At 33.5% G+C, this 57,671-nt stretch carries 56 protein-coding genes and 1 tRNA gene (2 of these 57 running past the window's edge); 33 read left to right on the top strand and 24 right to left on the bottom strand.

The features are described from left to right. Window positions 1-362 carry the final stretch of a TonB-dependent receptor gene (locus VBZ51_RS08450; protein WP_416576640.1) on the top strand. It extends 2,038 nt beyond the left edge of the window, so 362 of the gene's 2,400 nt are visible here — the last part of the coding sequence; the start codon falls outside the window, past its left edge; the stop codon is at window positions 360-362. Window positions 363-368: 6 nt separating this feature from the next. Here the strand turns inward: VBZ51_RS08450 and VBZ51_RS08445 are convergent, their stop codons facing one another. From VBZ51_RS08445 to VBZ51_RS08435, 3 genes are read right to left on the bottom strand one after another with little or no spacing between them, the layout of a single operon-like run. Continuing rightward, window positions 369-566 carry a hypothetical protein gene (locus VBZ51_RS08445; protein ID WP_071340769.1) on the bottom strand — a complete coding sequence of 66 codons (198 nt, stop codon included), beginning with the start codon at window positions 564-566 and terminating at the stop codon, window positions 369-371. Next, window positions 563-1,957: a radical SAM protein gene (locus VBZ51_RS08440; RefSeq protein WP_416576639.1), complete on the bottom strand. Its 1,395-nt coding sequence runs from the start codon at window positions 1,955-1,957 to the stop codon at window positions 563-565. The genes VBZ51_RS08445 and VBZ51_RS08440 overlap by 4 nt, the downstream gene beginning before the upstream one ends. Then, a complete protein-coding gene (locus VBZ51_RS08435; protein ID WP_416576638.1) occupies window positions 1,929-2,711 on the bottom strand; it encodes a prolipoprotein diacylglyceryl transferase family protein in 783 nt (260 codons plus the stop codon). The genes VBZ51_RS08440 and VBZ51_RS08435 overlap by 29 nt, the downstream gene beginning before the upstream one ends. A gap of 207 nt (window positions 2,712-2,918) precedes the next feature. On the opposite strand from VBZ51_RS08435, the gene dusB reads away from it, so the two are divergent. Then, on the top strand, window positions 2,919-3,917 hold the full coding sequence (dusB, locus tag VBZ51_RS08430) for a tRNA dihydrouridine synthase DusB (protein WP_416576637.1): 999 nt from the start codon (window positions 2,919-2,921) through the stop codon (window positions 3,915-3,917). Here dusB and VBZ51_RS08425 read toward each other — a convergent pair. Both VBZ51_RS08425 and rbfA read right to left on the bottom strand, forming a co-directional pair. Beyond that, window positions 3,914-5,119, bottom strand: a complete 1,206-nt coding sequence (locus tag VBZ51_RS08425; RefSeq protein WP_416576636.1) for an ABC transporter permease — start codon at window positions 5,117-5,119, stop codon at window positions 3,914-3,916. The two genes, dusB and VBZ51_RS08425, sit on opposite strands and share 4 nt — an antisense overlap. A gap of 4 nt (window positions 5,120-5,123) precedes the next feature. Continuing rightward, window positions 5,124-5,516, bottom strand: a complete 393-nt coding sequence (rbfA, locus tag VBZ51_RS08420) for a 30S ribosome-binding factor RbfA (RefSeq protein ID WP_058104613.1) — start codon at window positions 5,514-5,516, stop codon at window positions 5,124-5,126. A gap of 65 nt (window positions 5,517-5,581) precedes the next feature. On the opposite strand from rbfA, the gene mce reads away from it, so the two are divergent. Continuing rightward, window positions 5,582-5,986 carry a methylmalonyl-CoA epimerase gene (gene mce / locus VBZ51_RS08415; RefSeq protein ID WP_058104614.1) on the top strand — a complete coding sequence of 135 codons (405 nt, stop codon included), beginning with the start codon at window positions 5,582-5,584 and terminating at the stop codon, window positions 5,984-5,986. Window positions 5,987-6,118: 132 nt separating this feature from the next. Beyond that, a tRNA-Ile gene (locus VBZ51_RS08410) sits at window positions 6,119-6,192 on the top strand. Window positions 6,193-6,278: 86 nt separating this feature from the next. On the opposite strand, the gene VBZ51_RS08405 is transcribed toward VBZ51_RS08410, so the two are convergent. The 5 genes from VBZ51_RS08405 to VBZ51_RS08385 all read right to left on the bottom strand — a co-directional run bounded on the left by VBZ51_RS08405 (window position 6,279) and on the right by VBZ51_RS08385 (window position 15,450). Continuing rightward, the gene (locus tag VBZ51_RS08405; RefSeq protein ID WP_416576635.1) at window positions 6,279-7,859 is read right to left on the bottom strand and encodes a DndE family protein; all 1,581 of its coding nucleotides are present in this window, start codon (window positions 7,857-7,859) and stop codon (window positions 6,279-6,281) included. Next, window positions 7,849-9,954, bottom strand: a complete 2,106-nt coding sequence (gene dndD / locus VBZ51_RS08400; protein WP_416576634.1) for a DNA sulfur modification protein DndD — start codon at window positions 9,952-9,954, stop codon at window positions 7,849-7,851. The genes VBZ51_RS08405 and dndD overlap by 11 nt, the downstream gene beginning before the upstream one ends. Then, a complete protein-coding gene (locus VBZ51_RS08395; protein WP_416576633.1) occupies window positions 9,951-10,133 on the bottom strand; it encodes a DNA modification system-associated small protein in 183 nt (60 codons plus the stop codon). Before VBZ51_RS08395 ends, dndD begins: the two co-directional genes overlap by 4 nt. A gap of 1 nt (window position 10,134) precedes the next feature. After that, complete coding sequence (locus VBZ51_RS08390) at window positions 10,135-12,306, bottom strand: helicase associated domain-containing protein (RefSeq protein WP_416576632.1); 2,172 nt, start codon at window positions 12,304-12,306, stop codon at window positions 10,135-10,137. A 705-nt stretch (window positions 12,307-13,011) separates the two neighbouring features. After that, window positions 13,012-15,450 (bottom strand): hypothetical protein, encoded by a 2,439-nt coding sequence (locus tag VBZ51_RS08385; protein WP_416576631.1) that lies wholly within the window; start codon window positions 15,448-15,450, stop codon window positions 13,012-13,014. A 249-nt stretch (window positions 15,451-15,699) separates the two neighbouring features. Between VBZ51_RS08385 and VBZ51_RS08380 the strand changes: the two genes are divergently transcribed. From VBZ51_RS08380 to VBZ51_RS08305, 16 genes are all read left to right on the top strand, one after another. Beyond that, window positions 15,700-16,701, top strand: coding sequence for a helix-turn-helix transcriptional regulator (locus tag VBZ51_RS08380; RefSeq protein ID WP_416576630.1), 1,002 nt, complete (start codon window positions 15,700-15,702; stop codon window positions 16,699-16,701). 104 nt (window positions 16,702-16,805) lie between these two features. Continuing rightward, window positions 16,806-19,436 (top strand): N-6 DNA methylase, encoded by a 2,631-nt coding sequence (locus VBZ51_RS08375; RefSeq protein ID WP_416576629.1) that lies wholly within the window; start codon window positions 16,806-16,808, stop codon window positions 19,434-19,436. Then, window positions 19,423-20,595, top strand: a complete 1,173-nt coding sequence (locus VBZ51_RS08370) for a hypothetical protein (RefSeq protein ID WP_416576628.1) — start codon at window positions 19,423-19,425, stop codon at window positions 20,593-20,595. Before VBZ51_RS08375 ends, VBZ51_RS08370 begins: the two co-directional genes overlap by 14 nt. 57 nt (window positions 20,596-20,652) lie before the next feature. Further along, window positions 20,653-21,921: a DUF2130 domain-containing protein gene (locus VBZ51_RS08365; protein WP_416576627.1), complete on the top strand. Its 1,269-nt coding sequence runs from the start codon at window positions 20,653-20,655 to the stop codon at window positions 21,919-21,921. 28 nt (window positions 21,922-21,949) lie between these two features. Continuing rightward, entirely contained in the window at window positions 21,950-23,017 is a 1,068-nt protein-coding gene (locus VBZ51_RS08360) for a hypothetical protein (protein WP_416576626.1), read from the top strand. A 16-nt stretch (window positions 23,018-23,033) separates the two neighbouring features. Further along, the gene (locus tag VBZ51_RS08355) at window positions 23,034-23,498 is read left to right on the top strand and encodes a hypothetical protein (RefSeq protein ID WP_416576625.1); all 465 of its coding nucleotides are present in this window, start codon (window positions 23,034-23,036) and stop codon (window positions 23,496-23,498) included. A 75-nt stretch (window positions 23,499-23,573) separates the two neighbouring features. Further along, window positions 23,574-24,206: an HNH endonuclease signature motif containing protein gene (locus tag VBZ51_RS08350; protein WP_416576624.1), complete on the top strand. Its 633-nt coding sequence runs from the start codon at window positions 23,574-23,576 to the stop codon at window positions 24,204-24,206. A gap of 4 nt (window positions 24,207-24,210) precedes the next feature. Continuing rightward, entirely contained in the window at window positions 24,211-25,182 is a 972-nt protein-coding gene (locus tag VBZ51_RS08345) for a hypothetical protein (protein ID WP_416576623.1), read from the top strand. A gap of 12 nt (window positions 25,183-25,194) precedes the next feature. Further along, window positions 25,195-26,727, top strand: coding sequence for a type I restriction-modification system subunit M (locus VBZ51_RS08340; protein ID WP_416576622.1), 1,533 nt, complete (start codon window positions 25,195-25,197; stop codon window positions 26,725-26,727). Beyond that, window positions 26,728-27,855 (top strand): restriction endonuclease subunit S, encoded by a 1,128-nt coding sequence (locus VBZ51_RS08335; protein WP_416576621.1) that lies wholly within the window; start codon window positions 26,728-26,730, stop codon window positions 27,853-27,855. 236 nt (window positions 27,856-28,091) lie between these two features. Beyond that, window positions 28,092-28,511 carry a hypothetical protein gene (locus VBZ51_RS08330; RefSeq protein WP_416576620.1) on the top strand — a complete coding sequence of 140 codons (420 nt, stop codon included), beginning with the start codon at window positions 28,092-28,094 and terminating at the stop codon, window positions 28,509-28,511. A 127-nt stretch (window positions 28,512-28,638) separates the two neighbouring features. Continuing rightward, window positions 28,639-29,202 (top strand): hypothetical protein, encoded by a 564-nt coding sequence (locus tag VBZ51_RS08325; protein WP_416576619.1) that lies wholly within the window; start codon window positions 28,639-28,641, stop codon window positions 29,200-29,202. Window positions 29,203-29,205: 3 nt separating this feature from the next. Then, a complete protein-coding gene (locus VBZ51_RS08320; protein ID WP_416576618.1) occupies window positions 29,206-30,780 on the top strand; it encodes a hypothetical protein in 1,575 nt (524 codons plus the stop codon). Then, window positions 30,728-31,372: a hypothetical protein gene (locus VBZ51_RS08315; RefSeq protein WP_416576617.1), complete on the top strand. Its 645-nt coding sequence runs from the start codon at window positions 30,728-30,730 to the stop codon at window positions 31,370-31,372. Before VBZ51_RS08320 ends, VBZ51_RS08315 begins: the two co-directional genes overlap by 53 nt. A 70-nt stretch (window positions 31,373-31,442) precedes the next feature. Next, on the top strand, window positions 31,443-34,934 hold the full coding sequence (locus tag VBZ51_RS08310) for a DEAD/DEAH box helicase family protein (protein ID WP_416576616.1): 3,492 nt from the start codon (window positions 31,443-31,445) through the stop codon (window positions 34,932-34,934). An 82-nt stretch (window positions 34,935-35,016) separates the two neighbouring features. Next, a complete protein-coding gene (locus tag VBZ51_RS08305) occupies window positions 35,017-36,780 on the top strand; it encodes a hypothetical protein (protein WP_416576615.1) in 1,764 nt (587 codons plus the stop codon). Window positions 36,781-36,909: 129 nt separating this feature from the next. Here VBZ51_RS08305 and VBZ51_RS08300 read toward each other — a convergent pair whose 3' ends face one another. The 8 genes from VBZ51_RS08300 to VBZ51_RS08265 form a co-directional block, all read right to left on the bottom strand. Then, a complete protein-coding gene (locus tag VBZ51_RS08300; RefSeq protein WP_416576614.1) occupies window positions 36,910-37,092 on the bottom strand; it encodes a hypothetical protein in 183 nt (60 codons plus the stop codon). A 20-nt stretch (window positions 37,093-37,112) separates the two neighbouring features. Further along, window positions 37,113-37,379 carry a hypothetical protein gene (locus tag VBZ51_RS08295; protein WP_416576613.1) on the bottom strand — a complete coding sequence of 89 codons (267 nt, stop codon included), beginning with the start codon at window positions 37,377-37,379 and terminating at the stop codon, window positions 37,113-37,115. Then, the gene (locus tag VBZ51_RS08290) at window positions 37,376-37,498 is read right to left on the bottom strand and encodes a hypothetical protein (protein ID WP_416576612.1); all 123 of its coding nucleotides are present in this window, start codon (window positions 37,496-37,498) and stop codon (window positions 37,376-37,378) included. Before VBZ51_RS08290 ends, VBZ51_RS08295 begins: the two co-directional genes overlap by 4 nt. A gap of 77 nt (window positions 37,499-37,575) precedes the next feature. After that, complete coding sequence (locus VBZ51_RS08285; RefSeq protein WP_416576611.1) at window positions 37,576-38,295, bottom strand: hypothetical protein; 720 nt, start codon at window positions 38,293-38,295, stop codon at window positions 37,576-37,578. A gap of 4 nt (window positions 38,296-38,299) precedes the next feature. Next, the gene (locus VBZ51_RS08280) at window positions 38,300-38,965 is read right to left on the bottom strand and encodes a helix-turn-helix domain-containing protein (protein WP_416576610.1); all 666 of its coding nucleotides are present in this window, start codon (window positions 38,963-38,965) and stop codon (window positions 38,300-38,302) included. A gap of 1 nt (window position 38,966) precedes the next feature. Next, window positions 38,967-39,254, bottom strand: coding sequence for a helix-turn-helix domain-containing protein (locus tag VBZ51_RS08275; RefSeq protein ID WP_416576609.1), 288 nt, complete (start codon window positions 39,252-39,254; stop codon window positions 38,967-38,969). Window positions 39,255-39,323: 69 nt separating this feature from the next. Continuing rightward, a complete protein-coding gene (locus tag VBZ51_RS08270) occupies window positions 39,324-40,109 on the bottom strand; it encodes a hypothetical protein (protein WP_416576608.1) in 786 nt (261 codons plus the stop codon). Window positions 40,110-40,130: 21 nt separating this feature from the next. Continuing rightward, window positions 40,131-41,435 carry a tyrosine-type recombinase/integrase gene (locus tag VBZ51_RS08265; protein ID WP_416576607.1) on the bottom strand — a complete coding sequence of 435 codons (1,305 nt, stop codon included), beginning with the start codon at window positions 41,433-41,435 and terminating at the stop codon, window positions 40,131-40,133. A 234-nt stretch (window positions 41,436-41,669) separates the two neighbouring features. Here VBZ51_RS08265 and VBZ51_RS08260 point away from each other — a divergent pair, with 234 nt between their 5' ends. From VBZ51_RS08260 to VBZ51_RS08225, 8 genes are all read left to right on the top strand, one after another. Continuing rightward, complete coding sequence (locus VBZ51_RS08260) at window positions 41,670-41,969, top strand: GIY-YIG nuclease family protein (RefSeq protein WP_058104615.1); 300 nt, start codon at window positions 41,670-41,672, stop codon at window positions 41,967-41,969. A gap of 382 nt (window positions 41,970-42,351) precedes the next feature. Then, window positions 42,352-44,967, top strand: a complete 2,616-nt coding sequence (locus VBZ51_RS08255; RefSeq protein ID WP_058104616.1) for a M14 family metallopeptidase — start codon at window positions 42,352-42,354, stop codon at window positions 44,965-44,967. Between the two features lie 255 nt (window positions 44,968-45,222). After that, window positions 45,223-45,984 carry a hypothetical protein gene (locus tag VBZ51_RS08250; RefSeq protein WP_058104617.1) on the top strand — a complete coding sequence of 254 codons (762 nt, stop codon included), beginning with the start codon at window positions 45,223-45,225 and terminating at the stop codon, window positions 45,982-45,984. Window positions 45,985-46,422: 438 nt separating this feature from the next. Next, window positions 46,423-46,599, top strand: a complete 177-nt coding sequence (locus VBZ51_RS08245; protein ID WP_156894545.1) for a hypothetical protein — start codon at window positions 46,423-46,425, stop codon at window positions 46,597-46,599. Window positions 46,600-46,607: 8 nt separating this feature from the next. Next, window positions 46,608-46,877: a hypothetical protein gene (locus VBZ51_RS08240; RefSeq protein WP_058104618.1), complete on the top strand. Its 270-nt coding sequence runs from the start codon at window positions 46,608-46,610 to the stop codon at window positions 46,875-46,877. 41 nt (window positions 46,878-46,918) lie between these two features. Beyond that, window positions 46,919-47,161, top strand: coding sequence for a hypothetical protein (locus VBZ51_RS08235; RefSeq protein WP_058104619.1), 243 nt, complete (start codon window positions 46,919-46,921; stop codon window positions 47,159-47,161). A 106-nt stretch (window positions 47,162-47,267) separates the two neighbouring features. Beyond that, window positions 47,268-47,456, top strand: a complete 189-nt coding sequence (locus VBZ51_RS08230) for a hypothetical protein (RefSeq protein ID WP_058104620.1) — start codon at window positions 47,268-47,270, stop codon at window positions 47,454-47,456. A 107-nt stretch (window positions 47,457-47,563) separates the two neighbouring features. Continuing rightward, window positions 47,564-48,130, top strand: coding sequence for a TlpA family protein disulfide reductase (locus VBZ51_RS08225; protein WP_058104621.1), 567 nt, complete (start codon window positions 47,564-47,566; stop codon window positions 48,128-48,130). A gap of 67 nt (window positions 48,131-48,197) precedes the next feature. Here the strand turns inward: VBZ51_RS08225 and VBZ51_RS08220 are convergent, their stop codons facing one another. Beyond that, entirely contained in the window at window positions 48,198-48,644 is a 447-nt protein-coding gene (locus VBZ51_RS08220; protein ID WP_416576606.1) for a PepSY-like domain-containing protein, read from the bottom strand. Window positions 48,645-48,804: 160 nt separating this feature from the next. Here VBZ51_RS08220 and VBZ51_RS08215 point away from each other — a divergent pair, with 160 nt between their 5' ends. The 4 genes from VBZ51_RS08215 (at window position 48,805) to VBZ51_RS08200 (ending at window position 52,478) form a co-directional block, all read left to right on the top strand. Then, window positions 48,805-49,482, top strand: a complete 678-nt coding sequence (locus VBZ51_RS08215) for a response regulator transcription factor (protein ID WP_416576605.1) — start codon at window positions 48,805-48,807, stop codon at window positions 49,480-49,482. A gap of 12 nt (window positions 49,483-49,494) precedes the next feature. Next, window positions 49,495-50,769 carry a histidine kinase dimerization/phospho-acceptor domain-containing protein gene (locus VBZ51_RS08210; RefSeq protein ID WP_416576604.1) on the top strand — a complete coding sequence of 425 codons (1,275 nt, stop codon included), beginning with the start codon at window positions 49,495-49,497 and terminating at the stop codon, window positions 50,767-50,769. Between the two features lie 94 nt (window positions 50,770-50,863). Then, a complete protein-coding gene (locus VBZ51_RS08205) occupies window positions 50,864-51,748 on the top strand; it encodes an SdiA-regulated domain-containing protein (RefSeq protein ID WP_416576603.1) in 885 nt (294 codons plus the stop codon). Window positions 51,749-51,752: 4 nt separating this feature from the next. Next, complete coding sequence (locus VBZ51_RS08200; protein ID WP_348361761.1) at window positions 51,753-52,478, top strand: TVP38/TMEM64 family protein; 726 nt, start codon at window positions 51,753-51,755, stop codon at window positions 52,476-52,478. Here the strand turns inward: VBZ51_RS08200 and VBZ51_RS08195 are convergent. Continuing rightward, on the bottom strand, window positions 52,459-53,511 hold the full coding sequence (locus VBZ51_RS08195; RefSeq protein ID WP_416576602.1) for a phosphotransferase enzyme family protein: 1,053 nt from the start codon (window positions 53,509-53,511) through the stop codon (window positions 52,459-52,461). The genes VBZ51_RS08200 and VBZ51_RS08195 overlap by 20 nt on opposite strands. A 191-nt stretch (window positions 53,512-53,702) precedes the next feature. Between VBZ51_RS08195 and VBZ51_RS08190 the strand changes: the two genes are divergently transcribed. Continuing rightward, window positions 53,703-54,257, top strand: coding sequence for a hypothetical protein (locus VBZ51_RS08190; protein WP_058104628.1), 555 nt, complete (start codon window positions 53,703-53,705; stop codon window positions 54,255-54,257). A 2-nt stretch (window positions 54,258-54,259) separates the two neighbouring features. On the opposite strand, the gene VBZ51_RS08185 is transcribed toward VBZ51_RS08190, so the two are convergent. The 4 genes in view from VBZ51_RS08185 to nirD are tightly spaced (at most 22 nt apart) and all read right to left on the bottom strand, a layout consistent with a single transcriptional unit that may run on beyond the window. Continuing rightward, window positions 54,260-54,844, bottom strand: a complete 585-nt coding sequence (locus VBZ51_RS08185; RefSeq protein WP_058104629.1) for a precorrin-2 dehydrogenase/sirohydrochlorin ferrochelatase family protein — start codon at window positions 54,842-54,844, stop codon at window positions 54,260-54,262. After that, window positions 54,831-56,681: an ATP-binding protein gene (locus VBZ51_RS08180; protein ID WP_416576601.1), complete on the bottom strand. Its 1,851-nt coding sequence runs from the start codon at window positions 56,679-56,681 to the stop codon at window positions 54,831-54,833. Before VBZ51_RS08180 ends, VBZ51_RS08185 begins: the two co-directional genes overlap by 14 nt. A gap of 22 nt (window positions 56,682-56,703) precedes the next feature. Then, window positions 56,704-57,294, bottom strand: a complete 591-nt coding sequence (locus VBZ51_RS08175) for a DUF4202 domain-containing protein (RefSeq protein WP_416576600.1) — start codon at window positions 57,292-57,294, stop codon at window positions 56,704-56,706. A 21-nt stretch (window positions 57,295-57,315) separates the two neighbouring features. Further along, a protein-coding gene (gene nirD / locus VBZ51_RS08170; protein WP_058104632.1) for a nitrite reductase small subunit NirD crosses the window boundary here: on the bottom strand, window positions 57,316-57,671 show its 3' portion. It continues 25 nt past the right edge of the window; the window shows 356 of its 381 coding nt (coding positions 26-381); its start codon lies off the right edge, out of view; the stop codon is at window positions 57,316-57,318.

Here is a 57,671-nt window from a genome sequence, read left to right as displayed (position 1 = left end):
CATACCTACGAGCTAATAATTATTTTACATTATTAAAAGATGAATCATTGTATGCAGACATGGCATTCACTTATATTTCGCCATACGTACAAGGTAATGCCAGTTTTAGAGCCTATAGTAAATTGGGTATAAATTTCAGAAAGACATTTTGGAACAAAGATGCTAGCATTTCTATAGGTGTAGAAGATATTTTTAATAAAGGAAACATTTATTCTACAAGAAACTATCTTGAACAAAATAATTCTACAAGTACTAGACGCGAAAATCGACTGTTTGTATTGGGTTTTAGGTACAAATTTGGTAACACGAAAATTAGAGATAACTCTAAGAGTAAGAGCACAGATGAAAACAATCGATTATAGATTTGCTTAAGTCATCATAGATCCACAAATACCTAAACTAACTAGTAGGTAGATACCTGCTAAAATCAAAAAAACTTTACCGGCTTTTTTCTTTTGTTGAGAAAATAGAATAATTCCAATAATTAAAAACAATAATGCCGGACCAAACATTATAAGAAGTATTAAAGTAAATAGCCCATCAAGATTTCCAACCTCTAAAATCATATCATTTCGTTTTGTAATTCCTTTAATCGTTCTATTTTATCATCTCTATAAAATAAGTTCATAGTTTCAAAAGGGATAATTTTATAGTCTTTGTTTACAATGTGCACACAAGATTTCTTAATGGCACGGACATCAAAATTATGGGCATCTATAAATTGCATAATGATGATGCGAAACAGGTTGTCATATCCAAGTTCTGGGGCGTCAATTTCAGGAAGGCAGCACATAATACTTTTTAAATTTTCCGATGCTTTTTCAACGGAATTGCCTGTACTAAAAAGCTCGATCATTTTGCCGTGTAGTTGTTCATCTTGCTCGTAAATTATAGTGTTTTTACCTTCGTTCAATAAATCATCTGGGTTAATGAACCTAGTTAGCGGGTTTACCTCATCTCCCAATTTTAGAGCATATGCCATCACCAAGGCGTCGGGGTTACAGGGTACCGGTATTAAATCGTCCGGTTCAAAAATAGGCGATTGCTCTAAAATTTTTCTTCGTACTTCAGTTAAGGTAATACGGTTTTCATCTACTTCAAAATTTTCTAATCTACCAGCAATTTGGGTGGGCTGAAAAGTTACGCCGCGCACACATTTTTGTTTTAGGGCAAAGTCTATGGTACTTCCCATTTCATGGTCATTTAACCCCTTTTGTAATGTGACTACCAATGTTGTGGAAAGGTTCAATTGATTTAGATGGTCTAACGCTTGTAAACGAATATCTGCCAGGTCTGCCCCTCTTAAGGTTTGTAGTACATGGTTATCCAAAGAATCAAACTGTAAATACACTTCAAAATCTGGTGCGTAAGTTGTCAATCGTTTCGCAAAATCAAAATCTTTTGCAATTTTAATTCCGTTGGTATTCAACATTAAATGCCGAATAGGTAGCGATTTTGCGTAATCAAGAATTTCAAAAAAGTTAGGATGTATGGTAGGCTCACCTCCACTAAGCTGAACCACATCTGGTTCGCCCTCGTTCTTAACGATAACGTCTAACATTTTTTTAATTTCCTCTAATGTGCGGTGTCTACCATAAGTGGGAGATGATCCCGCATAGCAGGTAGGGCAGGTAAGATTGCAGCGGTCGGTCAGTTCAATGACCGTAAGACAAGAATGTTGCTCGTGATCAGGGCAAAGACCGCAATCATAAGGGCATCCATAATGGGTTTTTGTATTGAACGTTTTTGGATATTCAGAAGCCTTATTATAGTTTCTTATGTTCTTATAGTACTCAATATCGTCTGCAATAAGCACCTTAGACCTACCATGCTCTCTACAGTTTTTAAGCATATACACCTTCTCGTTCTCAAAAACGATTTTGGCATCTACCCTACGTAAACATTCTGGGCATAGGCTTAGTGTAAAATCATAATAGGTATAGTTTTTTTCTGACATATGTTATTCCCTGAAAGATGAATTTTTGGTAGTACACCAAACAAATTAGACATAATATTTGAATACTGCTTAGCCCTAAGAAATAAAAAGGGTTGGGTTTTAGAAATTCGATACCGAATCGAAGGGAGAAATAGGTAACCATAAAGAGCTTAAAAAGATCCCCGTTTTTAAAAGTAAGATTCAACTTTTGTAACCTTTTGATGATGACGAAAAGCACGGATAAAAACAGCACTTCATATAGTGCAATGGGATGCCTTAAAACACCATCACCTAAGTCCATACCGGTAAAAAAGGTAGTTTCTTTTCCGTAGGTAAACTCTTTAAAACCCGCTAAAAAACAACCAATTCTACCTATGATAATGCCTAAGATGATAGGCAGTGTAAATAAGTCTCCAGACGAATGTTTTTCTCCAATAATCTTCTTCGCAAGCTCCACACCCAGCAAGCCACCAAAGAGTCCGCCCATTATGGTTTTGTTGTTTAGGTTATAAAGCAAACCTTGATCTATGTGGGCTATAGGGTTTTCAAAAAACGCCGCTAATCTTGATAAAAACAGCGCCCCAAAAATAGCACCTATGATTATGGAGAGTCGGTTATTGGAAGAAATGACATCAGCGCTCTTTTTCCGTAGAAAAACATAGTATCTAAACCCTACAAAAAACGCTAGGTATTCAAGAATAAGGTGCATGTTTAATTTTACACCAAATACAATAGGCTCAAAAGGTAGCGAGACAATAAGTAGCGTTTGGGTCATAAAGTTATTGTCAAAGCTTTATTTAAAATTTGAAATATATTTAGAAGCGTAAATAAAGACTTCATTTGGATACTAATTTACGTCGTTTCTACAAACAAGTGTTTTAACAAGTGATAATAGCCTGTAAAACCATAGAATTTATCAAAAAGCTTAAGTAATGCGCTTCCCGTATTTTTATATAACTTTGCAACCCAAAATTAAACAGCAGTGCCCAAGATAGGAGACATACAACTACCTGATTTTCCGTTGCTTTTAGCGCCAATGGAAGATGTAAGCGACCCACCATTTAGAGCCCTTTGTAAAGAGCAAGGAGCCGATGTTGTGTATACAGAATTTATTTCTTCGGAAGGATTGATTCGTGATGCCGCAAAAAGCGTAATGAAGCTAGATATTTATGAGAAGGAACGCCCTGTAGGTATTCAAATTTTTGGTGCCAATTTAGATAGTATGTTACAATCTGTAGAGATTGTAGAAAAGTCAAAGCCCGATATCATCGATATTAATTTTGGTTGCCCTGTAAAGAAAGTGGTATCTAGAGGAGCGGGAGCCGGAATATTAAAGGATATTGATTTAATGGTCTCCTTGACCAAGGCTATGGTAGAGCATAGTAATTTACCCATTACGGTAAAGACCAGATTAGGTTGGGACGATAGTTCTATAAAAATTGTTGAGGTTGCAGAACGTTTACAAGACGTGGGCTGTGCTGCAATTGCAATACATGGAAGAACCCGTGCACAAATGTATAAGGGAAGTGCAGATTGGAACCCTATTAGAGATGTAAAGAACAATCCAAGAATGCATATACCCGTATTTGGTAACGGAGATGTAGATTCACCGGAAGCAGCCATGAAAATGCGAGACGAGTTTGGTTTGGACGGTGCAATGATCGGTCGTGCAAGCATAGGCTACCCTTGGATATTTAGGGAAATAAAACACTTTTTTGAAACAGGAACCCATTTAGCACCTCCAACAATGGCAGAACGTGTAGAAGCTGCGCGTCGTCATTTACAGATGTCCATAGATTGGAAAGGGGAAACGTTGGGCGTGTTTGAAACTAGAAGACATTATACCAACTACTTTAAAGGAATTCCTAATTTTAAGGAGTATCGTATGAAAATGGTAACCAGTGATGATTCTGCTTCGGTATTCGCTGCTTTTGATGAGGTGTTGCAAAAGTTCGGCGATCACCAATTTACCAATGCTTAGAGGTCTACTAACTTTTTATTGATTCGGCTACTTGCAATTTTAGAGGCAATTACGCCCAATACAAGAATGGTTGCCAGTACTATGACAATATTGATAAATTCAAACTTTACCGGATAAGCTAAAGTAGCCGTTATTTTTAGCCAACTGAAAGCAAGTTGGGACCATACAATGAGTACGCCAAGCAATACGCCTATTAATCCACCAAAACCGGTAACAAGAATGCCTTGTACAAAATAAATACGGCGCAATTCTTTGATCGTAGTACCTAGGCTGTAGAGTGTTTTAGAATTCTGTTGCTTGTCTAAAATCATCATGATAATAGCGCCTACCACATTAAATAAGGCGATGATAAGTACCAAAGTAAAAATGAGATACGTAGCTACGTTTTCGGTATTCAGCATTTTGTAGAGTGTACTGTTCAGTTGCTGTCTGTTTTTTAGTTGTACGCCATCACCCAAAATTGTTTGAATTTCATCACGCACGGCGCTAGGTTCAACACCTTCATCCATCTTAAAATTAATACCGGAAATGGAGAGCGAATCTTTTTCCAATAAAGCTTGTGTCAATCGCAGATCGGCAAAAACGTATTTATTATCCAAATCAGCTTCTACGGCATACACGCCACCAATGACCATGGGCAATTGATTGTAGAGCGATGAAATACTTTGTTGTGATATAGAACCTTTGCCAGGTTTAAAAGCATATATCTGCATAGGGCTTCTATATTGGTTGATGGTAACCCCTAGAATGTTGGCAATACCTAGACCGGACACTACTTGAGATTCGTTTAATGTCCAGTCGCCAATATAAAGCGTACTATCTACACCAGTTACTTTAGTGTAGTTACTATCTACCCCTTTTATGTATGCAATATGGTTTTTTCCTCGGTGTTCAAGAGAAACTTTCTCTTCTATTTCTTTAGAGTAAAATGCCAATCCGTTGACCGATTGCAAACGTTCTTCCTGTTCTGGGGATAATGTAAATGTCTTACCAGCTACGGGTAACGCTTTTAATTGTGGGTCAAAAGATTCGGTAAAAGAAAGGCTGAAGGTTTTTAAACCGGCGAAGGCAGATAATACAATAAATAGTGCGGCAGAGCCAATGACAATAACTAAAAAGGTGATAAAATTAATAATGTTAACCGCGTTCTGGGTACTTTTAGAACGCACATACCTTTTAGCGATATAGAGAGGAAAATTCAACCGATCAGCTCTTTTTACGTTTAGGTAATAAATCTCTGTTCTCTATTGGGTTTTCTTCGCGCTTCAGTGATTTTTCAATGTTCTCTATATAATCTAGAGAATCATCTAAATAGAACAATAACTCAGGCACTCTACGTAATTGGTTACGTGTACGTTGAGAAAGTTCGTGTTTAATTAGGGGTTGGTTAGATTTTATGCCCTCCATTAACTCTCCAGCTTTCTCATTAGGAAAAATGCTCAAGTATATTTTGGCAATAGAAAGATCTGTTGTAACCGAAACCTTAGATACGGAGATAAGGGTATTACGTAACCCACCATCAATGGCAGCTTTTTGTAGAATGTCTACAATATCTTTTTGAATAACTCCCGCTATCTTACGTTGTCTTTGCGTTTCCATACTGCAAAAATACATAGAAAAATGTATCTTAACCCCTATATAATGCACTCTGAAGCAAATAAGGCATGAAAAAGATCGAACATTTGGGTATTGCGGTAAAGAACATGGAAGATTCTAATGCCCTTTTTGAGAAATTACTGGGTGTGGCACCCTATAAGCAAGAAGAAGTTGCATCGGAAGGTGTACTAACCTCCTTCTTTAAAAACGGACCTAACAAAATAGAGTTGTTGGCCGCCACAACGGCTAACGGACCCATTGCCAAGTTTTTGGAAAAAAAGGGAGAAGGCATACACCACGTAGCTTTTGAAGTGGAAGATATTTTTGCTGAAATGGAACGTTTAAAAGCTGAAGGCTTTACTTTACTGAATGAAAAACCCAAGAAAGGGGCAGATAATAAGCTAGTTGCCTTTGTACACCCAAAGACAGCAAATGGGGTGTTGGTAGAGTTGTGCCAAGAAATTGTCAAGTAGCGATGAAATTGTTTGTGTTGGTTAAAAATAAGTAGTAATATTGCATCCGCAATTTGCGGGTTTTGTAATGCAACTGGTTTGAGCACTAGTTTAACCGATTAAATTCGGGTTACGCCTTACAAAATTATAACCGGTCCTATAGCTCAGCTGGTTAGAGCACCTGACTCATAATCAGGTGGTCCCTGGTTCGAGTCCAGGTGGGACCACGAAACAAATCCATAACACACTTATTTATAAGAGGTTATGGATTTTTTATTACTTAGAAGGGACAACATTGGGGGCAACATCTACATTACAGATTATTTTCTTCTCGAGTTTTCCACCATTGCCTTAAATGAATCATTTTTGGCTCGCTAAGATTAATAAGTCCTTTTCCTGATTCAAGCTTTTTAATCTCTGTTTCTAATTTATACTTACTACTTGGTGTTCCAATAAAGTTGCTAATTCCTTTATAATCTTTATTTTGAACATTTAAACAAATTGGAAGTTTTACTTGGGAAGCAAAATCAAAATCCTTTGTTTTATAATCTTCAACACCCTGAGAAAGCATTACAATGATAACACCTTTAGACCTTAGTAGCCTCAGAAGCTCTTCAAGTGCTTTTCTTGCATTTTTGTTTTTTAGATATATGTGTGCTTCATCAATTACAATTACATAACGCAGAGGAAAGATATGGTCTTTTGGTTCGCAATCATTTGTAGAACTAAAATAAGAATTGAAATATCTCAGTAATAAAAACACCACTAATTGTCTTAACGTATCGGATAAAGCAGGTGGAAGATTTAAATATAAACTCTTATCTAGAATTCTTGTATTTGTTGGTTTACAATCAAAAATGTTCGTCGCTAAATTTTCAATTCCAGCATATAAGGTATCAACTTTTCTATTATTTTCTTCATAATATTCTACTAAATCCTCAAATAATTCATTTATTGTTGGGTAGGAACCATTTTTACTATCCAACAAATCTGTTATTACTTTTGTTAGAATGTTCTTTTGAGCAACACCAACACTAGGAACAAAAGTTGCAATTGTATCAACAAAGGCCTTTATACTAAAGGGTCTTTGTCTCTCATCCAAATTAATAGATGAAAATGGATTAAATTTAAGACCACCATCATTAACGATATCAACAAATTCACATTTTGTAGCATCCAAAAAAGGTTTTAACTGCTCCGGGTTTCCTTCACCTTTATAGTCAAAGAAAATAAATTTTAGTTGATCATTAGTTTTACTTGAAATTTGATATAGAACATCTTTTATTAATTGCGTCTTACCAGAACCTGCCATACCGGCAATTGCAATATTTCTATTATCGAATTCTCTTAAATCATTGATTCTTATTTCAATTTTTTCACCTTCCTTCGTTTGACCTAATTCAAAAGTTAAGAGATCTTTATATTCCTTGACATCGTTTATCTTACTGGATGAAAAGTTAGTTTTAATTATGTTTTTCCTTAAATCTAGACCGTTTTTAACGATTTTTAAAAGAATATGAATATGATCTCCATTTGATATGTCCGCTTTAGCAATTTTAGTATTCCAATTATGAAGTCCATGATTTAAATGAAGTTTAAATAATTTTATGAACTCATCTTCAAAGGTATTTCTTCCATAATGCTGATCAAGAACAGATTTAAAAATAATCGTATTTGAACCAGCTCCTATAATTGTTCCAAAAATAGATTTACCATCTCGGAATTCCTTACCATCAGAACTAGGAATTATCTCTTTTTCAATATCAAATACTTTACCAGATAATAAACTATATGAAAATGCTATCCGAGGAACTATTCCTTCATTTTTAAAATTATATAACGATTTTAACTTGATTAACAATTCATCATTTTCTTTACTTATTTTAATTCTCATAGCTTTGGAAATAACCTTTTTTTAAATATGTGTTTGCCCCATCATTAAATAATTGATAAGATTTAGAGATATTTGCTGATATATCCTTGTACCGTTTGGGAGTTATCTCACTGTTCGTTGAGAATAAAACAACTTGATCTGATAATGTAGGATAGTATTTTTTGGTAATATTATCTCTGTGTTCTTCATCAAGTCTACCAAGAGGTGTATCAATAAATATTGGTAAACTCTGTATAGATTCACTCAATATGGCTTTAATTAAACATGAAATATAGATTTGCTTTTCTCCAGAGGATAAGCTCTCTTTTCTAATTTCATTATCGTCTTGATCTAAAAGAGTTATTTTCATCCCTTGACCAGAGGCCAAAATTGTAACTTTAACATCTTCTATAAACTTACTTTCGTTTTCTTCACTTCGTAGCTTATGCATTAATATTTTTAGTTCACTTAAAATTGAATTTTCTAAACTAATCTTGTGTTTACTTTTTTGTTCTTCTAAGAAGAAATTTAAGGCTTCAATATATTTTTGGCTTTCCTTTATTTTAAGTTTATTAAGTGCATTCACATCAACTTTTTTAACTAAAACGACCAATTGCTGTTTTAGTCTTACGATGTCACTTTTCAATTTAATAATTTGTTGATCGTTCTTTCCGATTTTTCGATTGTACTCAGTAATATTATAATCAGCAGTTTCTTTTTTAGACGAATAGTCTAAAACTAACTCGTCTTCTAAATCAGCATCAACTTTTCGCAAAGTTTTATTTAAATTAGCAAGGTTTATTCTAACGTTGTTGAAATCTTCAATCGTTGTTTCAAAAGTTACTTTTGACTGAGAATTAACGAGATTAATAGCATCAAGAATTATATTTTTCTCCGAATTATTTAAATCGTGTTCAAATTCTAATTCTTCATAATCCCCATTTTTATTAAATAATTCAGCACTCAAATTTTGAGCTTTTTCATAATAGAAAAGCTTATCCTTAAATGACATTGTTGAATTATCAGGCTCAGGAGGTTTATTAAAGAGTAATTCTATAAAATCTTCAATTTTTTTCGAATTTTCCGTTGTTAAATTTTTAGTGATATTATTATTTTCCTGAATTTCTAGATGTTCACTTACTTCTTCGAGTTTTCCAGTAATAATCGCTAATGGAATAATTTCACTTAATTCATTAAATCTTTCAGAAAGTTCTAATTCTTTTGTTTTCAATTTTTCTATTTCCAACAAAACAGAATCTCTATCAAAAGTTGAATTACCACCTTGTTTACTGTGTTGTGATATTAAACCATCAAATTGTCTAATGGTCTTTCTTAAACCATCTATTTTCTTTAAACTCTCAGCGTTTTCTTCTTCTAATTCACTAATTTCTAAATCAGAAAGTTCCACCGCCTTTTCTTTATCGACAATTTGTTCTTGTAAATTTTTAGTTGCCCCCTCCTTTTTGATAGTATTGATATAAAATTCGATATCTTCAATGAGGGTATCATATACATCTAATCCTAAAATTTTGCCTAGTGCATCATTTATAAAACTACCTTCTTCTTTAATGGATAGATTAGCAATGTCAGAAATTTTTTCTGCATCAAAAAAGACAAATTTTGCTGCATCAATTGGAATTATATAATCATTAATAAAATTAATTTTATCAATATCATCCTCGAAGATTTCTTCTCTTGTATTTGAGTCAGAAATTGAAAGACTTTCATTCATACTAGCAACATTAAATGTTCTAGTTACGATCACACTATCATTATTTGAATTTATTTTTTGTAATTTAGGCAGTTCTATTTCAGAAACTAAAATACTTACTGAAAAGATATCCTTATTCTCTTTCTTGGCAGTCCAATTAATAGACTGTTGCATAAAAGATGAATAATTCTTTTCCTTTTGGATTTCTTTCTTAAAATTATCATCAATTTGTGATATTTTTTCGCCGTACAAGCACCATACTATTGATAACAAGAGGTTGGTCTTACCATAACCATTTCTACCACCAATTACTACTATATTCTGGTCAGAATTAGTTGATAAATCAATATCTACCTGGTCGTAGTACTGCCTGAAATTATTAATTCCTATCTTAGATAATTTCATTTTATAGCTTTTTCAATAATGTCATTAATTTTTTGCTGGTGATAGTTATTTCTTTTCAACAACTTTTTTGTCCTAACAGATTCCAGTAGAGTTTTTACAGATTGGAAATTTATATTCCTTGTAATACATATCTCTTTAAGCCTTTCGTCTTGCAATGATTTAGTTTCTCTAATTTTCATGTTATTTATTTTGAAGAAGTTTTGCGACTTCGATAAATTTAATTTCCTCTTTTATATTAAGTTTATTGTCATCAAAAAGTTTACGTTGTTTGTAAAAGAACTGATACAAATTATGTTCATTTTCTTTACGTGCAGATGGTAACCTATTATTCAATGAAACAAATAATAATAATTCGTCATACTTTTTTAATATAGATAATGGTCGTTTACCACTGATATTTTCAAACTTGTTAATTAAGCTTTTGAGTTTTTTAAATTCAATTTCATCAATATATCCACTGTTTTCTCTCTTTTTTTGAATATTAACCCAACGATAGAGTTTTTCCTCCTCTTCCGTAACTCCGGATGAAAATGGAAGACGATTTTTACTTTTTACAAAATCCTGTAATAATTCAAAACTTTCTGCCCAAGTTTTTTTCTCAATGTTATTATCTTTTAAAATTGTCCTAGAATTGGAATCATAATTCTTAGATTTTAATCCAACATAAGAATCTTTGTAAAAAACAAACATTCCATGTTCCTCGAGTTTAAGATTTTGTATAATACTATAAGAATTAGAATTTGGACGAAATTTTAAAACATAATCAGTTATATCATTAATATGCTTTGGATTTGAAAACTGATTTAAATATTCTTCAGATATACTTCTTATCGTTCCTCCACGAAAATTATCAAGTTCTTTTTCCCATTTTTTTAATCCGAATATGCTTCTTCTACCAACCGGAACAAAGCCGTTTATCCTTTTCATAGAAACTCTAATTTTATCCTCATCAGTATTATAATTAGGATATAACTGTTTAACTATTTCAAAAATCTTAGCAACTTTAGATGGTTTGCCAATCTGTTCTAGTGCTTCAAAAGCATATTCATGAGCTTGTCTAGCTTTGTTTCTTTTAAAAATTAAATTTTCATCTAAGTCAAGGTATAGTTCAAATTCATCATTAATAATTTTTTCACAGACAGGAAATATTGATTCCAGAATACTGATATTATTATTAGTTAGAAATTTAAATAGGTAGCTTTTAAAATTAAATGAATATGATTCTTCTATTTTATCGCTTAGCCTTCTTGAAATATCATTTATTAAAGAATCTATATCAATTTCTGAAGCAATTTCTTTTTTTACCAAATGGAATTTTCTCCATTTATGCCTATTAATTGCATTAAAATCTTTAAATAATAATACATCTTCAAGATTTCCAAATAAAGTAAAACTATTGACTAAATATGCGGATAATATATATGTTGCAAATTCTTCAGAGAAATATGTATAATTCAGGTTATTAATTATTTCTAATATATCTGTATCAACATTAATGTAATTAGAATCAACATCAATACTATAATTTTGGAATAAATCATCATTGAAACTAGCAATGAAAAGAAGTTTATTGAATAGACTATTAAAACATAATTTTTCTAATTGTCTTACCCTTTCTTTAGTTAAACCTATTCCTACTGCTATTTTGGTTCGCGACAATCCACTATGATTAGTGTAAATTTTTAAAGAGTTTTTGATTATAAATGTTTGCTTTTCGTCAAAGAAAGCTTCCTGATCCAATAAAAAGTTAGTAAGACGAAAAATAGATTCCCGTTCCAAAATACTTTCGGGAATTTTTAGAATATTGAAAGTGCGTTGTATTAAATATTTATTTTTTAATCCAATTAAATATTTTTCATCATTAGTTTGGCTTACCTCTAGAATAAAATCCTTAATAATAGAAATAAAATATTCTATTTCAGGAACACACTTGGCACCAACATTTTGCATGCTTTTAACACTGTAGCTTTTAGAAAGTAAAATCTTCTCTGCAAAATTTTTAATTTTTATATTGTTATTTAAATATAATAAAATTGCATTTCTACTTCTTACAGATAAATTATTCAAATTTGTAAATATAAAGCTATTTACAACTTCTCTTTGTGTTCTAGACAAATCCAAAACTAAACCATCCGAAGACTCAACTTCAATAAAGTTTTCATCCTGATATTTAAGACAAATTTCTGTTAGTTCACTATCTGATTTTCTTCCACATTTTGGAAGGTTATTGAAAGATTTATTTTGTTTATAATATTTTATTACGTCCGAAATAAGATGTAAATTATTGTATTTACAGACATTATAGGATCTAACACTGATTTCTTTATTTCTATAAATATCTTCTATTTTCATTCCTGTTAAAATCTGTAGTCTTTTTATTTAACATCGGTAAGCTAAAGTTATTTAAGCGCTTATTTTTACGGGTTTCCGTAATTTCTGAAAAGACTTTTTTATAAAATTGATAATTAATAGTAAAGGATTATATTGAACTAATTCAAATCGCAAACTAGATAGTATTACAAGTGGTGTTTTTACATAAAAGTATTAGTAAGCAAACATAAATTTTAGAGTTTTATTTTAGTAAAATCATATAATTGTTCAGTTTTATAAATTAGGTACATCTTGCAGATAACAATTTCTAATCACTTATTTATCTCTTTGTCTAATTTAGACCGCTTCACTAAGGTTGAATCAATAGGTGTGAAAATCAAATAGGAATCCTTTTTAAATTGGATTTGATTTTGCAATTCATGATATTAAACTTCCAATTTATCGAAATGTAAATCAAGGATTTACCTAGGATTTTTCAATTTTATTCGATTACTAAGTATTAATAATGAGTATTATAATTCATCTTTAAACCAAAGTTTAAGCTCGGGGAATTAAGGGACTATTGATTTGAATAGGCTTAAAGTACTCTTTGTACACCTCATGTTTCAAACGAGATAAAAAGATTAGGGATATGTATTAACTAATGGAATCAACTACTCTTAGACCAATAATGGTAGTTGATAGTATCAAATAGGAATGCTTAAAGACCAAATTTTTTTTTGATAATTAATTACTTAATGAAGTTACATATTGCGGGTATCGATTTTTAAAACTTAAAATAGCTTTTGATAAGGAACTCTTAGGATCCTGAATTTGTATATAACAATTTTCTATACAACGGGTTATAGCCATTAAAACCCAAGTGGCAGCATACATGTTTCGTCTTTTTTCAGGATTGAGTTGGTCAAATAGAGATTCTAATAAATAATTATCAGCATCTTTTTCTTGTGTCTTTTGTTCAAAAAACACATCTAAATTAAAGCACATTACTGACCAAGCTTCTATACCACGACAAGACTCATAATAAATTGAACGAACAGAAAGGGCGCCCGGAGGGCTTAATTTTCGCTTATCGACGTTACCAGTAGCATTCCAAAAATAAATATCTTTAAATTTAGAATTTGCTTCCTTTAATAGGTCCCAATCATTTTTAGTTTTACCGTAGTCCTTTATGATATTATCATATTGATTAACTGAAACAGAGGAATTCTCTTCAGTTGAAAAATAGCCATTAGCATTACTTTCAGCAGATGTTAAAAGTAATAAGGATTCATAGTTGGAGCAACCCTGTCTTTCTCCGATAATTTTCAGTTTATTGATATATTCAATATGATTTACACTTGATTTTGAATAGTCAATTAAAACGCTTCCATGGTCTTCTGTGTCAATAGGCTCAATACCTAAATCTATTTCATACCACGTCGCAATATGATTTGCAAGTGCGGCAATAGCAGGTTTCATTCTGTAAGAGTTACGTCGTTTTTGGTATTTATAATAATCTATTTTTTTGTTTCGAGATATTTGCCAATCACATAATAAAGAATACCGAACTAACTGTTCTTTACCTCCATTTGCAATTACAATATTATTGCTTCCAAAAATACTAAAGAGTATATCTCGTTCTAATTGATGACAATCTTGAGCTTCATCAATATAAGCAATTCTACCAGCCCTAAAACCACTTAATCCTTTTTTGTATCTTGTTTTAAGCTTGTCTAGATTAATTCTTCCACTTCCGTCTTTTTCAAGAATTTCAGGTTGTAGACCCATTACATTTTCTAGTAGATTATATTTACTTATGACATCTAAATCGCTTAAAAAGGTATCTAAATTAGTTGTTGCTTGAAGAATACGTTCAAGAACTTTATGATAATCTTTTAGAAATATATTTGAACTTTCAAGATTACCTAGCTTACTTAGCTTGTCATTTCGATAAGTTTTAAATTGTTTAGCTGTTTCCTCTTGATTTGGTAAACTTTTTAAAGATTCTAAATGTTGAATAAATAAAATTGCTTCACGTTTTGTTCCTTCAGCAATGCTCCATTTACTTTGAACATACATTAACAGTTTAGCAAGACTAATGTGATTTTCTGATTTCCGAACAGAATTAAAATATGTTTCAACTTGTAACCATCTGGAGTCTATGGTATTTGTCAATTCATTTATTCGGTTTTCAGTAAGTAATAATAGTACTCCTAATTTTTTAGCCAATCTATAAAAATAACTATGTATTGTGTATGCCGTAGTAGGTTGTTTTGTTTTTCTATCTTCAGGAGATAACCTATTTGTATAACTTTGTATTTGTGAGGAAATATCATAAACTAATAGGTGATTGTAAGTTAGAAATACTCCCTTACGACCGTCTACACTTAAACGCAACATCCATTTTAATATATCTGATGATTTTCCAGTACCAGCTTTTCCATTTACTTCAACTAATTTGGAGCCTATATTTTTATATGCCTTTATTGATGCATCATCTAGTTTACTCTGAATTCTGTCAATCTTTTTTTTCGTGATATACCCATCTATACTGTCTTTTGATGCGCGTTCAAAAATTTTTTTAATATGTATCTCGAATAGAATATCACTATCATGCCATTGTTTGTAACCGGGCCATTTAAAATAATGATTTAACTTGATTACTTCCTCAACTTTATCATATGTAAATTGATTATTTATAAGTATGTTGTTTAAGGTGTGTGAGCTCATGGTATTTTTAATCCACGTAATCGGATGAACAGTTATGAATCTCCTATCTAAACAACAGTTAGTACTTAAATAATTGGTTAAGCCCCATTTAATTTTATTTGCATCTTCCTCAAAATCTATATAAACCCCATCGATTTCTATTAAACTCCCATTTATTTTAATATTTGAATTATTGTATTCATTTACAATAGATACTGCAATTATCTGATTTTTGACGTAATGCCTGTCATCAGCTGTTTCTACACGATACCAACTTCTTTCCTTTTTTGGAATATTTAATAAAATAATAAAGTCAATAGTAGTTTGGGAAGAGACTGAAACAGGGAAATTATTTAAAACTATTACTTCAGCTTCTTTACAAGTGTTATGTAGCTTTTCAATTATTGAATCTTTTAAAGCTTCATAATTCAGATCAGCGTTAGTGCCATTTATTTTCGACAAGGATAGATCCATTTTCTATTTTTTTAAATTCCCAAGTACATTTTGTCTTATCAATTTTCATTTGATATTATTATGAACTTTATAATATAGTTTTAAAAATGGTAATTTTTTTTATACGAGAAGTACGGTTTCCCGTAATTGGCTAATATTTTATTTCCTTACTATTGATCAATCTTATTTTTAAATGATATTCGCCTAACTCTGCAATAACTCTGCACAATTAAATATTATCTTGCCAAAAATTCCATTTAAAAGTAAATTATGGCCAATAGCAAACACGCACATTTTCGATATAATATTCTAGATGAGTACTTCAGGAAAAGATCACTTTATTTCGATGAACTTTTAGTGGCACTAAACGAAGCAATAGAAATACGCTACCCAAATGAGAGTGTCTCTATTAGAACCTTAAGAGAAGATTTAAAGGTGTTTAGAGATAAGAAGAAAGGTTTTGGAGCACCTCTACCGGAAAAAGCAAGAGTTCTAAAGTATTCTAATCCTAATTTTTCAATCGCCCAGCGACCTTTGTTGGATTATGAACAATATCTAATTGATGCAGCACAGCAGTTACTAGAGAGGTTTGAGAATGACCCTAAATATGATCGATTGGCAGAAGCTTTAGTAATATTTCAAGACGAGGAAGATAAAGATGAGAAGGAGTCAACAAATAATTTGTTTTTTGATCATAATGATGAATATAAAGGAATTCAATATTTGAAGCCATTATACATGGCGATAAAGAAAAAGCAGGTTTTAGAAATGACTTTTAAAGGGTTTAATAATAAAGAACCCCATATTTTTAGGTTTCATCCTCATATTTTAAAGCAGTATAACAGAAGGTGGTTTGTTTTTGGTTTTAATGAAACTCTAGGTGTAAAAGAATGGAGCATTCCTTTAGATGAAAGAATAATAGACTTCAGTATTCTAGAAGAGAGCACTTATAAGGAAACAGATACTAATTGGGGGCATTTTTTTAGAGAAATGGTAGGGGTTAGAAGAAATAAGGGTCAACTAGCTGAAAAGGTGGTATTACGTTTTTATAATGGTAGAGAGCGTTACTTCAAAACAAAACCATTTGTACCGGACTATGATGAGTTTTTTGAAGAAGAAAAAAGTGACCAAGTTTGGTTTGAAACCATAATAAACCCAGAACTAGTTCAACAAATATTGTCTTTTGGTAGCGATGTTGAAGTCTTAAAGCCGGAAAGTTTAAAGGAAGAAATGAAACTACATACAGATAAACTCTATAATTTTTACAAATAACTAAATGTGCGCTTACGCTGCACTTTATAATATTTTCTTTGTAAAGATTATAATTAAAATGGATGATTTATTAAATAAATATCCAGATAAACTGAACTAGCAAGATGCGAAAAATTACCGAGAAATTGAATTCAAAACTTAAGTCTCATTTTAGAGAATTGGACAAATTAGGACTGGCAGCTGAAGACAGTGGTATAATATTATATCTATTGACTTTATTAAAAGAGAAAATAGATTTTCAAATCAAAATGGACAGTAATCCAGTCCACAATGACTTGTCGCTATTCCAAAATGAAGATGCAAAATTGGAGCTCAGTGTCGAGGAGATATGGATTGAACTTAATGATGTCCCACAAGCCCAGAGCTATTTGATTGAGGTGAATAAAATTTTCAACGCTAAGTTGAAAGTACTTTCTATTAAATCTTATGAGAAAATAATTGATATTCTTGAGAGTCTTTTTGAAGGCGATTTAGAAAATCAATTTTCTCAAATATTCGATTTATTTCTAAATCTTATTGCTGAGCGCCAAGGGAAAAAAAGTGGAGAATTTCTTTTACCAACTGAAATAAGCGATTTTTTAATGGATTTGGCGCGCCCAAAAAGCGATGCAAAAGTTTTTAATCCATTTGCCGGCTATTCTACGTTTGGAACTAAGCTAAAAGAAGAGCAGTTATATCATGGTCAAGAAATAGATAAGCTAATTTGGGCGATTTCAATGATGCGATTAAATGCGTATGACAGACTTGAGAAATCAGTTTTGCAAAATGCTGATACTTTCACAGAATGGCCAAGCACTAGTAATTATGATCTGGTAATTGCCAATCCACCATTTAAATTAAGATTAACTGAGAATCAGCAAGTTGAATTTCCGGGAATCAAGACTGTAGAGTATTTTTTCATTAAGGAAGGTTTTAATTTGTTAAATGACAAAGGCAAGTTGATTTCATTAGTCCCCCTAACGTTTTTAAACACTTTGAGTAGTGAAAAGGAGATTAGGAAGCAGCTTATAATTTCAGATGTTTTAGAAACTGTAATCACTTTTCCCGGAGGGCTTTTAATGCAGACCAATATACCCTTTGCCATATTAGTGATTAATAAGGGAAAAAAGAATAAGAATTCTGTGTTGTTTGTTCAGGGAGACAAATATGTGAAACAGGAAAACAAGCATAAAAGGTATTTAGAGGCCAATGAATTGCTAAAAAACATTACAAGTAAGTTGTCAGGTTACTCAAATAATAATTTAGTTAAAGAGCCTAGTGCGGTATATGGAACAAATTCTTCTTCAGGGAACACCTTTGAAATATCTAAGGAAAGAATTATTGAGCACAAGTTTAATTTAGATATAGAAAGGTATTTTTTAGACGATTTACCGGGAACTCCATTAGGTGATATAGTCAAAATTCTCCCATTTATTTCTAAGGCAAAGGTAAATCGCTGGTATTTAAAAAATGCTCCGTTATCCAGCTCAGTAAAAATGCTAGTTGATGATGTTGACTTGATAAAAGCTAAATACGTTGGTATTAAAGATCTGAAAAATGACGCATTAGATTATCATTTAGATGATCAACTTTTAGAGGAATCGGTATTAAGGAAAAACTGGAGTATTGTTAAGGGAAATTCATTTCTAATATCTTTAATAGGTAAAAGTTTTAAACCGACGTTATTAAACTCAGATGATCCCTTTATTTATGTTTCATCATTAATTTTGCCTATAGAAATTGATACTACGTTAGTAGATTTAGATTGGTTCGTAAATCAGTTGTATAATATTCATCTGACCAATCAGGTTAGTTCTTTAAGTGCAGGTTTGCAAGTTCCTCGTTTGAGTAGAAAAGACTTTTTAAGTCTTAAAATCAATCTGCCATCTTTAAAAGAGCAAAGACAGGAAATAGCAAATTTAAAAGGGACCAACAATGAAATTGAATCTCTTGAAACAGAAATTATTCAGCAAAATTCTTTTTTAAGACATACGTTAGCCGGACCAGTAACTGATTTAGAGGATGCAATCAAAAATATTGATGCTATTGTCAGCAATATTGAAAGAGACTCTCTTCCTAATATCAGGGGATTGAAACCAACAGAAAAACATTTATTTACTCTTGGAGAATATCTAGAAGATTCGAAAAAATTTAGCGCTATGATTTTAGAAACAGTTAAGAGTAAACTAAATGCATCTTTAGATATTGAAAGTAAACCGCTCTCTAGAATTGATTTACTAGAGTTTACGAAGTCATATGTAAATAGAAAAAATAGTACATATCCAGATTTTGATATGTTACTGGAATATGATGAAATTATATTTATTGACTCTGATGGAAATGAAATCAAAAGGTATATTAAAGCAAATGAAGAGTTATTAATTAGAATGTATGATAATTTGATAGAGAATGCGATAAAACACGGTTTTACTGATAATTCAAAAAAACGAATTGAATTTTACATTAGTGCTTTCGTAGAAGACGATGATGATAATGCCATTATGCTCTTAGTATCAAATACTGGAAAGCCATTTCCTGAAGATTTTGATTTTCGTAAATTAACTATAAAAGGATACGGGTATGGAGATAATCATGGAGACGGTTTTGGTTGGTGGTATATCAACGAAATAATCAGAAAGTTTAAGGGAAAATGGGATATTATAGACGAAACTGGAGGGGAAGGTTTAGTGAATACAGACCTAGCAACTTCCGTTGAACTAATATTTCCACTAATTGAAAATTATGAAGAATTATAGAGTAATCTGGTTTGATGATGAGCATGAAACCAGAAAAAAAATTAGAGAAAAAGCTCATTTAAATGACATTACCCTAGTTGGTTTTAGTAATGCCAAGGAAGGAATAGAGGAGTTGCGTAAAAACATTATGATGTATGACGCTGCCTTATTAGATGGTATTTTTTACAGCACCCCAGATGAGAAAGGCACACCAACAGAAGATGATGCTATGGGCGAAGTAGCAAGAGCTTTATTAAGATTTGAAAGTCAGAAGTTCCTGCCCTGGTTTATACTTTCCGGTCAGTCTTCATTTACCAAGGAAAAAAACAGACATGCGGAGTCATTTAAAAATGGGCAGGTGTTTGATAAATTTGGCGACGATGAACATTACTCTTTATTATGGGATTCTATAAAAGCTGAAGCGGATAGACAATTAGACACCAAAATTCGTCATAAGTATTCAAATATTTTTGACTTATGCACAGATAACTACCTAGGACAAAAACATGATTTTAGGCTATTAAGGGTTTTAACAGATTTAGAACAACCAGAATTGATAGTTAATAGCGAAGACCTTCTTACTCCTATGAGGAAAATAATAGAAGCTGTTTTTACAAAATTTAATGAAATTGGAATTATACCAGATGACATTGTCAACAACCCGGGATGGATAAATGGATCAAGCTTGTTTTTAAATAATAAGCATAACGAATATACCCATAATGAAGATTTTGTGCCTCCGGTTATAGCAGAAAGCATTTTCAGATTACTTCGTATCACTCAAGATGCTTCTCACAATGAAGGCAGTAGTTTGGGTGTAGATAGCTATGTAACAAGCTCTACCAATAATTACCTATATCAAAGTAGTATTTACCTTTTGCTAGATATTTTAGATTGGAGCAAGAACTTTATGGATCAGAACTCTAATAAAGAACTAAACATTTTGAAATGGAAACAGCATTTAAAAAATGAATCTACTCCTATTTTCGAAGGTATTATAGCACAAGATGATTCCGGTAATTTCTTTTGCGGGCAATATCTGTTAAATAGAAAATATGTGGGAGGAAATAACATTTTAGGAGATAGAATTGCAATTACTGAATCGATAGAAAATAGAATTCAATACCTAAAAGAAGCTTACCCTTATTTTGCTTTAAAGTACACTACAATTCAGAATTAGTGCAACTATTCTGCATAGATATTTTCTAGTTTTGTTTCAATCTTAAAAGATAATGCTATGCAGAACAATACCACCATTCAATGTCCAGATTGCGGAAACCAAATAGATGTCAATGATATATTAAAACATCAAATAGAAGATGGTCTTCGTAAAGAATTTTTAAAAGAGAAAAATGATTTAGTTAAGGCTCAAAAGCTAAAAGAAGCGGAATTAGAAAAGGAAAAGGAAGAGTTCGAGGCTAAAAAGAAACTAGAGAACAAAATGTTTCAAGAGCGTCTTGATAAACAGAGTAAAGAAGCTGAAGTAATCATTGAGAAAAGACTAAAAGCTAAGTTAGAAGAAGATAATCAAGACCGGGTAAAGGCTATGCAGAAAGAGCTTGCAGAGAAATCTGAAAAGGTTAAAGAGTTATTCAAAAAAGAAGCTGAAATTGAGAAGTTAAAACGAGATATAAACGAAGTAACTGCCTTAGCAGAGTTACAAGCTCAGAAAGAATTAGCCTTGCAATTGGCTCAAGAAAGGGAGAAAATTAAAAAGCAGGCAGACGCGGCGTCAGAGTTTAAAATTAAAGAATTGCAGAAGCAGTTAGAGGATCAGAAAAACTTGGCTGAAGAAATGAAGCGAAAGCATGAGCAAGGTTCTATGCAGTTGCAAGGTGAAGTAATGGAGCTAGCTATAGAAGAATGGCTAATGTCACAATTTCCATTAGATACAATAGATGAAATTAAGAAAGGTGTCAATGGAGCAGACTGTATACAAGTTGTTAATACGAGAGAGCAGATAAATTGCGGCACAATTTATTATGAAAGCAAGCGTACAAAAACTTTTCAGCCGGCTTGGATAGAAAAGTTTAAAAATGATATTAGAGAAAAGGGAACTCATATAGGCGTGTTGGTGACAGAGGTAATGCCAAGTGACATGGATAGAATGGGGATGAAAGAAGGAATTTGGATTTGTACCTATGATGAATTTAAAGGATTATGTGCTGTTCTTAGACAATCTATTGTTCAATGGAGTCGCTTAAAGGAGAATCAAGAAAATAAGGGTGACAAAATGAGTTTACTTTATGACTTTCTTACAAGTAATGAATTTCATTTACAAATGGGCGGTATTGTAGAAGGGTTCACTCAAATGCAATTAGATTTGATTAAAGAGAAAAATGCTATGGCTCGTATTTGGAAGCAAAGAGAAAAGCAAATTGAAAAAGTGGTAAATAATGCTGTTGGTATGCATGCCTCTATAAAAGGGATTGCCGGTAATGCAATTCAAAGTATTCCGGCTTTAGATTTAATAGATTCTGACTCAGATACTATTGAAATTAGTTAAATTGAACATACATATCAATTTCAAATAAATGAAGAAAGATAAATCTCAAACATATCCATTAAACATCTTAGAGCAAAAAGATTTACATGCTTTATACAAAATGTTTGGTCTTGTTTTAAAAGATAAACAGTTTGAAAGATTAGAAAAAATACTTCCAAAGTTATTGTTACCGGCAAATGGTTTTCTTCAATCTGAAATAGATTATGATCATTTCATGAATAAGTTGGCGAATAAAAATAATATTATTCTTGACCATTTTGAGTTCACCCACGAAAAGGAAGCTTCACTATTTCAGAAATTATTTGCCAAAAATTTTAATGAATTAACTAGTGAAGAAAGAGAAAAATTTATTGAAAATTTAAAAGTTAAAGGTTTAACTACAGAGCAAATAACGGCATTAATGGGTTTTACAACAGTTGGTGCGGTAAATTTATCTGGTTTTGCAGTTTATGTATTAGCTGCAAAAACAGCCTCTGTAATTGCAAATGTCTTTAATCTTACCTTACCATTTGTTTTCTATACTACAATGTCTAAGGTGATAAGTGTAACTACCAATCCTGCAGTTGCAGCTGCAATAGCTGGCACTCAATTCTATAATGTGTTTAAAGCCTTTGAAGGTGTTGAAAATTGGGGTGAATTTAAAGACCGTTCGGCAGAGCATTATAATGGTTTTCAAAAAACCGGAAAAGCTATTTTAAAAGGAAATTATGAAGCAGGCGAAGCAGCTTTTAAATATTGGGCTAGTTGTCGAATTATTAAAATATACCAAGCACAAGAAGAACTAGACTTGACCTGTAAAAACACAGATCAACAATTAAATAAGAAAAAGGAGTTTAAAGAAGAAAGGTTGAATTTTGATGAAAAAATTCAAGAGTTTGAGCATAAGCTTGAATCTAAACAAGTAGAGATAGAAAGGCTGAAAAATCAAATAAGCGAGCTCGAAATACAAGCAAGAGCTATAAAGGATGAAAAGGCTTTAGTACTCAAAAAACAGCAGCATATAGATGAGAATATAAATGCTGTAGAAATAGAAATAAATAAGGAAAGCGATAAAAGGAAATCATTAGAGCAAAGGCTTAAAAAATTAAAAGAATAACTTAAATCCTCTTCTTATGCAGAAAAATAAAACGACTCCGGCTAATATTAGTGAGTGCTTTACTCCAGAATTGACCAAATCATTTAAACTTGAAGCAGATATAGCTTTAAAAACAATGAAATTAGATAAGGTTATTTTGGTATTACAAAAATACGGGATAGACAAGTTTCAAGATTCAATAGATTTTATTGAAGCCTTAAGTGAAATTTTTGTGCAGTGGAAAAAAGAAGGGCAAGGCTCTGTATTGGTAGATGAAGTTACTACTTCAGGCAGTAAGTGTATAGCATGTGAAATTGGTAAAAATGTTGTAGTATACGATTTTAGCTACCAACATATGAAAGCACCAGAACCAATGAATAGGTTGGTTTATGGTTGGGATTTTGGAATTTTGTTTGACATTAGAAATGAAATACTTTTTGAAATTAGGGTCTGTAATGCATTTTTGAATAAATCAGATTTGCAGAAATTACGAATAAGTTAAGGGCAACAATTTGTGCAAATACTTCGCACAATATTTTTCTAGGTTTGCTATATGTTTAACTTTTAAATCTTTTAAATGAAATTTACTAATTTCCTTTTTGTACTAGCATTTGTATTTACCTCTTTGGTTAGAGCTCAAGAAACCTATTCCATTGGTAATACAGAGTATTATTATAATGAGACCTATAGTACCACCGGTAAGCCAAAAGTTAAGCGCAGTGCGGCAAATAAAAGACATTTTTTACAAAATATGGGTTACGAACATACGCCAGAGGGTTATGAAATTGACCATATTATACCGTTATCACAAGGTGGTAGTGATGACCCTAGTAATATGCAATTATTAACAGTGGATCAGCATAAAGCTAAAACAGCTAGAGAGCGTGCCGGGTCTAGTTTTTTTTCCGGTCTGCCTACATTTTCAAGCTATTCTTCAACTACTATCCCTTCCAGTTATTATAGTTCTAACTCAACCAGTAGTTTTGATAAAACATATTATACAGGATCAAATGGTGGTACGTATTACTATAATTCTAACGGAAATAAAACATATGTAAAGAAGAAAAGCTATACCTCTACGAATACATCTTCTTATTCGATATCGCCACCTTATAATTCAAGTAGCAGTCGTACTTTGCATACTGGGTCACGTGGTGGCACGTATTACATCAATTCTAACGGGAATAAAACTTACGTTAAAAAGAACTAGTGAAATGAGTAAACTATACCCAATAGATGATTTGACGAGAGAAGAAATTCAAGTGCTTTATAATTTATTTTCTATTGAGAATAAAGACAAAGAACATGAAAAATTAACAAAGAAACTCTCTAAAATTCTGTTACCGGGCAATGGTCTTTTGCAGTCTGGTTTAAGCTATTCAAAGTTCATAGAAAAAATAGCTATTAAAAACAATATAGATTTGCCTAAAGACGCTTCTTTTTATGAAAAGGAAAAAACCTTATTTGTAAAGCTATTTGCAAAAAGCTATAACGACATGTCAGATCTGGAAAAAGAAAAGCTTATTAAAGCGTTAAGTGATAACGGTCTTTCAAAAGAACAAGTTGCTTCGGTAACGGCGCTTGCAACTATCGGTGCTGCTCAACTTTCTGGTTTTGGGGTCTATCTTTTGGCATCTTCCACGGTGGGTACTTTGAGCTCGGTAGTGGGTGTTACACTGCCATTTGCTTTTTACACGGGGATGTCTAAGGTAATAAGTATAGCAATAGGTCCTGTTGGGTTCCTTCTTGCTGCATATCCAATTTATAAAAGTTATAGGGGGATATCATCTGTAGATGAATTTATTGATCGTTCTAAAGACCATTATCAAAATATTGCAAAGGGTAGCAGTACTTTTTTAAAAGGTAATTATGAGTTGGCAGAAACGGTATTTAATTATTTAGCCGGATTGCGAATAATGAAGGTAAAACAAATAGAAGATAAAATTCTCACTTTAAATAATGAGGTAGCTACAACAGAAAAATCAAAAGAAGCACTTATTTTGGAGGTCAGAAAACTACAAAAAGAAGTTAACCGGTTAAATCATGAAATAACTAATAAAAGAGATTTTATAAAGGATAACACCAGTGCCGTAAAAATTTTAAAAAACAAATTATTCAGTTTAAAACATCCAGGAGTTAAAAAAGTAGATCTTGATAATATGGGGTCAATTCCATACAGAGATTAAATTATAAAATATATGATCACAGGAGAATTAAAATCACAAATAGACCAGATTTGGAACACATTCTGGACCGGCGGTATCAGCAACACTATTACCATAGTAGAGCAACTTACCTATCTCATTTTTATAAAAGATTTAGATGAGACCGAAACGCGTAACGAACGTATGGCAAAAAGGCTAGACAAAACTTTTAAGCCAATTTTTGGTGATAACCAACAAGATTTTCGTTGGAAGAACCTAAAGGAGATGGATGTTAACGAACGCCATGCCATTTTCGGGAACACGGTAGATGGTATTTTCCCGTTTATCCGTTCATTGGGTAAGGAGAAAAGTTTGTTCAGCACCTATATGAAAGGGGCAACATTTGGCATTTCTAAACCTGCGGTATTAGACCAGGTAATGGAAAAGCTGGAACGTATAGATATGACAAACCAAGACACCAAAGGTGATATTTATGAATACCTGCTTTCCAAGTTAGAAGGTGGTGGTACGGCTGGGCAGTTTAGAACACCAAGGCATATTATCAAACTAATGGTAGAGTTGATGAAACCTACTTTAGAAGACAGTATTTGCGACCCTAGTGCCGGTACTGCAGGGTTTTTAGTGTCCGCTAAAGAGTATATAGATAAGCACTATGATGTAACCGAGTTGGATAAACGCAACGAGCATATTAACAAAACCATGTTCAATGGTACCGAGTTTGATGCTACCATGCTGCGTATTGCCTGTATGAACTTGTATTTGCACGGCGTAGAAGAACCCAATATTGTAGATGTAGATGCAGTAAGTAAAGATAATGAGGTAAGCAATGCCTATACCTTGGTACTTGCCAACCCACCTTTTAAAGGTACTATTGATAAAGAAAGTATAGCCCCGGGCTTAAAGAACGTAACCAATACTACCAAAACGGAGTTATTATTTTTAGCGTTGATGCTACGCCAGTTAAAAACCGGTGGTCGTGCAGCGGTAATTGTACCAGACGGAGTATTGTTTGGTAGTGGAAAGGCTCATAAAAGTATACGAGAAGAAATTATTGCTAACCATAAGCTAGAAGCTGTTATTTCTATGCCTAGTGGAGTGTTTAAACCTTATGCAGGTGTAAGTACTGCCATTATCATTTTTACCAAAACAGGATCTGGTGGCACAGATAATGTATGGTTTTACGATATGCTGGCTGATGGTAAAAGTCTGGATGATAAGCGTAATGTATTAGTTGATGAAGAGTTGTTTGATGCGTTCTCTTATGGCGAAGGTTTAAAACTGGAAGAACTTGCTGAAGCACATGACAAGTTTAACCTGCCGGATATTCTAGCTCGTTATCCAAATAGAAACTCGGAAGTTGAGCGTAGTCGAAACCGCACAGAGCAATCGTTTACGGTACCTTTTAAAGAATTGAAAGAAAACGATTGGGACCTTTCTATTAATCGCTATAAAGAAATTGTGTATGAGCAAGTAGAGTATGACGCTCCTTCGGAAATATTGGACCGTATACGAAAGATTTCAAATGATAGAAACGAACTGATGTCACAACTTTCAAAAATTAATTAAATGAAATTAGAAAATTGTGTAGATGTTCTATCTGGATTTGCTTTTAAATCAAAATTATTTAATACTGAAGATAGAGGTTTGCCTTTAATAAGAATTAGAGACGTGACTACCAACAGCATTTCAACTTTTTATGAAGGAGACTATAAGGATGTATACCTAATTGACAATGGAGATTTGTTAATTGGAATGGATGGTCAATTTAACTTAATAGAATGGCAAGGGGGGAAAGCTCTTTTGAATCAACGGGTTTGTAAATTAATCCCAGACAATGGTAAAATAGATAAGAGCTTTATAAAGTATTTAGTTCCAAAGTCTCTGAAAGAAATAGAGGATCGAACCTCTTTTGTTACGGTTAAACATTTATCGGTTAAAAAAATTAAGGACATAGAGTTACCAACTTTACCCCTAGAAACCCAAAAACGTATTGCCCAGATTTTAGATGATGCCGCAGCGTTACGAGATAAAACCAAAGAACTTCTAAAAGAATATGACCTACTGGCACAAAGTATCTTTTTGGATATGTTTGGGGATCCGGTGAATAACCCGAAAGGATGGGAGAAGGTCAAAATGGAAAAGCTCATGAAAATTCAAAGAGGAGGGTCACCTAGACCAATTAAAAACTATTTAGGAGGGGAGTATCCTTGGATAAAAATTGGAGATGCTACTAAGGGCGACGATATTTACCTTTATGATACAAAGGAAAAAATTATTGAATCAGGTTTAAGTAAGACTAGATTACTTCCTAAGGGAAGTTTAATTTTTGCAAACTGTGGAGTTAGTCTAGGTTTTGCGCGAATAATTGAATTTGAAGGCTGTATTCATGATGGTTGGTTGGCTTTCTCGGAGATTGATGTAAACGTATTGAATAAAATTTTTGTTCTAAAAGCATTAAATAATATTACTCAATACTTTAGAGATATAGCTCCGGATGGTACACAACCAAATCTTAATACAACAATAATGAAACAATTCGATTTGATATTACCTCCAATATCATTACAAAATATATTCAATCAAAAACTAATTTTAATTACCAAGCAAAAAGAATTAGCCAAACAAGAATTACAAGAAAGTGAAGATTTGTTTAATTGTTTATTACAAAAAGCGTTTAATGGAGAGTTAGTTTAAAAGTTATTGTCATCATGAGTAAACGAGGTACAAATAGCGCAAAATTCATTAGAGGTAAAGATTGGAAGAAAGGGCATACGGGAAATGATATAAACACACAAAGCAATATTTGATGAAAATGAAGTTGAATATCATGTGTGTTTATTCAAAACAAGCTTAAGCGGAAATTAAGTCATAGCTCAATTTGAATTTTTCAAGTTATCAAAAAAATAAGTAGAAACATTAATTGCTTAAGGTTGGAAAGAAATATAGGTCTAGCTAAATCAAAAGACTTCAAATATGCTGATCATTTTAGGAGTCATTTAAATGCGCTTTTAGTAAACTTATATGATGATGCAATAATAGAAGGGTGTATTATAACTTTTACTGATCAAACACATAAAGGGATTAGATTTAGGATTCACCCTAATGCCATGTATGCAGATTTAAGTGAAGATTTTAAAGAGCAACATCCAAGATTCAAAAGAAATGGTTACCACAGTTTTCATGAACTTATTAATACAGGTTTAAAATGGACGGGCTCTAGTGGCAGCTGTTATATGTACCCGTGGGATAGAGATAAATTTTATGATTCTAAACTGGGCATGGAACAAAAAGCAGTATTTTTCGTTATGGTAATGCAGGTGGTTCTAAAGTTCATGACAAAGACCACATAATTATATTAAATTTATATAGTTCCCTCATAAATAGTTTAACAAGGTAAACCTTAAAATTGATGAAATTCTCCAATAGATATTGTCAATTTATAAAAGGTGATATAATTGTTTATAATACATATTATTTATGAGTGAAGACTCAAACATACGTTTAAAAAAAGTTCTTCGAGAGTTAAAATTACCAATGGTAACGGCTTCTAAAATATTAGAAGAACATGGGTATGGTAATTCATATAAGCCTTTAACAAAAATTACAACAGAGCAGTATCAAATTTTAAAAGATGCTAAACCTTCTATAGACGTTAAAAAAAAGTCTAAAAAACCACGACAAACAGTTGTTCGTAAAACCAAACCAGAGCTACAAGATTTACTTATTAAAATAGAAAAAATCTGCGTTGGTCAACCCCTTAGAAAAATTGCAGTAGTTTTCGATATTCCAGAAGAGGTAATTATAAAACTAGGCAGTGCTTCCATCCCTTATTGTACGCTTGAGCACCGTGTTACTAAAGAAAATTTCACATCCTTAAAACCTATACTATCTGTATATGTAGAGAAATTTCTTGAAACCCTCCCCCCAGAGCAATCGGTAATTAAAAGAAAGAAAAAGAAAAAAAGAAACCAAAAACCATCGGCATATAATAAAATGTCGAACTATACTGGTCTTGTACGCATCATTTATACAAATATGTAATTTATGACGAACCCCTACCAAAATTATTCTTTCATTGATTTAATTTCCGTAATTAAGGAGAATAAATTTCTTCCAGATACGAGTATAGCTGATGTTAGTAATATTCTACCTATAAAAATTTTGGATGAAAGAGATGGTATATTATTGGTTAGAACCTTACGTAAAGAAAACTTTTTTGAAGAAGCTGAAATTTTTCACGATAAATTAAAAAAGAGGTACCCAAGCTCCGAGGGACTGAAAATGGAGGCATTATGGCTCTTATTTTCAAGTAAAGTATGTAATAACTTTAATAAACAATATAAAGTTGATGCATTACAAATTCTTGATGCAACTTCTCAAACAGACCCTAAGACTAAACTCATATATGAAATAACAGCATTAATTTGTATATCGAGATTATTAAAAGATAATCAATATATAGAAGCATATAAATTGATCACTAAATTAAACCCTTCAGCACTTAGCGACAAAGGTCGAGAAGGTAATAATGGCATTTTTTATCCTTCCAATAAACAACAATATTATAACTATAAGGCAAAGAGTTTAATCGGAATGAATAAAGTTGAGTCTTACATTAATTGGGTTTTTGAATATTTGGGCTTTTCAAAGCAAAAAAAAGAAGAATTTGTTTCATTTATTATTGCATCATGTAAGTACAAAAAATACAATGGTTCTATTTTAATTCTTGATGCTGTTTTAAGTAATTACTTATATTTATTTGACTTAGATTTAACCTTAAAATCGTCATATTTACCATCTAAATCAGCATCTTCTAATAACTATTTACTTAGTGAGCTTAGTCAATACTCATTTTGCCCAGTTAGTTATGTATTAAATAAAAGTTACAGTATTACTTCTAGAAAACCATTAGATTTATCCACTAAATGGATTGGTACAAAAGATGGGTTCTATGACCGATATCTAAAGTATAACAATGGCTCTAGCATAGACAACTGTTTTCAATATTACTCCAGTATCTATATTGAAGGTGTTCCAAGAACCGTAATTATGGAAGAGAATTCACTTGCTATTTTTGAGGAGCTGTTTAAAGGCTCAATTATAATTAATAACCATTTAGACAACGTTGTAAAAACTTTAAAAAGTGACGATGGTCAATTAGTTGGCGCACCTGACTATTTAATAAGGTTGGCAAATGGTAAATTGGTTGCCATATCTGAAAAATTTTCAAAATCAAGTTCTGTTAGTGCTTCAAAAATATATAATTCAGACGTAATAGCATTAGAAGCATATTTAACAAAATTCAGAAAACAAAAAATAAATTATGCGTATTTAATTAACTGGAATTGGTCTATAGAAAATATCCCAAATCAAGCTTCAGGTCCAGATATTAAAAAGCTATTTATTAATAAAGTTCAACTTCATTTAGTAGAGGCAGAAACATCAAGAGAAAATTTAATCAATCAGGTTGTAGATAAAATTGAGGCTTTAAAAACAGGAAAAACTTTACAGTATTCTAATTTAGGTTTTGCAAACAAATGTCTTAATTGCAGTGTATACAGCTATTGTGAACATAAAAACGGCAATAAAAAAAAATTACATCTTCCTTATAATGCATAATACCTACGATACACAGATGATTGACTTCAAAGAAGTAATTGAAAAAATTGACGAAGCGCAAAAGAGTACCATTATGCCTCTAACTGAGTTTAGAAAGAAAAAAAGCACATCAAAATTACCCACAAAAAGTAGAGGGTTATATTGGCTTTGGTGTAAAACAGATTTTCAAAGTATTTCCTTTGAGCCAAGCAAAAATGGTTCTGCTCATGTTCCTTTAGACGTATTGATTAATACAAGAACAGGTCTTGAACATATTTGTAAAGAAGAACACGAAGGGTTTGTAATGGTTTACAATGGTATGGGCGGGTTTAAAACCTGGGGTAAAAAAAGTACCTATGGTTTAAGAGCGCGTATTAACCAAGAGTGTATTAGTAATAATGTAAAGACAGGAACATTAAATATAGAGGCTAGAGGTTTTAATCGTGAAGATTGGATGGTTAGTTTTTTCAATTTTGAAGATAAAAAAAACGATTCAATTTTAAGATTATTAGACCCTGATTTAAATAAGGATAAAATTTATGAGGATTTAGCAAACACATTAGAGGTTTTATGGCGTTTGCATTATGGGGTTCCTATTTTTTGTAGATATTAACCTTTTAAAATTAGGTAAACCATAGATTTCAAAGTTTAAAATTTTTTATATTAAATATCATTAAACTAGTATGGCAGAGACGAATTTTCAGTTTTTAAAAGAAGAGTTTAAAGTTTTATTTGATCGTGTTCAAAAAGCAGAAAGCTTTGTCATAACAGATCCAAGAACATCATTGGTATACAGTAGAATGGCGCTTGAAGAAGCTATTAACTGGATGTTTATCAATGATGAAGAGCTTGAAATGCCTTACGATTCTAGTTTAAATAGTTTAATGATGCAACCACAGTTTAGAGAGCAATTTAACCACAAACTGTATAATGAACTTCACATAATAAGAAAAGCAGGAAATTTAGCATCGCATAACAAGCCGGTAAATGATGTTGATTCATTAAAGGCTATAGATTCTCTCTTTTATTTTTCTAAATGGTTTATTAAATCTTATTCTACCAAGGAAGTTGGAGATTTAGGCATTTTTGATTTTGACCTGATTCCTAAACAAGGAGATAGTGCTCTATCTAAAAAGGAACTTGATAAGTTACAGCAAAAGCTAGATAAAGAACTTAGTACTTATCAAGATGAACTTAAAGCCAAGGAAGAGGAAAAACAGGCTTTAGCAGCAAAGAATGACCTTTATCAAAAGCAAATAGAAGAGCTTCAAGCTCAAATCGAGGCAAAAAAGATTGAAGCTAATGAGCAAGACGAAGTTAAGCACCCGCGTAATGAGGCAGAAACTCGTAAATATCTTATAGATGTTGCCCTACGAGAAGCCGGATGGGACTTAAAGGGTGTTAATGATAAAGAATATAAGGTGTCGTACATGCCTAAGTCCACCAATAAAAGCAAGACCGGCTATGTAGATTATGTACTTTGGGATGATGATGGGTTGCCATTGGCATTGGTAGAAGCAAAGAGGTCTATTGAAAGTGTTACCAAAGGAGAAAACCAGGCACAATTGTATGCTGATAGCTTGGAAAAAATGCACGGTCGTCGCCCAGTTATGTATTATAGCAATGGCTATGACACGTATTTATGGGATGACCAGTTTTATAAACAATCAAGACCGGTACACGGGTTTTATACAAAGTCAGAACTACAGACTTTAATGTATAGAAGAACACATAGAAAAGATATTCGAACAGCTGAAATTGACACAGAAATTGCTGGTCGAACGTATCAAATGCGATCTATAAAAAGTATAGCAGAACATTTTTCGGGCAATGATAAAAGCTCAGGAAAGCTGATAGGTACAAATAGAGGCTCTTTATTGGTTTTAGCAACAGGCACAGGAAAAACCCGTACCTCAATTGCATTTTCAAAATTGCTCTTAGAAAACAATTGGGCAAAAAGAATTTTGTTTTTAGCTGATCGCATTAGTTTGGTAGAACAGGCAAAGCGAAACTTCGTCAAATTTTTACCACAACATGCCAGCGTAAACTTATTGGAAGAAAAAGATAACCCAGATGCCCGTATTGCCTTTTCTACCTACAAGACAATGATGGGTTTAATTGATGGTAGAAAGAATGATGATGGTAGATTTTATGGAGTAGGACATTTTGATCTGGTGATTGTAGATGAAGCCCACCGTTCCATTTACAAAAAGTATCAAGCAATTTTCGAGTATTTCGACGCTCTTTTTCTCGGTCTTACGGCAACACCAAAGCATAGTATCGATAAAAATACCTATCACATATTTGGGTTGCCAGATAAAACACCAACAGATGCATATACTTTTGAAGAAGCTGTTGACAATGATCATTTGGTACCATATAGGTCAATAGAATTACCAACAAAATTTCTTCGAGAGGGTATAAAGTATGATGAATTATCTGAAGAAGAAAAAGAAGAATTTGAAGACGAAATTTTAGACGGTGAAGGAGCTAGTGGTAATGAATGGGTACCTAGTAGTGACTTAAATCAATGGTTGTTCAATAAAGATACCACAATCAAGACCCTTACGTATATATTAAAAAACGGAATTAAAAAAAGAGGTGGAGATGAGTTAGGCAAAACAATAGTATTTGCTAAAAATAAAAAACACGCCCAATTTTTAAAAGACACTTTTTTAGAATTGGATAAGGAGCTATTCGGTAATGACTATGTAAAAGTGATTACCCATAGTGAGCCAAAAGCAAAGGAATTTATAAATAGATTCTGTGATGAAGAAAAGGAACGTTTACCACAAATAGCCGTTTCGGTAGATATGATGGATACCGGTATTGATGCTCCTAGTTGCGTAAACCTTGTATTCTTTAAACCTGTTAGGTCATTTACCAAATTTTGGCAAATGATAGGTAGAGGCACTCGTTTGCGACCAAATTTATTTGGAGCAGGGAAAGATAAAACTCATTTTTTAATATTTGACCTATGTGGAAATTTCGAATTTTTCAAAGAAAATCCGGAAGGTATAGAAAGTAACTCTCAAAAAAGTCTAACTGAAATTGTTTTTGGTCTTCGCTTACAATTGGCTCAATACCTAAAAAGTAGTCAATTTTTAGAAAATCAGAAATTGCAAGACTATAGAACTGAGTTATTAGATGGTCTACATAGAGACATTACTAATTTAAATATGGAAAGATTTGATGTCAAAATGAAGTTGAAGGTAGTGCATGACTATGGTAATGATAATAGAGAATTATGGAATCATCTTTCTAAAAGAGAAGTTAAGGAAATTGAGGATGAATTAGCACCATTGGTTAAACCAGCAAAAGAGGATACAGATTTAGCTCGTTTCTATGATAGGTTAATTTATTCTCTAATTATCAAAGGACTTGAAACACCTAATAAAGAAGAATATTTCAACTCGTTTGTAGCACCTATAACAAAGGTGGCAGAAACTTCTAAAAAGTTATTGAAGAAAACTACTATTCCGATGGTAAAGGCAAAAGAAGAGCTGATTAAGCAACCTTTGGAAGAACAGTTTTGGAAAATTGAAGGTATTTCACATTTAGAAAAGTTAAGAAAAGGCGTACGTGAATTGATAAAATATATAGACCCTGTTGACCAAAGATATGTGACTACAGACTTTGAAGATGTTATTTTAGAAGACAAGATTGTAACAACAGATATGGTTAGTGAAAATGAGACTAGCTATAAGACTTCACCATTTCAAAACAATTTGCACCGATTAGAAAAGGTGGTTAGAGAAAATGAAGATCACTTAACCATTATTAAAATAAGAAAAGGGGAAACCATAACTACCCAAGAGCTCTCTGAATTAGAAAAAATGCTTTTCAAAGATGGCATAAATAAAGATGAAGTAACGAAGGAAATGGGAGAAGATTTAAATCTCATTAAATTTGTTATTTCCCTTATGGGCTTAAGCGCAGAAAAGGTAGACCAAGCATTTGCCAAATTTGTTAATGAGTATCAATTAAGTGCTGTTCAAGTTGAGTTTTTAGATACTATTAAAAAGTTCATAACATCCAATGGTAAAATTGACCCCAGCAAGTTATATGAATCACCCTTTAAAAATTTTCATAGCATGGGTATTGATGGGGTATTTAATCAGCAACAAGCAGATACTATTTTCAGTATTGTAAAGGACTTTAACCAAGCTAATTAATGTTAAAAGCATTCATATTAGTGCAGTTACTCTGCACATAAAAATCATAATATTGCAGTGTTAATCTTTTAAACCTGTACATATGACTGCTTATCAAAATCACTGGAATGCCGAAATCGAAACATTGTTATTTCAATTAGATGCTCCCAAAGCACTTGAGTTGAATATTATTGATACTCTTCAAAACTCCAAGCGAACAGGTATATTCCCTAATCAAATAATCAATGCATTACGTATTGGATTATCAGTAAAGGAGGGAAATCAAAATATGGCATTTGTTGCTTCTATGCAGAGTGGTAAGTCAGGGACCGTATATTTCTTGTGTAACTATGTTTTACCAGCGATTGGGGTGATATCCAAATATGAGTCTATTTTGTTTGTAACCAGTATGCGTGATACGGATTTGTATGATCAAAACTGTAGGGTTTTGCATAAAGAGTATTATGACGCCTCAACGGAAGAGATGAACCCTTCTAATATTAAGGTGATGAAAATGAGTGATTTTTTTAATCATCCTAACCCTCATAAAGTAGTAAATGAGTTTAAAGTTCAGTTGATCGTCAGAGATGAGGACCAATATGGTTGTGGAGAAGAATCCAGTTTTCAATTGGCATTTTTTAGTGAACTAAGAAGAAGAATGCCAGATATAAAACTTTTGGCTGTTAGTGCTACTCCGTATGATATCTTAGATGCACAATACTCGGGAACGGCAGATGTTGACGTCATTGTAGGTGTTAGACCGCCGGAATATTATGGGATTTCAGAAATGTTGGAAGATGGTTTAATAGAAGATTTGCCAGAGTCATTTAAACCGCTACAGTCTCAAGAAATAGATGGTGATAAGGTTTTTAATGTTCACCCTAAAGTTCTTTCATTTATGGGTCACCTTTGTGGGTTTGATAGTGGGTTGGGTATAATAAGAGAGTCAAGTACCACTAGGGCACTGGAGCTTAGAGCCCTTTTGAAGAAAGATTTTAAAAGGCAATGTGAGGTAATTGCTATTGGTTCTAACTCATCTTGTGATTTTGGGATTAATGAAGGTATTAAGGAAGTGTCTAGTTTAATAATGAAGCGAGGAAAACGTGTTGTTTTAATTATTGTTCAAGCATTAACTGCCGGTAAAGATTTAGGTATTTTAAAAGAAAAAATACGTTTCGGGATAGAGCCAAGAGATCGTCAATTGGCAAATGGAGCCCAAGGAATAACCGGTCGTTTTTGTGGGTATCACAAAAACCGCGATTTCAAATTACTTGCCAGCTTACCATTGTTAAGGCATTATGCACAGTTTGAACAAGATTGGGAAGTATTTGCAGATGAGGAATGGAGAAATGAGTTGTATAATAACAACGTGAAAGGGTTAAGTACTCATACGAAATTTGTTAAGACACAATCAGAAGGAATGTTTACACCAATTGTAAGTATTGAAGAATTGTCGTATTCTCAATTAATAGCAGATGGAGGAAGAGAGAAGCTTAGTTTTATTGACGATGATGCTTACGATAGACTTCTCGATTATTTTGAGTCAACATTTTATGAGGTTTCTACAAAAGGTACTCGCTTTAAGCAAAAAGGAATAACCGTTCGTATAGCATCTAGCTATAACCAAAGTAGCAATAGAGTTTACAGAAACTGGGATTGTTCTTTACAACATGATTTTGGTAGTGTATTCTTTAAGAAGAATCCATACGAGTACGGAATCCTAATAAGTAATTACCCAGAAAGTGATGAACGAAATGCATCCGGGTTTACAGGCATAAAAATCTTGCGTTCAGGCAAAGGAGAATGGAGAACACAGGAAACTAATGTTCAAAATAATTCTATGTACGGTGATAGTGATGCAGCTTAATTTTTAATTACAATAGGACTAGTTACACTCTTCATATTTGTTATATGACCATAGCGTTTATCTTTAGCTTTTACAGGAATTATTAATATAAAAGAATATAGTGTAGAGTATGGAGTTAACCCTAGAAAATCACTTCTTTTCACTAAAAACATGCTTCATTAAATATGCATCCATTTCATCATCAGTAGGTATTTTACTTTTAAATGTACTTTTCTTAATAAAGATTTTTTCAGTTGATTGTGGTATTAATTGTTCTAATAGAAGTTCTATTCTTTCCAATCTTCTTTCAATGGATGTAAGAGTGCTTTCCATGTTTGAATATTTTCAATCAGTTATAAATTTCTCATCTTCAACAAAAGTTTAATCTGATTAATATCTTTTTGCAGGGCTAAGATGTCTTCTTTTGTTGCAGGTATGGCATTGGGTGCAAATATTTTTTTGAGTCCGTATGACAGGCTATCTGCAGCAATATTCCCTAAGGCAGAATTGGCTACAGAATTAAAGTTAACGCCATCGTTGTTGTCTTTCTTAATTGGCGCAGTGACCGTCGTCTTATCTTGTTCTACCAATGAATTATCTTTTACCTCTAAGTTAGTCATTTCACTTTTTTGGTAATGACCAGGGACATATTTGTATTGGTTCCTTTTATAGCTTGCCATAGTTTTACAACTAACGCAGCAGTAGATATGGTTCTTTCTTCTGGGGTTAAATAATTCATTACAATGCTTACAATATCTCTCCATAGGGTACTATTTTGTGAGTTAAAAGGTTAAATTGGGTATAATTTTACGTTTTTCATCTCCTGCTTTTGCCGGCGAATTCTATAAAATTGAACATTTCAAAAAGCCTATCGTAGACCCTATTGCCATATCTTTCATTTAATAAGTTTAAAGTTTCAACTACATCACCCTTGCAACCTTCTTTATAATTTACAATTCCATGTGTTAATTTTCCCCGAGCATAGCGCTGTTCTAAAATTTCTCTAATGATATTTGTATGACCAAAGTTATTGGCAATTCTTTCTGCAGTTATGTCATCAAACAAATTTATTCCGGCATTCATTTTTCGATAGAATTCAGCCTTGTCATTTGGTAAAGAACAAGACTCGTATTTCTGTACCACATCATTAGCACTAAAAAATTTAAAACCCCTTTGCCCAAATGACAATAATGCTTGTTCCATGGCCAACATAATTTGTGTTTTTCCTATACCGTAACCACCTATAATCAAGAGTCCTTTTTTAAAGCTAGGAACGTTCAACTCTGGTTTCAGACATGGATTTGAGAAAAACTGTTCATCCCGCAGAAAGTATTGAAATATTATGCTAACATTTTTTTTAGAGTCATCGTTATTTTCAAAGTCGGTGTTGGTTGAAAGTTTAAAGAAGTATCTAAATCGCTTCCATAATTCTTCCTTCATCAAATTTGGTTGTTTTAAAATAGACTCATTTGATGTTTTAAATGTGTTGATGGTAGGGTTAATTAAATCTCCAATTTTTACGTTATTTTCCGTCATTATTCTATCTATTATGTGAGGGAACAAAATCTGATTTACTTTTTTTCGTGTCCCAGTTTTCCTCTTTATTTTTCCAACTTTTTAATCTATTCTCGATTTCAAAATATTTTGAATCTTCCCATTTCATTTTAAAAGTTTTTTGGCTAGTCTCAGACCAATAATTGAAAAAGTCATTTAAAATTTTATTTGAATATTGGGAGCGTTTAAAAACCTCGTTTTTAAAATCCTCCTTGCGCCTCTTTATTGTTTCTTTATTTTTTTCATTACTATTCTTTCCTTCTTTAGTTGTTGTTAATAGCTTGTTACTTTTGTGTTGGTTATCTGTTACTTTGATGTTAGTTGGTGTGTTGGTCGGAGTATACTTATCCTGCATTATATCATATTCTACAAGGGTTATGTGAGTATATTTACCTGTTGGTTTTACTGTTATGTATCCACTAGTTTTTAGTTTTTTTAATGCCGTTCTTATATTTTGAATAGATAGGTTAAGCTTATCCGCAAGCCCTTTTTGTGATGTAATAAACTCACCACGTCTTACAAGCGTACCTCTAAACTTTTTATCCGTATAATTAGCGTGTAGTATCAAATGAATGTAAAGACGGAAGGTGTTGGAGTCTTGATACCATTCCCATTCAGCAATTTCTCTGGGTAGTTTAATAAAGCCTTTCATATTATTCTTGCTTTATTAATTTGTTGAAGATGTCGCTCTTTTTATAGTAGACACGATTACCTAAACGGTAAGAAGGTAAAATACCGTTCTTTCTCCAATTCCATAGGGCCTGTTTCGAGCATTTAAGAAACTTAAGAGTTTCTTCTACAGTTAGTAATTGCTCTTCTTCCTCTTTTTCTTGAGATAATTTTTTTAATATCCTTTCCACGGAACTATCCACCTTAGCAATATACTGCTCGTGTAATTCAGTTGGACTTATTGGATATATGTATACTGGTTTTGACTCCATCTTATTCTATTTGATAGAGTAAAACTAGCTGCAATAAGTAGTTTTTAAAGTCCTGTAGCTTCCCGGGATTTACTCGAATATTTTAGAATTTGGGATTTCAAAGCCCTTATCCATAAAATTTTGTTTTAACTTTTCATGTTTTTCGTCGTCAGAATTACTGTATCTAACTATGGAGTCAAATTTAGCGCCTCGGTCAATTATAAAAGAACTTTGAATCTGTCGAGTAATTTCAGAAGGATATGGATCACCACTTTGTTTTAGAGGCATTTCAATATATCCTTGATTTGCCAATTCTCTAATAATCATAGCTAAATGGCTAGGCTTGCCAATCCATTTTAGTTTATTTAACTCAAGAGCTATTTCTCCTTCCTTGATCGATTGAGGTGTATTTTCAAGAATCAATTTTCTTTTTTTGAGATTAGATTCTAGATTTTTACTGACAGTTAATGCTTTTAAAACCTGTATATCAAATAGTTTATTCTTAATTGTTCCATCAGTTTCTACAAAGCCATATTCACGTTCTATCTCTTCATTATAGCCAAGAAACATACCATTTCCACCTATGGAAGCTGTAGAGATTATTAAGTCTATATCTGGAATTACTTTATACTCAATCACTTTTATTAACCTTTCAGGATTTTTACTATTTCCAAACTGAAAATTCAAAAAATCATCAAGTTCCATTATATCTATATCGAATAAAACGGTTCTAAGAAAATAATTATAGTATAGTTCTTTGTCTAATTTTGGTTCAAAAAATGAGTAGTTGTTAAGTAGGTAAGGATTCGCTGGTTCATCTGATTCTTGCCTTTTATTTAAAGGAATTTCATCTATGGCAAATATGTCGTTGTACATGTATTTAAGTATGAATATTTATTAATTTAATTTGAAGAATGCAGAGTCTGCTATTTTAACCGCTCTTTCTTGTGGTGTAACCTTTATATATTTGTAAAACTCCTTTTCGGTAGTATGACCACTAATTGCCATAATATCTATTACAGGCATTTTACTCAAGTAAGCATTCGTACAAAAAGATCTACGAGCTGTATGGGTTCCTATTAAAGTATGTTTTACTTGAGTTTCAGGTTTTTTTATTCCACCCTTGGTTTTAATTGAGGTTACATTTTCATTTATCTTAGCTTTGGCAGCCACTTTTCTGATGTTTTCATTTAATTGTAATTCCGGCATTTTAGCAGGTGCTTCTCCATTATATCTTTTTTCAAATATGGTTTTTAAATTTGGATGAACTGGAATGTATATTGTTTTCGAAGTTTTCTTTTGAGTAATTTCAAAAACTTCCTTTCCTTCAAAAATTCTTATGTCTTTTTTACCAAGACCATTAAAGTCAGAAACACGTTGACCGGTATAGTACCCGATTAAGAATAAATCTCTAGCCTGCTCCAAAGACTTGTTTTTTGAAAGGTCAAGGTTTTCTATTTTGTTAATCTCATCTGCTGTTAGGTAAATTGCCGTAGTATTTTCTGAGACTCTTCTAAATTCTCTATGCTTATAGGCTAAATTAGTATTAATGCCGTCTTCGGTAGCTCTGTTCATGAGGGCGATTATATTTTTGATATGCTTTCCTATGGTATTTAAAGACATATTCTTCCCCTCTAAGTAATTAACGAATGAATAATAAAATTCTAGGTCTATAGTGTTGAATTCTACCTTGCGCCCATAGGCTTTAGAATACTCTCTAATCTTTTTTAATGTTTGCTTATATGCTCTTATCGTTATCAAACTGAGACTACCGGTGGAGGTTATACCAAGCTGTCTTGTCTTTTGTTCAACAAATTGATTCCCAAATTCAAGAAATTCAATTTTTTCTGATGATTCACTGGTATCTTTCTTATTGATAATATTGTAGAAAAGCTCTTTTAAAACACCTCTATCGTATTTATCATCTTTACCTTGTAGCTTGGTAACTCCTTTAAGAAATGAAGATTCAATTTCTGATAACGCAGAATTTACTATTTCTCTATTAGCAATATGAGAAACAGATCGTATCTTTTGTTTTTTTGGGTCCCAGTATTTTGGTAAGGTTTTGAAACCAGTGGAAAATTTAAGGCGGTTTGCTCTTCCAAAACTATAGCTAAATAGAATAGATGTTTCCTTTAGGGACTTTGGATTTTTCAGTATGAATCTTACAGTGCCAGACGTGGTGGCTATATTTTTATCCATTCAAGATTATTTAAAAAGGGACAACATTGGGGACAACATATGCTTTAATTATTGTTATTTCAAATATAACTATTTTATCTAAAGTGTTTGTAATAGTCAATAAATATAAGGGTTATCGAGTAATTTCAAGTAACATCAGGTAACATAGATTAAAGTAAAAAACAGTCCAGGTGGGACCACATATAAAACTCCTTTAAAATCACTAGATTTAAAGGAGTTTTTTTATTTCCAACCATGTCTTCACATACTTACATTCTATACAGCACAACACTTAACAAATTCTATATTGGTGCGTGTCATGAAGATTTAGACCAACGTATTGAAAATCACAACGCAGGTGCTTATGGTTCAAAAAGCTTTACCTCGAATACAAATGATTGGGTCTTATTCTTGAAGTTTGATTGTGATGATTATGCCCATGCAATTCGCCTAGAACGAAAAATAAAATCAATGAGGAGCGGTGTTTACATTCGGAACTTGAATACATATGCCGAGCTACGAGACAAGATATTTAATGAAACCAAGAGCAGCTGACGCTCCCGATAGCTATCGGGACAGGTGGTCAACTTTTGGAAAGGTGGGACCACATATAAAACTCCATTAAATCAAATGATCTAATGGAGTTTTTTCATTTATGGACAAATCACAAACATAAATTACACTTAGAGCTACTACTAATAGGTGCATTGTTTCGGTTCTTGTTGAGAAGAATTGTTGAAATAAAGTGATTTTAACAATATCAATCTTCCCACATGTAAGTAGATTTTATCTTTGGATAAACCATTTCCTCAAAAACACCCCCATCAAATCACGAACTCTGAAATTAACATTTCTTTTAACATAATCTTTGTTTGTAAGATTTACGCAACTCTTTTCTATTTCTTAATTTCCTAGTTCAAACAAACTAATTCAAAAAATGACTACAAAAAACTCATGGTACAAGGCGGCATTGCTGACCCTTGTACTGGCCATTTCGTGTATGCCCATGACCATGGCGCAAACCGTACCTTCACCTGAAGACGTTTTTGGTTTTAAAGTCGGTGCCGATTATAAATTGGCAGACTACAGCCAAATTGAAGACTATCTTTCTAAACTAGACGCTTCATCTAATCGTGTCAAAAAAGTAGAAATTGGAACTACGGTACTAGGTAGAAAAATGTACATTCTGTTTATTTCTAGTGAGGAAAACCTAAAAGATTTAGATAAATGGAAAGACATTAGTACAAAACTTGCCCGTGTTCAGGTTTCTGACGAAGAAGCCATGAAATTATCTGAGGAAGGAAAAGCTGTAGTTTGGATAGACGGCGGTATGCACTCTACTGAGTTGGCACACGGACAAATGACATCTGAGTTTGCATATACCTTGGCTACTGCAGAAACTACCGAGATTAAAAAAATTAGGGACAATGTGATTACCATATTAATGCCGGTAATGAATCCTGATGGGTTGGATATTGTTGTAGACTGGTACAAGAAGAATTTGGGTACGGCATATGAGACATCAAGACCTCCAATTTTATATCACTACTACATGGGGCATGATAATAATAGGGATTGGTTTATGAATACCATGCCAGAAACCTATAACGTAACTAAGATTTTGTACAATGAATGGTATCCACAGATAGTATATAACCACCATCAATCTTCACCATCTTGGACAAAAATATCTTTACCACCATATGCAGATCCTGTAAACCCAAGAATACATCCAGCAATCACTGCCGGTGTAAGTGAAGTAGGCTCTGCAATGACCAAAAGGTTTTCATTGGAGAATATGCCAGGTGCCATTGCCGATAATTTTTATACCATGTTCTGGAACGGCGGTGGGCGTACCGTGCCTTACTATCACAATATGATCGGTATTTTAACTGAAGTTGGTCATACGAGTCCGACGCCGCGATTTTACGATCCTGAAAAATTACCTAAAACCGTTGCCGGTGGCACACCAACAGATGGTACCGATATTATGTATCCAGACCCTTGGAAAGGTGGCGAATCTCATTTTCGAGATGCCGTAGACTATATGCTGACCGCAACTTGGGCAACTCTGGATTTAGCAGCTGATCGTAAGAGCAACTACTTGTACAATATCTATAAAATGGGAGCTTCGACAATTGAGAAATCAAAAGAGGAAGGTCCGTTCGCATATGTAATAGCAAAAGAGCAGTGGGATGCTTTTGAATCTGTAAACCTGGTAAACGTATTGTTAAAAGGCGGAATTGAAATTGAAAAAGCCACTAAGAATTTTGAGATCAACGGAAAAAAATATGAGAAAGGTTCGTATGTAATTTACACTGCACAAGCCTTTAGACCGTATTTAATGGATTTGATGGAAAAGCAGAATTACCCAACGCGTTTTCAATATCCAGGTGGTCCACCGGACACTCCTTATGATCTAGCCGGTTGGACATTGCCCATGCAAATGGGTATTGCAGTAGATAAAATTGCAGAACCGTTCAAGGTAAGTACAGAAAAAGTGCTTGTATCTGCACCGTATTATGAAGGTGGTGTAAAGGGGAATGCTTCCTTTGGATATCTATTAAGTGCCAATAGTAATGCATCTGTTGCTGTGACCAATAAAGTATTAAAAGCAGGCGGGACGGCACATAAAACCAAAGCAGCGTTTAAATCGGGTAAAACTGAGTATCCTGCTGGGTCATATATTGTTTCGGGTGGTAGTGCATCTATAGATGACTTAGCGGCAGAATATGGTTTAGAAGTTGTTGGGTTATCTGCCGAACCAAAAGTGGAAATGACCAAGGTACATACGCCAAAAGTAGGATTGTATAAATCTTGGGTTTCCAATATGGATGAAGGGTGGACACGCTTTATCATGGATGAATATTCGTTCGAGACCGATACGCTTCACGATACAGACATACAAACAAAAGATTTGTCGCAGTATGATGTACTGATCATACCATCACAACGCGCAAAATCAATTTTACATGGTAACTCACCATTAAAAATGCCAGAGAAGTTTACAGGTGGTATCGGTTTAGAAGGTTCGCTTGCCTTGAGCAAATATGTAGAAAATGGCGGGACTTTAATGGCTTTTGATGCTGCCAGTAATTATGTGATAGAGCAATTTGGTTTACCCCTAAAAGACGCTACCGAAGACACAGATAGCAAAGAATTTTTTATACCAGGTTCATTGATCAAGACAGGTATAGATACCACGCATCCGTTGGCATTTGGTATGCAAGATACCGTTGCTGTTTCCTTCAATAAAAGTCGTGCCTTTGTTATTGATAAGCAAAGTAAAAAAGGCGAAGGTGGTACAGAAGATATAAAAGATGCACCTGCTCCAGAAGTTGAGGTAATTGCCACCTATGCGGAGAAAGACCTTTTAATGAGTGGCTGGGCAATGGGCGAGAAAAAGTACATTGCTAAAAAACCAGCTATGGTCAAAGCAACATACGGTAAGGGTTCTGTTGTGTTGTTCGCATTTAGGCCACAATTTAGAGCACAACCAAGAGGTACCTATAAACTAATATTCAATACTATTTTTGAAGGAGCCGCAGAATAGTATTAAGTATATGAATTAACATAGGATAAAGTGATATAATCTTTCAATAACAGAAAGGTTAAGTACCAAAAATGCCCATCGAATTTCGGTGGGCATTTTTTATTTAATTTTTTTTTGAATCAAAATATTCCTACAAACACCGTGGTAGTTGACCTTGTTAAATTATTACGGATTTCCGTAATAAATCCATTACAATATTTTTAAAAGCTAATGGTTAAGTATAGACCTAACAATAAATAAAATCAAAATTTAAGCATGAGATCAATTAAAAACTTATTATTATTTTCATCTGTTGCAATCCTTAACTTTAGTTGTGATGATTCTACCTCAGACGAGTTTGAAGAAGTAAACGGTAAAGTAGAAACAAAGCTAATAAGCTCAATAGATGTGGCGTCTGCCGAAAATTCAGATGATAGCAGCAGTATTATATTTTCTTATAATAGCGAGCTACAGTTGAATTCTATTTTTGATGGAACAGAAACCACTAATTTCATTTACGAAGATGGAAATTTAGCCAATGTTTCCGGTAATGTAGACAATGGTAATGTAGAAGAATTATACGAATCACCGTATGATGCTTTTGAAACTGGCCAAGTTGAGGAATATGATGAAAATGGCAATCCATCAGTGATCAAGTTTATAGAATATGACTATGATTACATGACCGGTGAAGAAGAAGTAGTGTATTACACCGCTGAAATCTCTTATGATGATAAGCCAAACCCATTTTATAAAACTGCAGAAGCAGCAGGTTTGATCGATGTTATGGATCAAATTAGATTAAATTTTGCGGCAGCACCACAAGCAGAAGAAATTGTAAGGGCCAAAGCATTGTTCCCAAACAACAATCCGTCACAAGTACTATATAAAAATGAGGAAGGTGAAATAGAGTACACCATCAACATGTCATATACTTATGACGGTGATTACCCTACAACTGCAACGGTTTCAACAGTATCTGAGCATTCAGATGAGAATGAAACTTACGTAACCACATTTTCTTATATAGGTGAATAAATAAAATAAATTGGATAAATTAAAAAGCAGCCGATAAGGCTGCTTTTTTTGTTTTTATAATTATTGGGACTAAAATCACATAGAATTTATATCCAATTTTTGTATTTCCTAATTAAATGTTAAATTGAGGCTGCCCTTAATATTAGTATACTAAAGTTCCCCCAGAATCTATTAGTGTTGCTCTTTATTAATGGGCTTTTTTTACCCTTTGATTGCACAAAAACTTTTTAGCATAATCTTTTCACCTTTACCTCAATAAAGAAAATGCTGCTAGAAGTAAATATAGCAGAGGTTTAGCATTGACAATTCATTGGCGTAATAAATAATTTTTCAATTAACTTTAATAGGTATATGTGTTGGGTAAGGTATTTCAATTCCCAAATTCAAAAGAATATTCCTAAATTTAGGCAAACACTAAAATAAATGTATTTGTAAACAATGGCAAAAATTGAAATTAAAGGTTCCCCCGAAGAGCTAGAAAGAGTAGCCACTTTCTTGGCAAACAATAACGTAAAATTTGATATTGTCAATGATTACGGAAACCACTCTTTAGAAGATTTAGATAAGTATGCGCATTTAAAATCAAGGTTCTCTGACCCAGTGCCAGAAAATTAGGATAAGATATGAAAGGCTTACAACAAATTAAATCTGAAATAGATCAGCTGGCGAACAATAGCAATAAGACCGAGTTAGAAGTGGTTGATGCTCTACATAAATACTACTTCAATAAAGCCGTTACGGCAGAAATAAAACACTACAAAAAGAAAACTAAAAAGGTGGCGCAAATTACCAAAGACCTTAAAATAAGTCATCGTAGGTTTTATAAAATATTGGAAGATAAAAAAGTAGAGTTTACCAAATACAACAAGTCTAAGGACGATGTTGAAGAATAGCGGTTATACCTAAATCATGGACTTGCCAAAAAAGAAATGAAATGACCAAAGAAGCCTTAGCTAAATTAAGTACCCAAGAACTGCTTAAAAAGCATACAGCAGCCAAAACTATGGTATGGCTCTTGGCAATTGTATTGTTCGGAATTTTACTCTTTTTGATCTACGTATCTATACAAGATGGCTTAACTCCGTTATTGGCAGTTCCGTTTGCATTGTCGGCAATTATTCCATTGAATGTAAAGCATATGAATACCTTTAAAAAGGAATTGGATTCCAGATTGTAAAACACCTCAGAGCAAGCCCATGAGGCATTCAAAGGAAACAAACTATTAAATTCGAGGCAAGCCTCGGGATATTATACCCTTTGGCGGTGCCAATAAATAAAGTAATATGAGAAAAGCAATTTTTATTATTGGTATGGTTATAGCAATAATTGAAATAGCCTATAGCTTTGTTAGCAACAGTGAAACAGGTCAGTTTTTTGGAATTGACATGAATATCTGGATTTTCCGTTTAATTTGGGTTGCCCTATTTGGTGTGGTATTTAACGGGTATCTTAAGGAAAGCAAGAATGGATAACTCCTTAAGAATTTGTACAAATTTAACCTAATTATAGTTTAATCTGACGCAAAGAGGTAATTACGTTTAACTGTTAGCAAACACTATGTTTTTCGACTCACACCCATATGAAAAAGAGGAAGTTCAAAATTAGTGATGTCATATTTGTGGGGTTTATTGTTTTACTATTAATACCACAGACCAGAACACCTATTCAAGTAGCGGTCAATAAACTAAAAGTAGCGGTTTGGTCGCCCAGTTTAGAAGACGCCAATGACCAAGATCAAGTGGCGCCATTTCAATACGCGGTTACAGATTTGCAAGGCGCTTCAAGAAATATTGCCGTTGGTGAAGGCAAGGTTACCTTCATTAGTTATTGGGCAACTTGGTGTCCGCCCTGTATTGCAGAATTACCAGGAATTCAAGAGTTGTATAAAGACTACGGGGACAAAGTCAATTTTATACTATTGACCCAAGAAGAACCAGAAAAAGTGGAGCGGTTTGTTCGTAAGAAAGGTTATGAGCTACCTATCTATTTTCCACAAATGCAGACTCCGGCAATTTTACAAGAAAACAGTATACCTACCAATTATGTAATTGATGCTCAAGGTACCATCATCATTAAGGAGACCGGAGCAGCGGATTGGAACAGTTCTAAAGTGAGAAATTTGCTGAATGAGTTGATGGCAAAGTAATAGTTTAAAATAAAAAAAGCCGAAAACTGAATTCCGGCCTTTCCCACATTTCCCAATCAAAGAAACATCAATCAATCATTTCACTAAGTACTTTTCCATCTTCATTGAAAACAACGTCCTTTTCGTTGTTCCATCCTTTTTCAAGTTCTACTTCATATGTTGAACTTCCGTTTACCGTAGTTTTTTCAATGGAATCTACTTTATACCCGGCATAGCTTCCGCTTATGGCCGTTTTAATCGTTTGTGGTAATTCCGCCTCGGTCAATTCTTGTTCCGTTCTCGTAGTAGTACCATCTGTAGCGTACCATATTTCATGTTCATTTCTATTCATATCGAATTCTACTTTATAAGACTGTCCGTCCATTTCCCACTCCACATCGGTAGCCTGAGGAAAATTTTTCTGAAAATTCTGTTTTAAATTTGAAGGTACATTATCAGGGTTCATATCCTGTGCAAATATTGAGAATGCACCAAGTAATGTAAAACCTGCAGTTATTAAATTTCTATTCTTCATGATCAGATAATTTTTAAATTCAGTTCAAAGAAAAGGACCAAATCTAGAAGAAATTGGGAATGGAATTGATGTGCTCAATTTTAACAACTATTTAGTACTGCAACATTATTCCCATATCTTTCTAGAATTCTTTTATATTATTGATGCAAATAATGATGCCATGAAAATTCTAATTATAGAAGATGAACCCCAAATGCTACAGAATATGCGCCAAACGTTACAGCGTGAACAGTATACTGTAGAAACGGCTTCTAATTATGAAACGGCAAAATCTAAAATTGGCATTTACGATTATGATTGTATTTTGTTGGATATCACCTTGCCCGATGGTAACGGACTGGAGTTGTTAAAACTTGTAAAACAACTTGGCAAAGATGATGGTGTAATCATTGTTTCGGCAAAAGATTCTTTAGATGATCGTATTAAGGGCCTTAATTTAGGAGCGGATGATTATTTGCCAAAACCCTTCCATATGGCCGAGTTACATGCACGTGTAAACGCCATAGTTCGTCGAAGAACTTTTGACGGTAATAAATTTATAGAAATCGGTAATGTAAACATTGATCCAGACAGTAGAAGCGTACATATCAATGAAAATGAAGTAGTACTTAACAGAAAGGAATATGATGTACTATGGTATATGGTAGCTAATAAAACAAGGCTGGTGACCAAGACCGCATTGGCAGAACATGTTTGGGGCGATCATATTGACCAAACCGATAGTTTCGACTTCATTTATTCGCAAATAAAGAATTTACGTAAAAAGCTGTCAGACGCAGCTGCCACAATTGAAATTGAGGCGGTTTATGGTGTGGGTTACAAATTACTGGTCTTATAAGCAGCAGGTACTATGAAACTTCTAAACCACACCACAAAATATTTTGCCTTACTACTCATAGTTCTCATTTCCGTTTGGGCGGTTATCTTCTATTTTGCTATGATAGATGAGGTGTACGACAGTTTAGATGATGGCTTGGAAAACCAAAAAGAACTAATTATTGATGCGGTAAAAATAGATCCCAGTTTATTGCAGGATACGGAGTTTGGGGTAAACAACTATACCATTAAAAAGGTAGCTCCAGTTAGTCACGACATCAATAAGGATAGTTATCGCGATACTTTAATGTACATGCAGAATGAAGATGAGTTTGAGCCCATTAGAATGCTTGAAAGTACTTTTGTGCAAGATGACACCTATTATAAGATCAAGCTTATAACGTCAATGGTGGAAGAAGATGATCAAATAGAGAACCTGTTTACTTATTTGGTGGGGCTGTATTTGGCGTTGGTATTGAGTATTGTGGTCCTTAATAATTTGGTCTTGAAAAAGGTGTGGAAACCTTTCTATTCCTTAATTGATAAATTAAAAGGATTTAGAATTGAAAAAGACGAACCTATCCAACAAGAGCCCACGGATATAGATGAGTTTAACCTACTGAACCAAAGTGTAGAAAAGTTAACCAAGAAGTCTCGCGATAGTTATATTGCACAAAAGGAGTTCATTGAAAATGCCGCACATGAGTTACAGACCCCGTTGGCCATTGCAATGAATAAACTAGAACTTCTATTGGAGAAAAATGAACTTACAGGGCATCAGACCCAAGAAATAGGAGGAGTTCTTGATAACCTCACCCGTTTAACACGCCTGAACAAGTCGCTATTATTACTGTCTAAAATAGATAACCGTCAGTATTTGGAAGAGGAGGATATTGATTTTAATGCACTTATAGAGAAAGTCGCGGCAGATTTTTTAGATTTTGCCACCCATAAGAACATGCAGGTCAATGTAATATCTAATGCCAAAATCCGGTATACCATGAATACCGATTTGGCAATTATAATGGTCACCAACCTTATTAAAAATGCCATAATCCATGGCGAAGAAGGTAAGGAAATAGCCATTGTAATTGATGAAAATAGTGTAACCATCAAAAATTATGGTAAAGAGAAAGCATTGGATTCCGGCGAATTATTTTCACGATTTAAAAAGGTTTCTACAGATAGTCGTTCTACAGGGTTGGGTCTTGCCATTAGTAAAGCTATAGCTGATAAATACAACCTACAATTAAAGTATAGCTATAGCCGGCAACACCATTTTAGGATTCTATTTAAGGTAAAGGGTTAAGGTTTTTATAAAAAACGGATCAAAGCGCATTAGTTCCTATTTCTTTACAGATTTGAAGGCTATTTTTATATAAATAGTTTTAAATAAAGGAATTATGACAACTAAGAATGCAACATTGAATATGGCAAAAGTAAAATTTTGGACCATTACAGCCATCGTTTTAGGTATGGGTTTCCTTTTTATGAACTTTAGAGATTGGTTACCCTATGATAGTGCTAATAAGGCAGTATATGAAATTTCAGAAAGATGGGAGTTGCCGGCAGAATTACGGGAAGTTTCAGGTATTTCATGGGTAAGTGAACATCAAATAGCTGCAATACAAGATGAAGACGGTATTATTTATATCTATGATCTTGAGCAGAGAAAAGTAGTAGAGGAAATTGAATTTGGCAACGCAGGTGATTATGAAGGCCTTGCCGTAAAAGGAAACAATGCCTATGCGCTTGAAAGTGATGGTACAATAACCATTATTGAGAATTTTCAACATAAGGATAGAAAGGTTACCGAGTATAAAACCAGGTTTAATGAAAAGAACAACATGGAAAGTCTTTGGTTAGATTTATCCGCAAATCAACTATTGATGATCCCCAAAGACCGTGATATAGATGCTGATAATACAAAAGGTGTTTATGCCTTCTCATTAAGCGAGTTCACTATGGGTTATAATCCAGTAATGCAACTAGATATGGATGATGAGGTATTAAAACACTTTAGGGAGAAAAAGATTTATAAAAATTTTAGACCATCTGATATTGCAATTCATCCGCAAACAAAAGAAATATACATGCTAGAAGGGGCTAAACCCAAACTATTGATATTGGATAAAAACGGAGTGGCAAAGAATGGGTATAGTTTAAGTAAGAAAGTATTTCCGCAACCAGAAGGCATTACTTTTAGCCCAGATGGAGACCTGTATATCTCAAGTGAAGGGAAAAAAGATGGTGTGGGCACCATCACAAAATTAAAATTATTGCTTTAATTATATGCCAAACAAAGAAGCCGATACATCTAAAAGTAAACTGCCGTTATATATCTCTATAGGTATTTTGGTGGCGTTGGTAATAGCTTATTTTGTAGTGCCCAGTGTACAAGATTTTTTAAATGAAGCATGGTCTGTTTTAACAAGTGATAATGAAGAGCGCATTCAGCAATGGGTATCTGGTTTTGGATGGTTTGGTCCGGTAGTACTGGTGTTGGCCATGGTAGCCCAACTGTTTCTTTTGGTAGTGCCCAGTATTTTGCTAATGGTTGTTTCGGTATTGGCCTATGGTCCCGTTTGGGGCAGTGTAATCATCATTGTTTCCGTATTTGCCGCTTCTACGGTAGGTTACTTTATAGGTAGTTATTTTGGCGATGCATTCGTGAAGAAAATTATAGGAAAGAAATCTGAAAAAAAAGTAGCATCATTTTTAGATGACTATGGGTTTTGGGCCATAATTATTACCAGGTTGAATCCCTTTTTGTCAAATGATGCCATAAGTTTTGTTGGTGGAGTTCTAAGTATGGGGTACTGGAGGTTCATGGGGGCAACGTTGGCAGGTATATTGCCATTGACCATATTCATAGCCGTTTTTGGTAAAAATATAGACAACTTAAAAATGGGGTTGTTGTGGGGTTCATTAGTGAGCTTGCTGTGTTTTATAGCTTACGTTTGGTATGATAAAAAGAAAAAACCAAAAAGCAAGAAATTTAGCCAAGAGCATTCTTAATGTACCTAGCCATATAGTGTTTACGGTCCAGTGCTTTTTCCGCAAAATTAAAGAGACTAAGACAACGGTCTAAATTCTGATTTTCGTAGCTGACTTTGTAATATGTATTGTTGTTCAAATAGTCGGTCAACGCCCGTAAGCCATGAATAAAGGGCATAAATACAGCACCAAGCGGAAGACTTTCCTTTTCGGCTGATGATAAAATGGGTCCGTTAGATGCCAGTCCGTCTACGAAGGAAGTAAACAATGCTTCGTTAAATGTAATTAAGCTATGATCTTGCTCATCTTCGGCAGCAGTATTGACAATGGTTCTTATGGCATCACCAAAATCATAAAAGAAAAATCCCTGCATTATAGTGTCCAAATCAATTAGGCACAATGCTTTTTCAGATGTTTTTGAGAAGAGAATATTATTAAGCTTTGTATCATTATGGCAAACTCTAATGGGTAGGCTACCTGTATTCAAATGGGCAAGCTCGGTTATAAAATGCTGTGCCTTTTTGATATCTTTATCGGCAACATTAAGCTTTTCTTTGGTAGCATTTTGCAAGGCTTGTTCAAACTCATGTTTTCTGTGAGACAGCTTATGAAAATTTGGCAGCGTGTCTTCAATAAGAGTTGTATCAATATGTTGTAACAGTTGATGAAACTTACCAATAATACGACCTGCCTCAAATGCGGTAGTTGGGTGGGTAGTGGTATTATACGTAGTACTGTTGGGAATAAAGGTCATCATTCGCCAAAACTCATCGTTTTGAACAAGATAATTTTTGTCGCTTCTCGTTTTTAGAAAAGTTATTTGTTCATAGTCATCAGCATTTAGAATGGGCAATGTAAATTGAATATTTGCCATTAAAATACCGGCATTTTTAAATACCTGTGTGTTGATTTTCTGAAGGATATACTGCTCACCATTAACCCCTTTTACTAAATAAGTGTCATTGATAAGTCCGTTATTAAGCGGTGTCCACTGGGTAGAATTTCCGTTGAGGTTGAATTCAACCAGTATTTTTTTGATAGATGCCAAAGTCATTTATATGAAACAAGTTTAAGCATTTAAAGGTATAGAAAAAGGGGCTTTTGCGGTATAATAAATATACTTGTTTGATGATGAGGCGCGAATATTTAGTAAGAATATTCTTTAATTTATGCAGTTGGCCTAATAATAATACGATTTTGAAAATAAAGTAGTTAGTATCATAACCAATTATAATTCCCCCAAGAATGAACAAGATTAAAACCTGTTTAAAGGTGGCTGTATTATGTATTACTTCTACCTATGTACACGCCCAATGTGAAGTTTTTAAGAGTGAAATTAGCGATGTACAGCATTATATGCAGCAAGTGAGTCAGCTTTCAGATTCGCTCAGTACTTCTGCGGAAATTGCCGCTTTTGATGCTTCTTTGACCAAAGCAAGAAAGAACACCAAAACTGTAATGCTTTTAATGGGACAAGCGGTGAACGCTGCGGATGAGGCCGTAATTTTAGCATCTGAAGCGCAATACGATTCTGAAAGTTGCGGTTTGGCAGAAGCCATTAGCTATACCATAGATGCTGAAAAGCATGCTATAGATACGAGAGACTTTTCTGCAGAAGCTTTTGAAAATGTAAAGAGTGCCGCAAAAGCGCGTAACCTAGGAAATTTACAATATCATATGCGCATTGCGCAACGCTTAATAAAAGAGGCGCAAGAGTCTGCAGATGCTTCTGTTTACGCTGCGGATAATGCACATTACAGTTGTAGCCATGATCAGGATCACGCTAGTTTAGAGAAGTAATTTTACTTCTCTTTTTTGTTGACCAGCCCTTTGGTAAATTCATTTAGGGTTTCCACCTTTTCTTCAAAATCGCCCTTTATGGTTTTTCTAAATTCGTTGAGGTTTTTAACCAGGTCATCAATATTTTCCGGTATAACATCTTCAAAAAACTGTCGTAGCCTTTTGGCCGTGGTTGGGGATTTACCGTTTGTTGAAATCGCCACTTTCACATTCCCTTTGGTAACAATACCGCCCATGTAAAAATCACAGTATGGTGGGTTGTCCGCAACATTTACTAAAATTTGCCTTTCTCTACAATCATGATATACCTGTTCATTTACCGGTACGTTATCGGTAGTGGCAATGGCAATGTGTTTTCCTTTTAAAAATGATGCATCGTAAGTAGCATTGTGCATCTTAATATTGAATTTATTGGCAAGTTCAATGGTTTCGTCCCTAAACATAGGTGCCACCATTTCTACTTGTGCATTAGGGCTAGACTTTAGAAGAAAAGTGAGTTTCTCTAGAGCCACATTGCCACCGCCAATTATTAAGATATGCAGGTTAGATACTTTTAAAAATATGGGATATAGCTCATTCCGTTCCATATGAAATTTTGTTTTCTTCTGTTTTGTAATTGATAGTAACACGTGTGCCCCTACCTATTTCTGAATTTATAAAAAGGCGTCCGTTGATATAATCTATACGTTCTTTCATAAAGAAAAGCCCCATGCCACCCTCACTATTGTTCTTTGGCAATTGAGCCAATAAAGTGTCATCAAAACCTTTTCCATCATCGTCAATAACCACACTTAATATAGGATAAGAGTAATTTAAAGTAACCAAAATATAATTAGATTCGGCATACTTTATAGCATTGTTCACCGCTTCTTGTGTTACTCTATAAATGTTGGTTTCTGCCAAAGAATCAAATCTAATGTTGGCATCTGTCTTATTTTTGAAGAGAATGGTCTTACCGGTCAATTTAGACAGTTCGGCAGTCATTTTCTGTAATGCGGGAAAAATACCATGATCACCAAGTTCTGGTGGGGTAAGGTTAAAAGTAGCGGTTCTCACCCCTTTAATTAAATCTGATGTCAGTGCCTTTAAATAGGCGATTTTTTCTTTTGTCTTGGTCTTATCCTCAGTATCAATGGACTCAATATTGAACTTTAGAGCGGTCAACATTTGTCCAATACCATCATGAATATCTTTTGCAATACGTTTGCGTTCTTCTTCTTGTCCCTCTACGATTTGACTTGCCTGCAGTTTTTTCTGTTGCATACGCTCCTCAAAATTCTGCTGGGTCAATTCTTGTACTTTTAGCTGGTTTTCTTTTCGTTCTGTGATATCTGAACATAGAATTAAAATATCCTGTTCTAGAGTAGAATGGTGCATGGGAACAATAGACATGTCTAACCATATGGTTGCGCCTTTAGTGGTCACTACCTGCAACTCCTCTTTTCTAATGATATTTTTTCTGTTGATTTTTAGAACCTCTTTTAGATACGATTGCTGACCCTCTTCTACCGTTAGAATTTCTGAAATCGGCTTGTTTACCGGGGTGTTCGTGTGCCCTAATAGATCAAGAAATTTTTTACTGATGAATACAATGCTACCGTCTTTACGTATACTGGCAAAAAGGGCGGCATTGTCAATTACGAAATTCAGCTCTTGTAGTTCTTTTAGCGAGCGTTCTTTTTCGTCATATAGGCTTTGTATTCTATCTAATTGATTTTTAGATTCTTCATCCTTACCAATTAAATGGCCAATGGTATTTTTAATTTGGATGGATAAGGGCCTGAAAATAACAAAGATTTCGAGTAGAAGAATCAGTAGCGAAAAAGCAAGTAGCCAATATTCTTTTCGTTTTAATTTTTGAAGCTGTTCGTTACTACGTGCATCATACTCATTAACAATTTGGTCCATGAGGTTTAAAAACTGCCGCTCATTATTTAATAAGGTGTCTAAATCTGCTTGCTCTACCGGTGCATTAATATTTTGTTGATGGGTGAATAGTACATGTTCTATGGCATGGACCATGGCATTATGATGCGGATCAAGTTTTTTGAACAATGATTGTACTTTGGGATCATCTTCATAAGGTAGGTTAAAGGAGGCATCACCTAAATGAAGGCCCATATGGGAAACTTTCCAAATTTCTAGGGTTTTTGCAATTTCTGAAAGCACTAATTTTTTCTCCTCAGGGTTGTTCAGTGCTTTTAATAGCAAAGTCTCTTTAGTCAATTTTTGACTAAAGGCACGTTGCCTACCCGCAATGTTTATAAGTTGAGAATCGCCAGATTGTGCCTTTAAATGTAGTTGAATAAGTACTTGGGCAATGATTACCGTAAGCGCAATAGCTGCCAATGCCAATAGGTACCATTTACGTATACGTATAAACGTAGCGGTGTCCAATGGTATGTTACGCTCGTTATGGTCCATAAAAAAGCAATCGTATATTAAACTAGGCGTTTAGGGCCTTGGTAATTAAGTCTAAAGAGAATTTAGAAAGGGGAAGTTTTAGAGCTGCTTCTTGACCCTTGGTTGACATTTTTCTCCATGTTTTTTGAAGAATATCAATAGTTTTGTCCTCTGGGTGTTTATGGGCAAAGTGTTCAAAATAAAACTCTAAAAAGACCAAACAAATAACATCTTCCAAAGTTTGGGTTTCTTCGTTTTTCTTTAGTTGTTTTTTTTGTAAAAGAAATTTGACATTGTCAATGGTTTCCTTGTCATAGCCTATATCTTCTAAAATAGAAGCGGCTTTTGTGGCATGGAACTTTTTTAACTCTTGTCTCCATCTCAAATACCCTTCGCGGTTCATCTCGTAAGATTCTCTAGGAATTTCCCATCTACAGATATGTTGACATCTTGCGGTTAGGCGTAATGCTTCAGATGCATTGGGGTCAAAGGCATTTAGTCTTTCTGTCATGCGTATACCGTACAAAACTTCTTTTGGGTAGGTAGTACCTTCAAAAACTTCGGTATTTGGATCTTGCTTATTGGCTTCGTCAAATTGTTGAAATGCTAGTAGTAATTTATCTGTGGTCGCCATAAGTCTTTTATTTACTCAAAGCTATTCAGAAAAGCCAACATACACAAAGTCCGACTCTATTTTTACAGGATATGTAGCAATGGGGTCTAAAGTCCCGTTTAAATTTTCTCCGGTTTTTAAGGAAAATGTATTCTTGTGAAGTGGGCAGGCCACTTTAGCTTCCATATTTTCTTCACCGATCATACCTCTGGAAAGAACCATTTCCATTTTATGAGGACAAAGATTTTGACAAGCGTACCAAGTACCTTCTCTTGTAAAATTGAATACGGCGATCTGTTTGTCCTTATATTTTATACAAGCTCCGCCATTCTTAGGAAATTTGGAAATTGGCGCGGCCTTGAACCAAACCTTAACATCACTGGCAGCTACACTTGCAT

The organism is Maribacter sp. HS, assembly GCF_048059195.1.
GTDB lineage: Bacteria > Bacteroidota > Bacteroidia > Flavobacteriales > Flavobacteriaceae > Maribacter > Maribacter dokdonensis.
The sequence above is the reverse complement of the archived record's forward strand: the minus strand, read 5'-3'. Positions and strand labels throughout refer to the sequence as shown.

What these genes read in the sequence shown, in the direction of transcription:
- VBZ51_RS08445 (WP_071340769.1), bottom strand. Translation starts at nt 566, where the DNA reads ATGATTTTAGAGGTTGGAAATCTTGATGGGCTATTTACTTTAATACTT.
- VBZ51_RS08440 (WP_416576639.1), bottom strand. Translation starts at nt 1,957, where the DNA reads ATGTCAGAAAAAAACTATACCTATTATGATTTTACACTAAGCCTATGC.
- VBZ51_RS08435 (WP_416576638.1), bottom strand. Translation starts at nt 2,711, where the DNA reads ATGACCCAAACGCTACTTATTGTCTCGCTACCTTTTGAGCCTATTGTA.
- rbfA (WP_058104613.1), bottom strand. Translation starts at nt 5,516, where the DNA reads ATGGAAACGCAAAGACAACGTAAGATAGCGGGAGTTATTCAAAAAGAT.
- mce (WP_058104614.1), top strand. Translation starts at nt 5,582, where the DNA reads ATGAAAAAGATCGAACATTTGGGTATTGCGGTAAAGAACATGGAAGAT.
- VBZ51_RS08405 (WP_416576635.1), bottom strand. Translation starts at nt 7,859, where the DNA reads ATGAGAATTAAAATAAGTAAAGAAAATGATGAATTGTTAATCAAGTTA.
- dndD (WP_416576634.1), bottom strand. Translation starts at nt 9,954, where the DNA reads ATGAAATTATCTAAGATAGGAATTAATAATTTCAGGCAGTACTACGAC.
- VBZ51_RS08395 (WP_416576633.1), bottom strand. Translation starts at nt 10,133, where the DNA reads ATGAAAATTAGAGAAACTAAATCATTGCAAGACGAAAGGCTTAAAGAG.
- VBZ51_RS08390 (WP_416576632.1), bottom strand. Translation starts at nt 12,306, where the DNA reads ATGAAAATAGAAGATATTTATAGAAATAAAGAAATCAGTGTTAGATCC.
- VBZ51_RS08385 (WP_416576631.1), bottom strand. Translation starts at nt 15,450, where the DNA reads ATGGATCTATCCTTGTCGAAAATAAATGGCACTAACGCTGATCTGAAT.
- VBZ51_RS08380 (WP_416576630.1), top strand. Translation starts at nt 15,700, where the DNA reads ATGGCCAATAGCAAACACGCACATTTTCGATATAATATTCTAGATGAG.
- VBZ51_RS08375 (WP_416576629.1), top strand. Translation starts at nt 16,806, where the DNA reads ATGCGAAAAATTACCGAGAAATTGAATTCAAAACTTAAGTCTCATTTT.
- VBZ51_RS08370 (WP_416576628.1), top strand. Translation starts at nt 19,423, where the DNA reads ATGAAGAATTATAGAGTAATCTGGTTTGATGATGAGCATGAAACCAGA.
- VBZ51_RS08365 (WP_416576627.1), top strand. Translation starts at nt 20,653, where the DNA reads ATGCAGAACAATACCACCATTCAATGTCCAGATTGCGGAAACCAAATA.
- VBZ51_RS08360 (WP_416576626.1), top strand. Translation starts at nt 21,950, where the DNA reads ATGAAGAAAGATAAATCTCAAACATATCCATTAAACATCTTAGAGCAA.
- VBZ51_RS08355 (WP_416576625.1), top strand. Translation starts at nt 23,034, where the DNA reads ATGCAGAAAAATAAAACGACTCCGGCTAATATTAGTGAGTGCTTTACT.
- VBZ51_RS08350 (WP_416576624.1), top strand. Translation starts at nt 23,574, where the DNA reads ATGAAATTTACTAATTTCCTTTTTGTACTAGCATTTGTATTTACCTCT.
- VBZ51_RS08345 (WP_416576623.1), top strand. Translation starts at nt 24,211, where the DNA reads ATGAGTAAACTATACCCAATAGATGATTTGACGAGAGAAGAAATTCAA.
- VBZ51_RS08340 (WP_416576622.1), top strand. Translation starts at nt 25,195, where the DNA reads ATGATCACAGGAGAATTAAAATCACAAATAGACCAGATTTGGAACACA.
- VBZ51_RS08335 (WP_416576621.1), top strand. Translation starts at nt 26,728, where the DNA reads ATGAAATTAGAAAATTGTGTAGATGTTCTATCTGGATTTGCTTTTAAA.
- VBZ51_RS08325 (WP_416576619.1), top strand. Translation starts at nt 28,639, where the DNA reads ATGAGTGAAGACTCAAACATACGTTTAAAAAAAGTTCTTCGAGAGTTA.
- VBZ51_RS08320 (WP_416576618.1), top strand. Translation starts at nt 29,206, where the DNA reads ATGACGAACCCCTACCAAAATTATTCTTTCATTGATTTAATTTCCGTA.
- VBZ51_RS08310 (WP_416576616.1), top strand. Translation starts at nt 31,443, where the DNA reads ATGGCAGAGACGAATTTTCAGTTTTTAAAAGAAGAGTTTAAAGTTTTA.
- VBZ51_RS08305 (WP_416576615.1), top strand. Translation starts at nt 35,017, where the DNA reads ATGACTGCTTATCAAAATCACTGGAATGCCGAAATCGAAACATTGTTA.
- VBZ51_RS08300 (WP_416576614.1), bottom strand. Translation starts at nt 37,092, where the DNA reads ATGGAAAGCACTCTTACATCCATTGAAAGAAGATTGGAAAGAATAGAA.
- VBZ51_RS08295 (WP_416576613.1), bottom strand. Translation starts at nt 37,379, where the DNA reads ATGACTAACTTAGAGGTAAAAGATAATTCATTGGTAGAACAAGATAAG.
- VBZ51_RS08290 (WP_416576612.1), bottom strand. Translation starts at nt 37,498, where the DNA reads ATGAATTATTTAACCCCAGAAGAAAGAACCATATCTACTGCTGCGTTA.
- VBZ51_RS08285 (WP_416576611.1), bottom strand. Translation starts at nt 38,295, where the DNA reads ATGACGGAAAATAACGTAAAAATTGGAGATTTAATTAACCCTACCATC.
- VBZ51_RS08280 (WP_416576610.1), bottom strand. Translation starts at nt 38,965, where the DNA reads ATGAAAGGCTTTATTAAACTACCCAGAGAAATTGCTGAATGGGAATGG.
- VBZ51_RS08275 (WP_416576609.1), bottom strand. Translation starts at nt 39,254, where the DNA reads ATGGAGTCAAAACCAGTATACATATATCCAATAAGTCCAACTGAATTA.
- VBZ51_RS08270 (WP_416576608.1), bottom strand. Translation starts at nt 40,109, where the DNA reads ATGTACAACGACATATTTGCCATAGATGAAATTCCTTTAAATAAAAGG.
- VBZ51_RS08265 (WP_416576607.1), bottom strand. Translation starts at nt 41,435, where the DNA reads ATGGATAAAAATATAGCCACCACGTCTGGCACTGTAAGATTCATACTG.
- VBZ51_RS08260 (WP_058104615.1), top strand. Translation starts at nt 41,670, where the DNA reads ATGTCTTCACATACTTACATTCTATACAGCACAACACTTAACAAATTC.
- VBZ51_RS08255 (WP_058104616.1), top strand. Translation starts at nt 42,352, where the DNA reads ATGACTACAAAAAACTCATGGTACAAGGCGGCATTGCTGACCCTTGTA.
- VBZ51_RS08250 (WP_058104617.1), top strand. Translation starts at nt 45,223, where the DNA reads ATGAGATCAATTAAAAACTTATTATTATTTTCATCTGTTGCAATCCTT.
- VBZ51_RS08245 (WP_156894545.1), top strand. Translation starts at nt 46,423, where the DNA reads ATGGCAAAAATTGAAATTAAAGGTTCCCCCGAAGAGCTAGAAAGAGTA.
- VBZ51_RS08240 (WP_058104618.1), top strand. Translation starts at nt 46,608, where the DNA reads ATGAAAGGCTTACAACAAATTAAATCTGAAATAGATCAGCTGGCGAAC.
- VBZ51_RS08235 (WP_058104619.1), top strand. Translation starts at nt 46,919, where the DNA reads ATGACCAAAGAAGCCTTAGCTAAATTAAGTACCCAAGAACTGCTTAAA.
- VBZ51_RS08230 (WP_058104620.1), top strand. Translation starts at nt 47,268, where the DNA reads ATGAGAAAAGCAATTTTTATTATTGGTATGGTTATAGCAATAATTGAA.
- VBZ51_RS08225 (WP_058104621.1), top strand. Translation starts at nt 47,564, where the DNA reads ATGAAAAAGAGGAAGTTCAAAATTAGTGATGTCATATTTGTGGGGTTT.
- VBZ51_RS08220 (WP_416576606.1), bottom strand. Translation starts at nt 48,644, where the DNA reads ATGAAGAATAGAAATTTAATAACTGCAGGTTTTACATTACTTGGTGCA.
- VBZ51_RS08215 (WP_416576605.1), top strand. Translation starts at nt 48,805, where the DNA reads ATGAAAATTCTAATTATAGAAGATGAACCCCAAATGCTACAGAATATG.
- VBZ51_RS08210 (WP_416576604.1), top strand. Translation starts at nt 49,495, where the DNA reads ATGAAACTTCTAAACCACACCACAAAATATTTTGCCTTACTACTCATA.
- VBZ51_RS08205 (WP_416576603.1), top strand. Translation starts at nt 50,864, where the DNA reads ATGACAACTAAGAATGCAACATTGAATATGGCAAAAGTAAAATTTTGG.
- VBZ51_RS08200 (WP_348361761.1), top strand. Translation starts at nt 51,753, where the DNA reads ATGCCAAACAAAGAAGCCGATACATCTAAAAGTAAACTGCCGTTATAT.
- VBZ51_RS08195 (WP_416576602.1), bottom strand. Translation starts at nt 53,511, where the DNA reads ATGACTTTGGCATCTATCAAAAAAATACTGGTTGAATTCAACCTCAAC.
- VBZ51_RS08190 (WP_058104628.1), top strand. Translation starts at nt 53,703, where the DNA reads ATGAACAAGATTAAAACCTGTTTAAAGGTGGCTGTATTATGTATTACT.
- VBZ51_RS08185 (WP_058104629.1), bottom strand. Translation starts at nt 54,844, where the DNA reads ATGGAACGGAATGAGCTATATCCCATATTTTTAAAAGTATCTAACCTG.
- VBZ51_RS08180 (WP_416576601.1), bottom strand. Translation starts at nt 56,681, where the DNA reads ATGGACCATAACGAGCGTAACATACCATTGGACACCGCTACGTTTATA.
- VBZ51_RS08175 (WP_416576600.1), bottom strand. Translation starts at nt 57,294, where the DNA reads ATGGCGACCACAGATAAATTACTACTAGCATTTCAACAATTTGACGAA.